This is a genomic window from Amycolatopsis sp. NPDC051371 (genome assembly GCF_040682155.1).
In the GTDB taxonomy this organism is placed as follows: domain Bacteria; phylum Actinomycetota; class Actinomycetes; order Mycobacteriales; family Pseudonocardiaceae; genus Amycolatopsis.
The window spans coordinates 109070-164605 of the sequence record NZ_JBFBAG010000022.1 but is presented as its reverse complement, the minus strand read 5'-3'; the positions used below and the strand labels follow the sequence as shown (position 1 = coordinate 164605).

Genomic DNA, 55536 nt, shown 5'->3' with positions numbered 1-55536 from the left:
CCGCGCGGAGTCCGCATTGGACTGGCGGCCGCGGCACGACGCGGCGTTCACGCTGAACGAGTTCTTGAAGGGACTGCGCGAGGGCGCGGGCGGGGACACGGCCCCGCTGGCCCCGGACCGGCACCGGCTGCACGAGATCGCGACGGGCGTGGGCAGGCGTCCCTAACCGGTCGACGGTGCCTTGCTGAGGTCGACGACGCAGAAGCGGTTGCCGTCCGGATCGGCGAGGACGACGAAGTCCGGCTCCGCGGGATAGCTGTCCCAGTCGACTTCGGTGGCGCCCAAGTCGACGAGCCGGGTGACCTCGGCCGTCTGCTCCGCCGTGGTGTCGACGAGCAGGTCGAGGTGCACGCGCGGGTACGGCTCGACCGGCGATTCGCTGTGCATGAGCCCGAGCGCGTGCCCGGAGCCGTCGGCGTGCCCCAGCGTGCGCCACCGTTCGCTGGCCCACTCTTCGGCGACGACGAGGTGCAGCGCCGCCGACCAGAAGGCCGCGGCGCGCGCGACGTCGGACACGCCGATCACGGGGAACCCGAGCCTGAGCACCTGTCGAGGGTAGCCGCTCGTGCGGTCCCGCACCGGGCAGACGACCCAGGAGACGAATGTCGTGTGATCCGGGGGTTGGCGCCGCCCTCGGCCGGGTAATCGCGAGGGCTGCCGCGGACGAGGAGGCGCCATGACGACCACCGGGCTCGAATTGCGAGTGGACGGGACGGCGCATCGGGTCGTCCTCGACCCGCGGCGGACGCTGCTGGACCTGCTGCGCGACCAGCTCGGCGTCTACAGCCCGAAAAAGGGCTGTGACCACGGCCAATGCGGCGCCTGCACGGTGCTGCTCGACGGCCGGCGCGTGCTGGCCTGCCTCGTCCTCGCGGTGACCTGCGAAGGCGCCGAGGTGACGACGGCGGCCGGTCTCGCGCGCGACGGCGAGCTGCACCCGCTGCAGCAGGCGTTCCTCGAGCACGACGGCCTCCAGTGCGGTTACTGCACCCCCGGCCAGATCTGCTCCGCGGCCGGCCTGCTGGCCGAGTTCGCCGACGGGGCGCCGAGCCACGTCACCGCCCCGGTCGCGAGTGCTCCACAGTGGACGGACGACGAGATCGCCGAGCGGATGAGCGGCAACCTGTGCCGCTGCGGCGCCTACGCCGGGATCGTGGCGGCGGTCCGGCAGGCGGGAGAAAGCTCGTGAGGCCGTTCGAATTCGCCCGGCCCGCCACCGTGCGTGACGCGGTCGAAGCCGTCGCGGGTGATCCGGCCGCGACCTACCTCGCCGGCGGCACCAACCTCGTCGACCACCTGAAGCTCGGCGTCGTCTCACCGCACCGGATCGTCGACGTGACGGCGCTGACGTCGACCGAGATCCAGGACGACAGCGACGGCGGGCTGGTGATCGGCGCGGGCGTCCGCAACAGCGACCTCGCGGCCGACCGGCGCGTCCGGGAGCGCTACCCGGTGCTGGCCCAGGCGCTGCTGTCCGGAGCGTCGGCCCAGCTGCGGAACATGGCGTCCACCGGCGGGAACCCGTTGCAGCGCACGCGGTGCGCGTACTTCCAGGACGTCACGACGCCCTGCAACAAGCGCTCGCCGGGGTCCGGCTGCTCGGCCCTCGGCGGGGCGACCCGCCAGCACGCGATCCTGGGCGCGTCCGAGCACTGCGTCGCCACGCACCCGTCCGACCTGGCCGTGGCGCTGGCCGCGCTGGACGCCCGGGTGCACGTCCTCGGGCCGGCCGGCGACCGCGTCGTGCCGTTCACGGAGCTGCACCGCCTGCCCGGCGACCGGCCGGACCTCGACACGGAGCTCGACCACGGCGACCTGATCACGGCGATCACCGTCCCCGCGCTCCCATGGGCCCGCCGGTCGGCCTACCGCAAGGTCCGCGACCGCGCGTCCTACGCGTTCGCGCTGGTCTCCGTGGCCGCCGCGGTGTCCCTTGAGGACGGAGTGGTCGCGGACGTGCGGGTCGCGCTCGGCGGGGTCGCGCACAAGCCGTGGCGCGCCCACCGCGCCGAAGAGGTGCTGCGCGGTGCGCCGCCGGCCGAAGCGCTGTTCCGGTCGGCCGCCGAGGCCGAGCTCGCCGACGCGCGCCCGCTCGACGGGATCGACGGGGGAAACGCGTTCAAGATCCCGCTCGTCACCCGCACCCTGACCGCCGTCCTGCGCGACCTGACCGCCGAGGAGCCGGGCCGATGACCGAACTGCTGGAACCGGAAGCCATCGGCCGGGCGCTGGTGCGCCGAGACGGGCCCGCGAAGGTCACCGGCACCGCGCCGTACGCCTACGAGGTGCCCGCCGAGAACGCCGCCTACTGCCACCCGGTGCAGGCCACGATCGCCCGGGGCCGCTGTACCCGGGTCGGCACCGTCGCGGCCGAGTCGCTGGACGGCGTCCTGCGGGTGCTGACGCCCTTCACCGCCGAGCGGCTGGCCGACACCGAGGACGCGGAGCTGGCGGTGCTGCAGGACTGCGAAATCCCGTTCCGCGGCCGGGTGCTCGCCCTGGTGGTCGCCGAAAGCCCGGAGACCGCCCGGCACGCGGCCGAGCTCGTCGAGGTCGACTACGACCACGACGAAGCCGACGTCGAGCTCCGCGCCGACCGCGACGACCTGTACAAACCGGACCAGGTCAACCCGTCCTTCGCGACCGACACCGACGAGGGCGACGTCGACACCGCCCTGCGCGAGGCCGACGTCACCGTCGAGCAGACCTACACGACGGCGATGTACCACAACAACCCGCTCGAACCGCACACCACGACGGCGCGGTGGGAAGACGGGACGCTCACGCTGTGGGACTCCACCCAAGGCGTCCACCCGGTGCGGTCCACCGTCGCGAAAGTGCTCGGGCTGCCCGAAGACCAGGTCCGGGTGGTCTGCCCGTACGTCGGCGGCGGCTTCGGGTCGAAGGGCACCGCGCACGCCCACGTCGTCCTCGCGGCGCTCGCCGCGCGGGCGGTGCCGGGTCGGCCGGTGAAGCTCGCGCTCACCCGCCAGCAGATGTTCAGCCTGGCCGGCTACCGCACGCCGACGATCCAGCGGATGCGCCTCGGGGCCGGCCGCGACGGGCGGCTGACGGCGATCCGGCTGGACGTCGTGGAGCAGACGTCGCGGATCAAGGAGTTCGCCGAGCAGACCGCGGTGCCCGCGCGGATGATGTACGCCGCGCCGAACCGGCGCACCAGCCACCGGCTCGCCGCGCTCGACGTGCCGGTCCCGTCGTGGATGCGCGCGCCGGGCGAGTGCCCCGGCATGTTCGGCCCCGAGGTGGCGATGGACGAGCTGGCGTACGAGCTCGGGCTCGACCCGGTCGAGCTGCGCGTGCGCAACGAACCCGAGCGCGACCCGGAGACCGGGAACCCCTTCTCCAGCCGCAACCTCGTCGAGTGCCTGCGCACCGGCGCGGCCGGGTTCGGCTGGGCGGAGCGCGACCCGCGGCCGGGCGTCCGCCGGGACGGCCGGTGGCTCGTCGGCACCGGCGTCGCGGCGTCGGTCTACCCGGCGAAGCGGATGCCGGGCTCGACCGCCGTCGTCCGGTTCGAAGACGGCCGCTACACAGCGGAAATCGGGGCGGCCGACCTCGGCACCGGCGCGTGGACGGTCCTGCCGCAGATCACGGCGGACGCCCTCGGCGTACCGGTCGAGGACGTCGACGTCCGCATCGGCGACACCGACCGGCCGAAGGCGACGGTCGCCGGCGGCTCCACCGGCACGGCGTCGTGGGGCGCCACCCTGGTCGCGGCCGCCGACGCGTTCCGGGCCAAGTACGGCGACGATCCCGGTGACGGCGACCAGGTTTCGGCGGACACACCGGAAAACCCGGACGAAGACCGCTACGCGATGTACGCCTTCGGCGCGCAGTTCGCCGAGGCCCGGGTCGACGCCGACACCGGCGAGGTCCGGGTGGCGCGGCTGCACGGCACGTTCACGGCCGGCCGGATCGTCAACCCGCGCACCGCGCGCTCGCAGTTCCTCGGCGGCATGACCATGGGCCTGTCCATGGCCCTGCACGAAAACAGCCTGCTCGACCCGCGGTTCGGGCACGTCGTCAACCACGACCTGGCGGAGTACCACATCGCGGCCAACGCGGACGTCCTCGACCTGCGGGCGGACTGGCTGGGCGAGACCGACGAGCACGTGAATCCCATGGGCAGCAAGGGGATCGGCGAGATCGGCATCGTGGGGACGGCGGCGGCGGTGGCCAACGCCGTCTTCCACGCCACCGGCGTCCGCGTGCGCGACCTGCCGATCACCCTGGACAAGCTGCTGCCGGGACTGCCCTGATCAGTGCCCCTGGATCTCCGGCTCGGGGTACTGACCCCGGCTGCGGTCGATCGCCGTCGTCACGATGCCGAGGGCGATCATCGCGACGCCGAGGCCGAGGTGCAGCCAGTCGTCGGCGTTGTCGACCGGGATGAAGTTGGCCGGGCTGTCGTGGTTCATCGCCAGCCCGAACACGAAGAGCAGGATGTAGACCCCGCCGCCGATCATCAGGAACGCCCGCGAACCGCCGTTGCCGCGGGCGGCCAGCACGCCGAGCACGCCGAACAGCAGGTGGACCAGGTTGTGCAGCACGGAAACGGTGAACACGCCGAAGAGGCGGGCCCCCGATTCGTGGCCGGCGAAGTGCAGATCGCCGTAGCCGGCGGTGATCCCCGGCACGAAGCCGAGCACCCCCACGACCAGGAACGCGATCCCGACCGCCAGCGCGGCGGTCCGCGCGGCACTCCGCCGCGTCCGGATTTCGGTCGTCATGACACCTCCGCATGATGGGCCGGCTGCGTGGCTACCCGGCCCGGGCGCGGACAAACCGGTCGTGCGGAGCTAAGCGAGCTCGGCCGAGACGACCGAAGGCAGCTCACGCAGCCTGCCGAGCAGGGGCTCGGTGTCTTCGGCGGCCAGCAGGACGGCGCAGACCATGCCGCTCTCGCGGACGCCGTCCTTGACGTCGACGGACAGTTCGTGCACGAGGTGACCTTCCAGCGCGCTGACCAGCGCCGGGATCTGTTCGGCGCCGCCGACGAAGTACGTGGCGATGCGGCGGCGCAACAGCATCGCCGAGCGGGTGGCGGGAAAGGCGAAAGACGTGGACATGGCTGATCTCCCAGGAGAAAGAAGGAATGAGATCGGGGCCAGGTCCCGAGAAAACGCGATCGACGACGCTGCGCGCCGGCGACCTGGGTTCAGCCGGCGCGCCGGGTTACGAGTCGCGAGGACGTCATGAGGCGCTGCACGGCGACAGGCTAACACGCGCGCCGCTCACCGGGGCAACACCCGATCGAGGAGGCTGGTCACCGTGTCGCGGTAGCGCTGCGGGTCCAGGTCGGGCTCCCACGAGCGCTGGAGCAGGAAACCTTGGATGAGCGCGAGCAGGACGCGCGCGAACATGTCCGGCTCGACACCGTCCGGCAGGCCGATGCCGGCCAGCGCGCCGGCGACGTCGTCGAGCGGGGCGAGCCCCTCGGTGACGATCCGCCGGAGCCGCTCGTCGTGCTGGGCACGGGCCCAGACGTGGACGGTGACGCGCCGCCGTCGCGCCTCCTCGGGGTCGGCCACCCAGTCGAAGTAGGCGTTCAGGAACTGGCGCAGCGCGTCCGGGCCGCCGTCCGCGATCGCCGCGGCGACGAGGTTCCGCTCGTGCTCGTGCCGGTCGGCGGCGACCGCCTCGATGATCGCCTCCTTGCCGTCGAAGTAGCGGTAGATGGCGCCGGCGCTCATCCCCGACTCGGCGACGATGTCCTGCATGGACGCGCCGTCCGGGCCGGCCTGCTCGAAGCAGGTCATCGCGGCGTCGAGGATCCGCTGTCGCTGGGCCGCGCGGCGCTCGTCAGTGATGCGGGGCACGCGCGCTCCTCTTGGCGACCGCGATCCGGTAGAGCCGCGAGCCGCCGCCGGCATCGTGGGTCGAGACGTCCTTCTCGAGGTCGAAACCGCGCTCGGCCAGGAATGCCCGGGTTTCGGTGGGCAGCAGCCCGAAGGTCCACGGCTCCCCGGACCGCGCGACGGCCCGCACCCACCGGCGCGCCTCGGGGAAGGGGCTGGGCTCGCGCAGGGCCCGGACGTCGACGTAGGTGAAGACGAGGTCGCCGCCGAGCCCGTGCACGGCGGCGAGGGTCGTGTCGACGGCGTCGGCGGTGAGGTAGTTGGTGACGCCCTCCCAGACGAACACGCTCGGTTTCCGCAGGTCGAAGCCGTTTTCGGCGAGGCTCTTCGCGAGGTCGTCGCGTTCGAAGTCGACGGGCACGTAGACGGGACCCGGGCCCATTTTGGTGCGCTTCCGCGCCTGGGTGGCGGGGTGGTCGACCTCGAAGACGGCCCGCCCGGCGAGCGCGGCCAGCCGATGGGCGCGCGCGTCGTAGCCGGCGCCGAGAAGGACGCACTGCGTGTCGCCGGTCATGGCTTCGGCGAGGGCGTCGTCGATGACCTTGGTCCGCGCGATACCGGAGGCCCGCGGCCCCGGCCCGGCGACGGCGTCGTAGAGGCCGGTGGCGAGGTGCCGGACGCCGGGGAGCCGCGCCGCTTCGGCGAGGACGCGCAGCGACGGGCGGAGGAAGGCGGTCGCATACGGGTCGTCGAAGAGGCGACGCCCGGGTGGGCGGTGGGATTCGAACGCTCGCTGGAGGGCCATCGTCTCCGCGGTGAAGCTGGCTCGGGACTCCATAGCGAATGATTGTTCGCGTTGGCGGGTGGGTTGCGCAAGCCTTCGGTCGGTTCGGATGCCATGAACGACTCGTTCATGGCTTCTGACGTGGGGAAAGAGTCGTTCACGACATCGCGACCGGCGCCGCGTCCCGGCCTCGGCCGGCTTGGTGCCGGGTGCGACCCGGACGTCTTGAATGAGTCATTCAGGTCGTCGGAGGTCCTGAATGACTCATTCAAGACATCTCGCGACCGGAAGCAGGGCGCCGCGCCTCGGGGAAGCCGGCCCGGGCAGGCGAAGGGGTCACGACCGGCGCCACCCGGCCCAGGCGGCAGCGCGACCGATGTCAGCCGGCCAGGGTGGCGCCCGGCCCGGGGGTGGTGGGTGGATCGGTGCGCACGACCGGGCGGCGCGGCCGCGCCGGCGGGGTCAGCTGGCCCGGATGACGCCCAGCCCCAGCGGCGTGATCTCGTGGATCTGCGACTTCCCCGACCGCGCGCTGGTGATCAGCCCGCTGGCCCGCAGCACCGACGCGTGCTGGCTGGCCGTCGCCAGGGACACGCCCGTCAGCGCGGCCAGCTCGCTCGTGTTGCACCGCGTGGTCGCCACCGTCACCAGCACCCGCGCGCGCGTCTGGCCGAGCAGCGCCGCCAGTGACGGCCCGGGCTCCGCGTCGCTGTCGAAGCGCGGGTGGCTGATCGAGTAGACCAGCGCCGGCGGGAGGGCCGGGTCCTTGTACGTCGTCGGCATGCCGTGCGCGAAGAACGTCGGGATCAGGCGGAGGCCGCGGCCGTCGAGGTGGAGCTCCTGCTCGATCGGGAAGCGAACCCGCAGCACCGGCGGGGTCCACGTGATGTCCGGGTGCACCGTCGAGAGCAGCAGCTGCGGCCCGCCGTGGTCCAGGCTCGACTGCAGCCGGTGGCGGTCGCGGGCGACCGCGCGGCGGACCGTCGGCCAGTCCGGGGCCACGCACTCGCGGTAGTAGTCGTGCAAAGCCGTGCCGAGCCGGTGCAGCTCACGGGTCTCGCCGCCGGCCAGCCGGCGCAGCCACGGCGCGACGCGCGTGCCCTGCGCCGCCAGCTCGGCGACGTCGGCGGCCAGGGCCGTCGGCGGTGTTTCGAGCACCGCCGAGACGCCGTCGCCGATCGTGGCCTGCCCGGCCGGGGTGAGGAAGTCCGGGCAGTACCCGTACGGCGGGACGGCGGACATCACCAGCCGGCCGGACTCGGGCACCGCGGAGCGCGACCCCCGGCGCCACCGGCCGAAGAACGGCTCGCCCTCCGGACGCCGGATGCGGTAGCTGCTCATGAGCAGCTCCCACATCGGGTCGGCGTCCTCGGCGATGGTCACCTTCGCCAGGTCCGCGTCCGTGAAGTGAATCTTGAGCATCGACGTACCGCCCTTTCCCGGGCGAGAATAGCCGCTGGTGGAGCGGGGTTCCGTCACACTGTGATCCGTGACGTTTCGAGCAGGTGCGAAACGTTCCGAAGCCGGTTGACGCCACTCGCGCGCCGCTGGCACGTTCATGCCCGCACGGCCGCCGACGAAGTCGCGTGCCGGGTGCGGACCGGCTGGGGGTCGGTCCGGCCAACCCGCCCGCCCTTGACTGTCCGAAGTGGACGTTCTCGGTTCGCGGGCGCGGGCGGAAATTCACGCACCCCACAGGGTTTCCCGGAGGTCTCGCTCACCCTCCGCGAAGGCGAAACGCCGCGCTGTCGAAGCTCACCCTGCGTAGCTGGTGCGTACGGGGGAAACGGCCGGTGTTCCTTGACAGCGCCGCCGCCCGCGGGGTTATGTCTCCGGTCTGAATTCCGTGGAAAAAATCCAGGAAATCGTTCTCGGGCCACCGGTACGAATCGAGCCACGCCACCGATGAAAGAAGACGAACCGCTTCGCCGTCGTTCCACCGCGTCGTGGAATCCCGGCACCTGGCGGCTGCGCACCAAGATCTCCGTTGTGTTGTTGCTGCCCGTCCTGGTCGCGCTGCTGCTGGCCGGCGGGCGCGTGCAGGCTGAGCTCGCCCAGGCGGGCGCGCTCAGCGGGGTCCGCGACCAAATGCCGGTCGTACAAGGGATCGCCGAGCTCACCGGCCTCGTCGACGACGAGATGATCCACGACGGTGGGGCCGCGCAGACCGCCGCGGTCGACGCGAAAGCCGCCGTCATCCGCCACGACGCCGCATTCGCGCAGCTGAACCCGGAGCTTTCGCGGACACTGGAAGATCAATTGGGAAAATTGGCCGGACTGCGCCAGCAGGACGGTTCCGCCGGTAACAAAACTCCCGCCTACCACGACTTCGTCGTGTCCCTCAGTGAAGTGATCCCCGGCATCGTCGGCCAAGCCGGGAATGCCGATCTCGACGCTTCGGCCGATATCACGAAAGCATTGACGCAGCTGAGGGCGACGCTCGCCGGGCAGGAGGTCCCGGACGGACGATCGGCGGACGCGCTCGCCGCCGCCGTCGCCGAGGAGTCGGTGCTGACCGGGCAGATCCGCCGGGCCCTGCCCACCGGGGCGGTGGCCGCGCGCTTCGCCGCCGCCACCATCCCCGGCGCCGGCGGATCCGCGGCCAAGCGCGCGGCGCTCGGGACCATCCTGTCCGACCAGGTGGGAACGCTCTCGGACGCGGTCGGCGCGCGGACCAACGTCACCCGGTCCGACGCACTGCGCGACGCCGCGCTGGTGCTCGCCTCGCTGCTCGGCGCCCTCGCCATCGCCCTCGCCGTGGCCCGCTCGGTGGTCGCCCCGATCCGGCGGCTGCACGCGGCCGCGGTCGACACCGCGCGCCGCCGGCTCCCCGCCACCATCGAACGGATCCGGGAGGGCGAGGACGTCGACTGGCAGGCGACCGAGCGGCTGCCCGTCGACTCCGAGGAGGAGATCGGCCAGCTGGCCCGCGCCTTCGACGACATGCACCGGCAGGCGGTGCGGCTGGCCGTCGGCGAGCAGGCCGAGATGCGCATCCAGGTCAGCGAGATGTTCATGACGCTGTCGCGGCGCAGCCAGTCGCTGGTGGAGCTGCAGCTGTCGGTGATCGAGGACCTCGAAGCCGACGAGCAGGACCCGCAGCGGCTGGCCGAGCTCTTCCAGATCGACCACATCGCCACCCGGCTGCGGCGCAACGGCGAGAACCTGCAGGTCCTCGCGGGCGGGCGGCCGGTGCGCCGCGACGTCGGACCGGTCGCGACGGTCGAGCTGCTGCGGGCCGCGACGTCGGAGGTCAAGGACTACCAGCGGATCACGCTCGGCAACGCGCCCCGCGGGTCGGTGCAGTCCGAAGCGGCGGCCGACGTCGTGCACATCCTCGCCGAGCTGCTGGAGAACGCGATCCGGTCGTCCCCGCCGGACGAGCAGGTCGTCCTCACCGCCGACCGCGGCTTCGACGGCGGTGTGCTGATCGAGGTCGTCGACGTCGGCCTCGGCATGACCCGCGAGGACCTCGAAGCGGCGAACGCCCGGCTCGCCGCCGGTGCCTCGGTGAGCCCGGAGACCACCCGCCGGATGGGCCTGTTCGTGGTGAGCAGGCTCGCCGCCTCGCACGGGATCACCGTGCGGCTGCGGCCCACGACCACGCGGACCGCGAGCGCCGGCGTCACCGCCAGCGTGCACGTCCCCGGCGTGCTGATCCTGGTCGACCTGCCGGCGCGGCCCGGGCTGCCGGGGCCGCCCCCGGGTGTCAACGGCACCGCCCGGCACGAGCCGGAACCCCGGTGGCCCGCCGAAGAACCCCCCGCCGTCGTGGAGCACCCGCCGATGCCGACGCCGATCTTCGACCAGATGCTGTCGCACTGGTTCGCCGACCCGCCGGCGAAACCGGCGCGGCCCGGCGAGTGGGCGACCCCGGCCGACGACGTCCGGCAGGCCGCCGAAGCCGCCGTCGGCACGCTGGACGACCTCGAGCTCACCGACTCGGGCCTGCCGACCCGGCAGCCCGGCGCGCAGCTCGCCCCGGGCTCGGTCAGCCCGCGTCAGCCGCAGCCTGCCGACTCGTCGTTCCGGGACGCGGCCGCGGTGCGGAACAACCTTTCCCGGCACTACAGCGGCATGCGCGCGGCCCGCCACCGGGTCGCGACCGACCCGAAGGGCCCGTCATGAGCACGCGACAGGAAGGAGTGGAAGTGGTCGACCAGTCCCGGAACTGGCTGGTGTCGGCGTTCACGCAGGAGGTGCCCGGCGTCGCGCACGCCGCGCTCGTCTCGGCGGACGGCCTGCTCGTGGCGGCGAACGACACGATGCCGCGCGACCGGGCGGACCAGCTCTCGGCGATCGCGTCCGGCCTCGCGAGCCTCGCGCTCGGCACGGCCGACCTGTTCACCGCAGGCCGGGTCGTGCAGTCGGTCATCGAGATGGAGCAGGGCTTCCTGATGCTGATGAACGTCGCCGACGGCTCGAACCTGGTGGTGCTGGCCAACCCCGGCTGCGACATCGGCCTGGTCGGCTACGAGATGACGCTGCTCGTCGACCGGGTCGGGAAGATGGTCGAGACACCCGCGCGGCCCAGCCTCCAGTCGCCGGCCGCTCCGGGGGCCAGCCGGTGACGGCAGGCCGGCGACGCGAGGGCGGGCGGCACGCGGCGTCGCTGGCCCGCCCGTACGCGTGGACCGCCGGTCGCACCCGGCCGACGGTCGACCTGGCGGTGGAAGCCCTCGTCGAAACGACGGCGGAGGGGCGGACGGCGCCCTTCAGCCCGACCAACCCCCTGGCCGCGGTGACGCAACTGTGCCTGCACCAGCGCTCGGTGGCGGAGGTCGCGGTGCACCTGGGCGTGCCGCTGGGCGTGGCCCGGGTGCTCATCGGCGACCTGCTGGTCGCCGGCCAGGTGTCGATCCGCGACACGCTCACCGCGGACGCCTCCTTCGACGAACGCAACGACCTGCTCGAAAGGGTCCTCAGTGGACTACGCGCACTCTGACAAGCGGATCACCTCGGCCAAGATCGTCGTCGCCGGCGGGTTCGGGGCCGGCAAGACGACCTTCGTCGGCGCCGTCTCGGAGATCGACCCGCTGCGGACCGAAGCCGTGATGACGGCCGCGGCCGTCGGCGTCGACCGGACCGAATCGGTGCCGGGGAAGTTCTCCACGACGGTGGCGATGGACTTCGGCAGGCTCACGCTGGCCGACGACCTGATCCTCTACGTGTTCGGCACGCCGGGCCAGCACCGGTTCTGGTTCATGTGGGACGACCTCGTCTGCGGCGCGGTGGCGGCGATCGTCCTGGTCGACACGCGCCGGCTCGCGGACTGCTTCGCCTCGATCGACTTCTTCGAGTCGCGCGGGCTGCCGTTCCTGGTGGCCGTCAACCAGTTCCAGGACACCCGCCAGCACCCGCCGGAGCAGGTGCGCGAAGCCCTCAAGATTCCCGCGGAGGTCCAGGTGGTCACCTGCGACGCGCGTTCGCCGGAGTCGACGAAGGAGACCCTCATCGCCGCGGCCGAGCACGCCCTCACCGCGTTGCACGCGCCACACCTGCTTTCGGGGGGTCCAGGGGGGCTTGTCCCCCGGCCGGGGTCCGGGGTTTGACCCCGGGCGACACAGAAAGCCTGACAGGAGCACGGAAATGCACATGGACCACGACGACTTCGCGATGGGCCACTGGCTCGTCGTGCTCGCTTACCTGACTTCGGTGGTGGGCTGCGCGCTCGGGCTCGCCTGCACGCTGCAGGCGCGGACCACGGACAACGCGCGGACCCGGCTGACCTGGCTCGCGCTCGCGGCGGTGTCGATCGGCGGCGTCGGCATCTGGGTCATGCACTTCATCGCGATGCTCGGGTTTTCCACGCCCGGGCTGCCGGTGCGCTACGACATCCTGCGCACGGCGCTCTCGGCGGTCCTGTCGGTGGCGGCGGTGTTCTGCGGCCTGCTGGTGTTCGGCGTCCGCAACCGGTTCGCCTGGAAGCGCCTGCTGCTCGGCGGGTTGCTGACCGGGCTCGCGGTGAACGTCATGCACTACACCGGGATGTGGGCGGTGCAGATCAAGGGGACGATCAGCTACGACCCGACGCTGGTGGCGCTGTCGGTGGTGATCGCGGTCGTCGCGGCGACGGCGGCGCTGTGGTTCACGGTCGGGCTGGACAAGCTCCTGCCGCGCCTGGCGGCGGGCCTGGTGATGGGCGCGGCGGTCAGCGGCATGCACTACACGGGCATGGCGGCGGTCCGACTGCACCTGGACCCCGCGGCGCCGGACCCGTCGGGGACGGAGGTGTTCTCGTTCCTGTTCCCGGTCTTCGTGCTGGCGGCGCTGGCGATGGCGGTGCCGATCTGCGCGGTGCTGATGGCGTCTACGAGTTCGGACGCCCGGCACACGACGACGGTCTCCTAGTCCGATGTGGACACCGGAACCGGGAAGCGGTCCGCGCTGAAGTGCACCAGGATCGCGGTGGCCGTCGCGCAGATCTCGTCGCCGGCCCGGAGGGTGCCGGTGGCGTACAGCTTCCGCCCGTCGCGGCGTTCCAGCCGGCCCTCCGCGGTGAGCGGCACCGCGTACGGCGTGCCGCGGAGGTAGTCGATCGTCAGCGACGCCGTCATGCCGGGGTAGCCGGCCGCCGCGGTCGCGCGGCCCAGGACGTGGTCCAGGACCGCCGCCACCCAGCCGCCGTGGACGCGGTTCGGTGGTCCTTCGTGGGCCGCGCCCAGCAGGACTTCCGCCCGTACCTCCGCCGGTCCGATGTGCGTCCAGGACAGCGGGGGCGCCAGGGGGTTCCCGGGGCCCTCCAAGGGGTTGTTGATGCTGAGGTGACCGCCGCCGTCGAGCGCGGCCAGCAGCAGGGGTGGCGATCCGCCGGTGGCGCGCAGGGCGGCGGTGACCGCCTCGACCTGCCGCGCGGCGTCGGCGAAGTCGGCGTCGGCGCCCGCGCACACGGAAGCCTCGATCAGCTCGCGGATCCGGGACCCCAGTTCGGCGCGTCCCGGAGGCACGCCGTCGACGATCGGGAAGGACATCGAACCCCCAGAAACTAGAACACGTTTCAGTCTACCAGGTCGGCCGGGCGGTGACGCCGCCGTCGACGACGAGATCGTGCCCGGTGATCCAGGAAGCCAGCGGGGAAGCCAGGAAGACGCACGCGTCGCCGACGTCGGCCGGCGTGCCCAGCCGGCCGAGCGGGGCGGCGCGGTGCCACCGCTCGACGCCATCGGGCCAGTCGCGCTCCAGCCCCGGACGCGAGATCAGGCCGGGAGACACCGTGTTGACGCGGATCCCGCGCGGCCCGTACTCCAGCGCGGCGCCGCGGGCGTGCATCACCAAGGCCGCCTTGGCCGCGCTGTAGTGGACGTGCCCGGGTGCGGGCTGCCGGGCCTCGATCGACGCGATGTGCGTGACGCTGCCGCCCTCGCCCAGCAGCCGGACGGCCGCCTGGGTACAGGAGAACGCGCTGGTCAGGTTCGCGTCGAGCATCGCCCGCCAGCGTTCGGCCGTCAGGTCCGCGAGGGGTTCGACCGGCTGGACGCCGGCGTTGTTCACGAGCGCGTCGAGCCGGCCGCCCCAGTCCGCGACGGCTTCCAGCAAGGCGTGGCACGCACTTTCGCCGGTGAGCTCGGCGGTGAACGCACGGGCCCGCCCGCCCGCGGCTTCGATCGCCGCGACGACGTCGTCGCCCGCGCCGGGACGGCGGTGGTGCACGGCCACCGCGCTGCCCGCTTCGGCGAACCGCAGCGCGATCCCGCGGCCGATCGTGCCGGCGGCGCCGGTGACGCAGGTGACGGTGCCGGAGAGGTCGGGGAGGTGGCTCGGCACGCGTCCGATCGTAGCCCGGGGGCGATCGGCGGGCGTTTTTCCCGGATTTCGCGAGTATCGTGCCCGCATGATCTCGCCGGTGCCGACCGCTCTCGCCCCAGCCGCACCGGTTCCGGGAACCGTGCCCTGGTGGGCTGTTCCCGTGATCGCGGGCGGCTTCCTGATCGCGGGCGCGCTGCTCGCGTTCCTCGCGATCGCGTTGAGCGACCGCCGCAAGCTGAACCGGGAGGACCGCCGCCGGTGGGACCGGGAGATCCGCGACACCTACCTGGAGATCACCCGGCACCTCGCCCGGATCACCGCCTTCCGGTACCAGGTGCTCACCGACGAGGAAGACCGCCGCCTGCGGTATCAGGCCGGTGCCGACGCGCTCGCGGGCATGCGGGAACAGGTCGCGATGCTGGAGGTGATCGGGACGCCGGCGTTGATCTCCCGGGCCCACGAGCTGGAGGACCGCAGCGGCGTGGTCGTTTCCCTGTGGCACGAGCTGATCAACCCCGGAAAACCCGAGTACCGGGCCCTGCACGCGGCCCGGAACGAGTTCCTGGACGCGGTGAAGGACGGCATCCGGGTGGAGCAGTACCAGCCCCGCACGTGACGCGGCCGACGGGTGCGCGGGGCCGACCCGGCGCCGTACCTTGTGGGGCATGGCCGACACCCAGCGTTCGAAGTTCTCCGAGCTCCTGCAGGAGCAGATCCGGCACGAGTTCACCGCGGCGCAGCAGTACATCGCCCTGGCCGTCTGGTTCGACGCGCGCGACCTGCCGAGGCTGGCGAAACGCTTCTACCGGCAGTCGATCGAGGAGCGCAACCACGCGCTGGCGATGGTCCGGTACCTGCTCGACCGCAACCAGCCGGTGGCGATCCCGGGCAGCGGTGACGTCCGGAACGACTTCTCGAGCGCGCACGAGGCGATCGAGCTGGCGCTGGAACAGGAACGGGCCGTGACCGCCGACATCGAAGCGATGGCGAAAACCGCCCGGCTGGAGGAGGACTACCTCGGCGAGCAGTTCGTGGCCTGGTTCCTCAAGGAGCAGGTCGAGGAAGTGGCCCAGATGTCCACGCTGCTCACGGTCGTCGAGCGCGCCGCCGACAACCTCTTCGAGGTCGAGAACCACCTGTACCGCGAGGCGGCCACCGAGACCGGGGACGCGCCGGACATGCCGCCGGTCGCCGGCGGGAAGCTCTGACGGCTACATCAAGGCGGTCAGCCACATCGCGAGCCAGATCGTCTGGCTCAGCGCCACCGCGAGCAGGCCCAGCCGGGCGATGCGCTTGCGTCGCTTGACCAGGCCCGCGACGAGCACGAAGAGACCGAGGAACAGGCCGGTCAGGGCGGCCAGGTAAGTGATGCCCGCCAGGGCGACGAGGAGTGGGGCCTGCTCGTCGTCGGCGGATTTCTCCAGCCAGTAGACGAAATCGGTCAGGGCGGAGAACACGGCGGTGCCCGCGCCCGCGCCGACGGCCACCGCGGCGGTGCGGGCGAGCTTCCGCCCGGCCGGCTGTTCGGCGACGGGGGCGGGCGGTGGCGCGGGCAGCCGCAAGGGCCCGGCGGGCGCCCGCGGGGGCGGCGCGGTGACCGGCGGCTTGGGTCGCGACGCGCGCCACTGCCGCACGGCGACCCAGACTCCGACCACGGCCGCGACGGTGTTGAAGAACCCGGTGAGCAGAGAAAAGAACTCATCCACGACGTCCAGTATCGGCGTGATCGCGGCAAACATCTGATCTACGCGGTTTGTCGTGGTTGACGCCGGGCGTAGGGTCAGGGCAGTCGTACAGGACGATCGCCCTGACCGGAGGTTCCATGAGTTCACCAGCGGCCGCGCGCGGCGAAGCGGTCCGGCGGCGGCTGCTGGCGGCCGCGCTCGAACTGGTCCCGGAACGCGGCTGGCCCGCGGTCAGCACCCGGGTCCTCGCCGAGCGCGCGGGTGTCACGCCGAGCGTCGTGCACTACCACTTCGCGTCGGTGCAGGCGCTGCTCGTCGAGGCGGTGCTGGAAGCGATGCGCGGCGTGGTCGGCGAGTTCGAGCCGATGCTCGAGCGGGCGCGCACGCCCGAGGAAGCCGTCGACGCGATGACCGGCTCGGTCGAGCAGTACACCGGTGCCGACCCGATGTCCCTGCTGTTCATCGAGGCCTACCTGGCCGCGACGCGCGACGAGGCGCTGCGGCGGGGGATCGCGGAGATCCTGGACGGCCTGCGGACCCGGCTGGCCGGGTGGTTCCGCGACCACGGTGTCCCCGACGCCGACGCGACCGCCGCGGTGCTCGCGGCCACCGTCGACGGCTTGCTGCTGCACCGGGCCCTGAGCCCCGCGCCCGCGACGTCGGCGGCGGTGCTGCGCCGCCTGGTCCGGGGGGTGGCCGGATGAAGGTCGCGCGCCGGATCCGCCGGCTGGTGCTGCGCCTGCCGAGGCTCCTGGTGACCGCTCACGTCCCCCCGGAGGTCCGGTCATGACGGCGGTGCGGCCCGGACGGGTCATGCGGGCGGTCTTCCGCGCGCCGGTGCGCGTGTACGACCGCGGTTTCGGGTGGGTGTTCGGCCGGCGGTTCCTGTGCCTGACGCACGTCGGCCGCCGGTCCGGGCGGACGTACCGCACGGTCCTGGAGGTGATCGGCGTCGAGGACGGCGAGTACTTCGTGGTGGCCGGGCTGGGCGCGGGGGCGGACTGGTACCGCAACATCCAGGCGCGCCCGCCGGTGGAGGTGGTGGTGGGCCGGCGCCGGTTCGTGCCCGGGCACCGGGTGCTGGCCGAAGGCGAGGCGGTCGCGGTGCTCGCCGCGTACGAGCACCGCAACCGCTGGGTCGCGCCGGTCCTGCGGCGGGTGCTGAGCAAGCTGCTGGGGTGGCGGTACGACGGAAGCGCCGCCGCCCGCCGGCGGATGGCGGGTCAGCTGCCGATCGTGGGACTGCGCGAAAGCTGAGCCACGAAAAGCGGAAGCGGCACACCCCCAACGCGTGCCGCTTCCGCCGTTCTCAGTGGCAGAACGAGACTTCCGGATACCCCGGCTCGTCGAGCACCGGCCGTGCCTCGCCCCGCAGGTGCTGGTCGAAGAACGCGTTCACGTACGTCCGCGTGATCTCCTGGGTGCGCAGGGCGGTGGTGGTCGCGCCGATGTCGACGCCGAGTTCTTCGCCGACCAGGCCCACGTCGGTGAACGACGCGTGCTGCGTGCCCGCCACTTCGATCCAGCGTCGCCAGCCCGTCAGCTGGGCCCAGTCCCGCTCCCACGGCACGTTCCCCGGCGCGCAAGCGGTCTCCGCCAGCTGGTGGCTCGCGAACATGAACGGCCGCGCCAGCCCGGGCGGGGTCAGCGGAACCGCCGTGGTGCCGTCGATGTCCATCCCGGCGCGCACCCGCGCGTCGGCGACCATCGTGGGGAGCGTGCTCGCCCCGCCGGCGGAGTGCCCCGCCATGCCGATCCGGGACGCGTCGATCAGCGACGCCCAGCGAGAGTGCGTCAGGGAATCCAGCACGAACGACACATCGGCCGCCCGGCCCCGCTGCAGTTTCTCCGAGAACGCCTGGTCGTGCGGCACCTCGCACGACGCGCACCCGGCGAAGCGCCCGTCGGGGAAGCTCTGGCCGGTGTTCTCGTACGTGTGGCCGACCAGCGCGACGGCGTACCCGTGACTCGCCAGGTCCTCGGCCAGCGCGCTGAGCGTCGCGCGGGGTTTCGTGTAGCCGGGCGAAAGCACCACCAAGGGCAGGTGAGACCCCGCCGGCCGGGCGTCGGCCACCGAGTTGGTCACCAACCGGGTCAGCAGGTCCGGCGGCACGTCCAGGCCGCTGCCGGACAGCAGCGCCGCCGACTCGGCCGCGGTCAGGTACGGCGTCTTCGGACCGTGCGAAGACGCCGTCGGGTAGAAGAGCGACACCATCAGCTCCCGGTAGGGCACCGACGGCACCCACGGGTCCGGCCGCGAGGTGTCCTTCAGGTACACCGAGGTGCTGGCCACCGGCCGGTTCCCGGTCGGCGCGGGCAGGTAGGGCGTCGACGTCATGGCGAAGCTGACCTCCGGATAGCGCGGCGACGGCTGGTCGAGCAGGGGCTGGGCCCGGCCTTCCAGGTGCTGTTCGAAGAATGCCCGAACATAGGCCGCCGTGACGGCCTGTCCCCGCGCCGCCGGCGTCGTCGCGCCGAAGTCGAGGCCGAGCTGCTCACCGACCAGGCCGATGTCGGTGAACGACGGGTGCGCCATGCCCGCGACGACGAGCCAGCGCTTCCAGCCCGTCAACTGGTCCCAGTCCCGTTGCCAGCTGCCCGACTCGACGCCGGTGCCCGGGGTGTACATGTTCGCGCGGCCCAGGAACAGGAACGGCCGGTCGAGCCCGGGTGCGGGCAGCGGGTCGTCCGTCGTGCCGTCGATGTCGATCCCCGCCTTGACCCGCGGATCGGTCACCATCGCGTCGATCGTGCTCGCCCCGCCGACCGAGTGCCCGGCCATGCCGATCCGGGACGCGTCGATCAGCGAAGTCCACTTCTTCGAGCGGGTCAGGGAATCCAGCACGAACGACACGTCCGCCGCGCGCCCGCGTTCCAGCTTCTTCCAGAACGCGTCGTCGTAGCTGCCGCAGGCCGCGCAGCCGGTGACGTGCCCGTCCGGGAACGTCGTGGCCACGTTCTCGTAGGTGTGGTCGACCACGACGACGGCGGTGCCGTGGCTCGCCAGGTCCTCGGCCAGCGACGTCAGCTCGGCGCGGGGACGCTTGAACCCGGGCGACAGGACGACCAGCGGCAGGTGGTGCCCGGCCGGCCGGGCGTCGACCGCGGCGTCGGTGCGCACGGTCGTCATCACCGAAGCCGGAATGCCGGTGACACCGGCCTCGTCGAACACCGCCTGCGCTTCGGCCTCCGTCATGAACTGCTTCTTCGTGCCCTGCGCGGAAACCGCCGGGTAGAACAGGGACACCATCAGCTCGCGGTAGGGCACCGTCGAAACCCACGGGTCGGGGCGCGAGGTGTCCTTCAGGTACAGCGAGGTGGTGCCGACCGGCTGGTCGCCGGTCGGCGTGGCCAGCGAGAGCGCCTGGGACGCTGACGCCGGCACGGGCAGTGCCAGCGTCAGCGCGGTCACCATCAGAAGAATCTTCATCCGATGAACGTCACTTCCGGGTAGGCGGGCGAAGGCGCGGCGAGCAGCGGTTGCGGCCGGCAGCGCAGGTTCCGGTCGAAGAAAGCGCTTACGTAGTTCCGCGTGATCGTCAGGGCGCGGGCCCCGCCGATCGACGCGCCGATGTCGACCCCCAGCTGGTCGGCGAGCACACCGAGGTCGGTGAACGAGCTGTGCACCGTGCCGGACACCATGAGCCAGCGCTTCCACCCGGTGAGGTGCGTCCAGTCCGTCTCCCAGTCGTCGTACGGACCCGGCTGGCCCGGGGTGTAGTTGTCCATGCTGCCCAGGAACAGGAACGGCCGGGACAGCCCGGACGCCGGGAGCGGGACGTGGACGCTCCCGTCGATGTCCGCCCCGGCGCGGATGCGGGGGTCGGCCAGCATCGCCTGCGTCGTGATCGCGCCGCCCGCGGAATGCCCGGTCATGCCGATCCGCTGAGGATCGATCAGGGCGCCCCACTTCTTCGAGCGCAGCAGCTCGTCGAGCACGAACGACGTGTCCTTCGACCGGACCTGGGCCAGCTTCTCCCAGAACCCGGGCTGGTCGTCGACCGCGCAGGCGTCGCAGCCGGTGACGTGCCCATCGGGGAACGTGGTGGCGCGGTTTTCGTAGGTGTGGTCGATCGCCGCCACCGCGTAGCCGCGGCTGGCGAGCTCCTCGGCCAGCGCGGTCAGCGTGGCCCGCGGTTGCGTCCAGCCCGGCGACAGCACGACCAGCGGCAGGTCGTGCCACCGCCCGGCCGGTTCGGCGTCCACGACGGCGTTCGTCCGGACGGTGCTCAGGACGTCCAAGGGCAGCCCCGGGATGTTCTCCCGTTCGAGGTTGCGCTCGGACTCCAGCGGGGTCATGTACTGCTTCGCCGGGCCGTGTCCCGAGGTCGCCGGGTAGAAGACGGAGACCATCAGCTCCCGGTAGGGCACCGACGGCACCCACGGGTCGGGACGCGAAGTGTCCTTCAGGGACAGTGTGCTGACCCCGACGGGCTCGTGGCCGGTCGGGTGGGGCAGGTAAGGCGTCGTGGCCGCCGAAGCGGCGGGTGACGCGGACAGCGTGAGCGTCAAAGCGGTGGCTACCGCGAGAGTGCGCATGATTCCCCCAGGAATCGGCTCAGGAAAGGTGACGGAGGCGGCGGAAGCAGAACCAGGTGAGCAGGGCGGTCATCGCGAGGTACAGCGCGAGTTCGAGCCACTGCAGCGGCCAGAACCGGGAACCCGGCTGGTAGGTCAGGCGCTGCTGGTAGCCGTGCGCGCCCAGCTGCCCCATGCACTCTTCGATCGTGCCGCGCTCCGGCGGGCCCTGGCCCGGCCTCGGGGCGCACGTCTGCACGAAGTCCGGCAGCGGATCGGCGACGGTGCCCGCCGAGTCCACGGTTTCGTTCGCCAGCACCCATGCTCCGGGCGGGTTCCGCACGCCGATCTCCAGGATCCCGTGGGTGTCGTCGCCGGTGATGTTCGTGATGTCCTCCCCGGTGATCGCGATCGTCTCGGTTTGCGGCGGCAGCAGGTACGGGCGCACGAACAGCGGGACCAGGATCAGCACGGCGACGAGCGTGACGAGGGTGACGGCCATGGCGGCCACCGTCCGCTTCAGCAGCATCCCGACCGCGACGCCGAGTGCGAGGGCGAAGGCCGCATAGCCGATCGGGACGATGCCGCGCGCGCCGAACACCACCGGCATGATGCGCGAGAGCATCCCGCGATCGGTCTGGGTGGCCGCGAGCGCGTCGATCGGGCTCGCCCACCACGACACCGCCCAGCCGAGCAGGCCGGCCGCGACCATCGCGGCCAGGAGACCGAACCCGAGTTTGGTGGCGAGCCACCGCTTGCGCGTGACGGTCTGGTTCCACACCAGGCTGTGCGTGCCGTTCTCCAGCTCGCGGGTGATCATCGGGACGCCCCAGAACACGCCGATCACCGCGGGCAGCAGGTAGAGCGTCAGGATCGTCCCGACGAAGAGGGCGTCCTGGTCGGAGAAGCTCGTGCGCCCGACCAGCTCCGGCCCGGTGATCCCGAGCACGACGCCGATCAGGGCCAGCGCGGCGAACACGGACAACGTGGGAAGGCGGAACTGGCGCCAGGTCAGCCAGGTCATCGGAGGACCTCCAGGGCGGGGCGGGCGGCGGCGGGGTTGCTCATGTACTCGAGGACGAGGTCTTCGAGGCCGATCTGCGCGACCGTCCACGCGGGATCGAGGATCGGCGCCTCGGTGCGGACGAGGACGGTGGTCTGGCGATCGGTGTGCTTCGCGGAGACGACGTGCTGCTCCGCCGGCAGCGAGTCGACCTCGCGACGCGGCCCGGAAAGCCGGTGGTGCGAGGCGAGCAGCTCTTCGACGTCGCCCATCACCCGGACCTGGGAGTCCACCAGCACGACGAGGTGGTCGCAGACGCGTTCCAGGTCGTTGACCAGGTGCGAGGACATCACGACGGACAACCCGTGCTCGGCGACGGCCTCCATGAGGTCCTGCAGGAACTCCCGGCGCGCCAAGGGATCCAGCGCGGCGACGGGTTCGTCGAGCAGCAGCAGTTCGGGGCGCTTGGCGATGCCGAGGGTGAGCGCGAGCTGCGCGCGCTGGCCGCCGGACAGCTTGCCGGCGTGCTGCTTCGGGTCGAGCCCGAGGCGTTCGATCCGCTTCTCGGCGAGCGTGGTGTCCCACCGCGGGTTGAGGTGCGCGCCGAGCCGCAGGTGCTCTTCGATGCTCAGGCCGCCGTAGACGGGCGTGCTCTGGGCGACGTAACCGACCTTCGCCAGCTGGTCCGGACCGCTGCCGGGGGTGCCGCCGCAGACCTCGATCGTGCCGGTGGTCGGCTCCAGCATGCCGGACGCGATGTTCAGCAGGGTGGACTTGCCGGCGCCGTTGGGGCCGACGAGCCCGGTCACGTGGCCGGCCTCGATCTCGAGCGTGCAGCCGGTCAGCGCCCACTTGCGCTTGTACTTCTTGCCCAGTCCCTGGGCACGCAGGACGGTCACGCTATGTCCTCTCTGGCGGAGTCGCGAAACGTGGACATCAGCAGGGCCTCGATGCTCTCTTCGTCGAGACCGGCCTTGCGGGCCTTCCCCAGCCAGCGGCGCAGGTCCTGCCGCAGCGGGCCGAGTGCGGCGAACGACGCGCCGCCGTTCAGTGTCGCGGCGACGAAGGTGCCGACGCCGGGGCGGGCCGAGACGAGGCCGTCGTGCTCGAGTTCGCGGTAGGCCTTGAGCACGGTGTTCGGGTTGATCGCGAGGTCGGCGACCACGTCCTTGACCTTCGGGAGCTGGTCTCCCTTGTCGAGCAGGCCCAGCCGCAGCGCGTGCCGCACCTGCTGGACCAGCTGCTGGTACGGCGAGAGGCCCGAGCGGGCGTCGAGGTGGAATTCGATCATCGGCAACTCCATTTAACTAGTTGCCTAGTACTATAGCTAAGGAGGGGAAGTCGGCGCCAGAGGCTCTTTCGGGAGGGCCGGTCCGGACGTCACGAACGAGTCGTTCACCGCGCCAGACGACCTGAACGACTCGTTCATGACGTGCCCGCGGGCCGAGCCGGAACCCGCACCGGGGTTTCCGCGAATGACCCAGTGGCAGGGCGCCCGAGATCTTTTTCGGCCACCCTGCCAACCTCGTCACCCCCTCGCCCGTCTGGAGGGGTGATCGTTTTCCTTCGACGAAAGGGTTCTTCGTGCGTCGATTTACTGGGGGAGGCATCGTGCGCGGCGTGGTCGTCGCGCTCGGCGTCTCGATGGCCGTCGTGGCCGGACCGGCGGTGGCCTCGGCCTCCGTCGACAGCGTCCCGGCACCGAAACTGAGCTGGACCGGCTGTGAAGACGGCTTCCAGTGCGCCACCGCCGCGGTGCCGCTGGACTACGACCGGCCGTCCGGCGCGAAGATCGACCTCGCGCTCATCAAGCTGCCCGCCACCGATCCCACGCACAAGATCGGCACGCTGTTCGTCAACTTCGGCGGGCCGGGCGCGTCCGGCTTGCAACGCCTGCGGGAGCGCGGGAAGTGGCCGTGGCTGTTCTCCGACCAGCTGCGCGCGCGGTTCGACGTCGTGTCGTGGGATCCGCGCGGGATCGGGAACAGCACCGCCGTCCGGTGCTTCGGCACCCTCGCCGAGCAGGAGTCGTTCTTCGGCTCGTTCCCGGAGATGCCGGGCGACCCGAGCGGCAACGCGGCCTTCTACGCGAAGTCGAAAGAACTGGCCGACCGCTGCGAAGCCAACGCCGGTCCGATCCTCGAGCACGTCTCGACGGCCGACACCGCGCGGGACCTCGAATTGCTGCGCCGCGCGGTCGGTGACGCGAAGCTGACCTACCACGGCATTTCCTACGGGACCCAGCTCGGCGCCACCTACGCCAACCTGTTCCCGAACCGCATCCGCGCCATGGTGTTCGACGGCACGATGGACTTCGTCGGCAACGCCACCGGGCACGACGGCAGCGGCAAGAACGTCCCGCTGGACACCCGGCAGGACGTCGCCACCGGCATCTCGCAGACGTTCGACCAGTTCCTGCGCCTGTGCACCGAAGCCGGCCCGAAGTGCGCGTTCTCCTCGGGCGACCCGAAGGCGAAGTGGGCGGAGATCACCGCGCGGGCCAAGCAGGCTCCGATCACCGCGGACGGCGAAACGTGGACGTACTCCGGGATCATCAACGCGGCGGCGGACCTGTCCGACTCGCGGGGCTGGCCGGACATCGCTTCGCTGCTGCAGCGCTTGTACGACGCGAAGAACACGGCCGCCGCGTTCAAGGCGGGCGAGCCGTACACGTCCAACCGCACCGAAGCCTTCAACGCGATCCAGTGCAGTGACAGCGATGTCCCCACCGATCCGGCGATCTACAGCCGGTACGCGGAGTCCGAGGACCAGCGCGTCCCGTACTTCGGCCGGATCGCGGTGCTGGACATGATGAGCTGCGCGTTCTGGAAGGCGAAGACGGGAGGTTCCTCGGACCGGTACACCGGCCCGTGGAACCGCCCGACGTCGGCGGAGATCCTGGTGCTGAACAACCGCTACGACCCGTCGACGCCGCTGGCCGGGGCCCGCGACGGCGCCGCGGAACTGGCGCGCGCCCGGGTGTTCGTCACCGAGGGGTACGGACACTCGTCGATGTACGTGCCGAGCACGTGCACCGAGCAGGTGAAGCGGGACTACCTGATTTCGGGTGCGTTCCCGGCCGCGGGCAAGACCTGCGCGATCGACGCGAGCCCGTTCGCGGGCTGAGCCAAGGGCGGCACTTTCACGGGAAAGTGCCGCCCTCGGGGCTCAGCCGGCCAGCTCCACGAGCTGTTTCGCGGCCACCGTCGCGCCGTCGGTGCGGATCTCCACGGTCCGGCCCGCCGAGGCGAACGCCGTGGCCAGCGCCGCCGACAGCGACTCGGCGGTCGGCACCGGGTCCGGGTGGGCCGCGCCGATCCCCAGCTCGGCCACCCGCTCCGCCCAGTAGGGCTGGTCCGCGATCCGCGGGACCACCACCTGGGGCGCGCCGGCCCGGGCGGCCGCCGTGGTGGTGCCCGCGCCGCCGTGGTGCACGACCGCCGCCACCCGGCCGAAGAGCGCTTGGTGGTTGACCTCGCCGGCGACGAAGCAGTCCTCGGCGTCGTCGACCGCCGTCAGGCCGGCCCAGCCGCTGCCCAGGACGATCCGGCGGCCGTGCGCGCGGACCGCGTCCGTCGCCACTTGGGCGATGCCCTTCGGTGCGTACGCGGCCATGCTGCCGAAGCCGACGTACACCGGCGGCTCGCCGTCGTCGAGGAACTTCTCCAGCTCGCCCGGGAGCGGCCGGTCGTCCGGCAGGATCCAGGCCCCGCTCCGGAGGACGTCGAGGTCCGTCGGGCACAGCACCGGATCCGCGGCCAGCCACGGCCGGTCGGTGAAGACGTGGTCGCGGACGTTGTCCACCGGCGCCAGCCCGAGCGCTTCCCGGTGGCGGTTCAGCGCCGGGCCGTACAAGGCGTTCACGCGCTCGGCGTCGTGACGCCACAGCACCCGGTTGTCGGTCTCGCCCGCCGGGGACGGCGTGCCCGGCCGAGCCCCCGGCGGCTGATGCGGCGACGGCAGCCCGTGCAGGTGGTAGCATGCGTACACGTACGGGAGCCCCGCCCGCTCAGCGACGTCCCGCGCGCCGGCGGGCAGAAGTCCCTGTGCCACCACCACATCGCAGTCGTCGGCCACCGCGGTCAGCGTGGTGAACCGCGCGGTGACCAGTTCGTCCGCGAGCGCGAACGCGTCCGGCCGCTCGCGCGTCACCACCGAACGCACCGACGGGCCCAGCGGCACGTGCGCCACCCCGGCCCCCTCCAGCAGGGCCACAAAATCCTCGTCCGGCGGCGCGCACACCACCGAGTCCACGCCGAGCCCGCGCAGGGCCACCGCGAGCCCCGCCAGCGGCTCGACGTCCCCGCGCGAACCCCACGTCGTCAGCAAAACACGCATTCGCTCCCCCTGTTGTCGCTGGTTGCGCGGCCATTGTGGAGGACGACCCCAGCCTTGCGGCAAGCCCCGGGTTCGGCTATACCTTGAAGGGGGCGGGGAGTTCCTCTTCATTCCATTCCGGACGATCACCGCCGCTGACGAACGCGTCGCGCGGGTGCTGCACCGAAGCCAGCGACAGGATGTCCCGCCCGAACAGGGCGGCGGTCAGCCACACGGCGAGCACACGGACCTTGCGTTCCCAGCTCGGCACCGCCAGCACGTGGTAGCCGCGGTGCATCAGCCACGCGGGCAGGCCGGTGACCACCAGGCGCCGGTACTGGAAGATGCCGCGGCCCAGCCCGAGCGTCGCGATGGCGCCGAGGCTGTGGTGGACGTACGGCTTCGGCTCGCGGCCCCGCAAGGTGGCAATGATGTTGTGGGCCAACAGCTTTCCCTGCCGGTAGGCGTGCTGCGCGTTGGGCACCGTGCGCGCGCCCGGGACCGGCGACGCGAGGTCGGGCACCGCGGCGTCGTCACCGGCCGCCCAGGCGTCCGGCACCGGCTCGGCTTCCGTGCCGACGCGCAGATCCGGCCGCACGACGACCAGCCCGCGCTCGTCGACCGGGAGGTCGGTGTGCTTGTCGAGGACGGGATTGGCGCCGTTGCCCGCCGTCCACACGATCAGCTCCGAGTCGAACTCCTCGCCGGTCGAGAGCGTCACGTGCCCACCGGTCGCCGACGTCACCAGCGTGTCCAGGTGGACGCGCGCGCCGCGGCGTTCCAGCTCGCGCACGACCCAGCGCCCCGGCCGGTCGGTGACCTCGGGCAGGATGCGGCCCGACGCCTCGACGAGGTGGAACCGCAGCTCGTCGCGGTGCAGTTCGGGGTAACGCTTGAGCAGCGCGGTCGCGAGCGACAGCAGCTCGCCGAACCCCTCGACGCCCGAGAAGCCACCGCCGACGAAGGTGACGGTGAGCAGTTTCCGGCGCAGCGGGCCCGCGGGCAGCACCGCGGCGCGGTCGAACGAGGTCAGCAGCCGGTCCCGGATCGCGACGGCCTCTTCGACGTGCTTGAGGCCGATCGCCTCCTCGGCGACGCCGGGCACGGGCAGCTTCCGCGTGACGGCCCCGGCGGTGACGACGACGAGGTCGTAGCCGAGCTCGAACGGGTCGCCGTCGGCGGGCCGCACGGTGACGACGCGGTGCGCGTGGTCGATGGCGGTGACGGTCCCGGCGACGACGCGGGTGCGGCGCAGGTGCCGCCGCAGCGACACGGCGGCGTGCCGGGCTTCGACCGCCCCGGCGACGACTTCGGGCAGGAAGGGCTGGTAGGTCAGGTAGGGCCGCGGATCGACGAGGGTGACCTCGGCTTCGCCTTCGCGGAGCTTCTTTTCCAGCTTCCAGGCGGCGTAGAAACCGGCGTAACCACCACCGACGATCAGGATCCGGCGCATCTCGTCCTCTTTTCTCGCTTCACCCCCTGGACGAGGTGGCGGCGGAGGACGTGACAGGGATGCGCGTCACAGCGAGGACGCGTTCGCGGTGGTGTTCCTCGTGCAGGTCCCGCCGCCGGGCGTGCAGCAGCTGCGCGAGCGTCACGACCCCACAAACCCGCGCCGGATCCCCACGCTCGACCACCACCGCCTGCGTCACATGGCCCGTCGCGAGCTTGTTCGCCACCTCGCGAAGCGTGTCGTCCGGGTGGCACGTCGCGTGGGCGGGTGTGGTCGCGTCCGCGACGGTCCGGCCCGCGCACGTCAGCAGCGCGTGCCGGGTCGTCACGCCGATCAAGCGGTCCTGGCCGTCCACCACGGGGTAGAGCGTCGCGTGGCGGGAGTGCGGCAGCGTCTCGTACACCGTTTCGTCGCGGTTCAGGACGACCGGGTTGGCCGTCATCACCTCGTGCGCGAAGAACGTCTCCAGCGGGTCGGTCGTGTACTCGCGCGTCAGGTGCAGGCGGCGCCGGGCGATCTTCTCCGTCAGCACCGAGCGCTTGAGCAGCAGCACCGACACCGCGTACGCCGACACCGACGCCACCACCAGCGCCAGCAGGTCGTCCCACGCGTGGGTCAGCTCGAGCGTGAACACGATGCCGGTCAGCGGCGACCGCATGACGCCGCCGACCACGGCCGCCAGGCCGCACACCGCCCAGAACCCGGCCGTGACGTGGGGGAGCAGCCCGCCTTCGGCCGCGCCCAGCGCCGCGCCGATCATGAACACCGGCGCCAGGACGCCGCCGGACGTGCCCGAGCCGAGCGACAGCGACCAGATGAGCGTCTTCACCACCAGGACGCCGACGATCAGCGACGTCGTGGCCTGGCCGGTCAGCAGCTGGTCGATGACGTCGTAGCCGACGCCGAGCGCGCGCGGCTCGATCAGTCCGCCGGCCCCGATGACGAGCCCGCCGATCGCCGGCCACCACATCCAGTGGATCGGCAGCCGGGCGAACCCGTCCTCGGCGAGGTAGACCAGCGCGGTCGCGGCGATGGCGAGCAGGCCGCCGGTGATGCCGGGCACGAGCGCGAGCACGTCGGCCCCCGCGCCGGGCGCGGGTGCGGCGGGCAGGCCGAAGACCGGGTCGGTGCCGAGGAGGAAGCCGCGGCAGAGCGTGCTGGTCAGGACGGCCGCGGCGACCGGGATGAAGCTGCGCGGCCGCCATTCGAACAGCAGCAGCTCCACCGCCAGCAGGATCGACGCCAGCGGGGCGTTGAACGTCGCGGCCATGCCGCCCGCGGCGCCGGCCACCAGCAGCGTCTTGCGCTCGTCCGCGGAAAGGTGCAGCAGCTGCGCGAGGATCGACCCGACGGCGCCGCCGGTCATGATGATCGGGCCCTCGGCGCCGAACGGGCCGCCGGTGCCGATGCTGACCGCGGCCGACACCGGCTTCAGGACGGCGACGCGCGGCGCGACCTTGCTCTCCCCGGTCAGGATCGCCTCGATCGCTTCCGGCATGCCGTGCCCGCGGATCTTCTCCGAGCCGAACCGGGCCATCAAGCCGATCACCAGCGCCCCGGCGACCGGCGCGAACAGCACCAGCCACCACGGGTGCGAGGTGGCGCCGGGCGCGACGAGCGCGGTGTCGAACCGTTGGTAGAACACGAGGTTCGTGATCAGGCCGATGAGCTTCAGCAGGGCCAGCGCCGCCAGCGCCGCGGCGCCGCCGACAGGGACCGCGAGCAAGGCGATCAGCAGCATGCGCGGCCGGACCTGGAAGTCGCCCAGGTGCGTGGCGCGGGGCTGCGCGGGCGTACCGCCGCTCATCGAGCCTCCGTTTCGTACTACACGTATTGCGGTCAGCAATACTTGTAGTGGCGAACGGTCGGGGTCAAGTCGAGGCGCGCTGGAGTGGCCGGGTTCACCGTGGTGACGGCGCCGGGTCTCGCGAGGTGGGAAGGATCAGCCCCAGATGGCTTCGGGTGCCGCGTCGGCGGGCGGTTCCCCGCCGGCTTCGGCGAACGCGGTGAGCGCGTCGACGAGCCCCTGCCGGCTCTCCTTCGGCATCCGCGCGACGATCTTGGCGATCTCCTTGCGCCGCCGGGTCGTCACCTGCCGGACGATCCGGCCGCCCTCGCGGGTGATCTCCAGCACGATCTCGCGCCGGGACACGGGACTGTGCCGGCGGTCGACGAGCCCGCCGGCGACCACCCGGTCGACCATGCGGCTGGCCGTGGACGGCGTGACCCCGAGGTGTTCGGCCAGCGTCGCGTGCTTGAGCGGCCCGCGCGTGTGCAACACGACGAGGAGCCGGAACTGCGGCAGGGTCAGGCCGCCCTCGGCTGCGGCGATCGACCGGACGGACACCGCCACCAGCAACCGGGACGCGGTGAGGACGGCGTCGGTCAGCGTGTCTACGCTCGCGGCGTCCAGGCCCGGGTTCGTGCGGGTCATGCCGTCCAGTGTGCCGGAAACCGGCATGCCCCGGCGGGGTGACCCCCGGCTTGACAGCGGGCCGCTCGTCTCGCACTATGCGAACAAGTGTTCGATAACTTTCTCCTGGGTTCGCCCGCGCTTCGCGGCGCGGGTGTCTCCGGTGCGAGTACGTGGTGCTGGAGGTGAGCGGTGGTGGCGGTGCCGGAGGCGCTGGCCGGGCTCACGGCGATCCCGGGGGTCCGCACGGCGGCGCAGCTGAGCGCGGGTTCGGCTTCCGGGTCGGCTTCGGGTTCGGTCCCGGGGCCTGCTTCGGGTTCGGTTTCGGGGTCGGCTGAGCTGTTGACGGTGCTGCCGCCGCTGGCGCGGTTGCTGCCGGGCGGCGGGTTGCGTCGCGGCAGCACGGTCTCGGTGGGCGGCGCGATGTCCCTGGTCCTGGCCTTGCTGGCGGCGGCGACCCGCGACGGTTCGTGGGCGGCGGTGACGGCGTTGCCGGAGCTGGGCCTGGCCGCGGCGGCGGAGCTGGGCGTCGACCTGGAGCGGCTCGCGCTGGTGCCGCACCCCGGCGCGGAGCTGACGGGCGTGCTGTCGGCGCTGGTGGACGGGTTCGACCTGGTGGTGCTCGGTCCGGTCGGAGTCCAGCCCCAGCTCGCCCGGCGCCTGGCGGGACGGGTGCGCAACCGCGGAACGGTGTTGCTGGCGGTGGGGCCGTGGCCGGGCGCGGACTTGGAGCTGCGCGTGTCGGGGCGTCGTTGGCACGGCCTCACCCTGGACGGGTACGGGCACCTGCGCACGCGCGAGGTGCTGGCGACGAGCCGCGGCCGCGGGGCGGCGGCGAGGCCGTTGTCGGTGCGGTTGCAGCTGCCGGGACCGGGCGGAGCGCTGGCGGCGGGCGAGCCGTCGGAGCGGCGCCTGACCGAGGTGGCCGGGTGAGCCGTGGCGCCGGGATCGGGTGAGCCGGCCAGGGCCGCGCATGAGCAAGACACCGGAGTTCTTCGAGCCGGCCGGAGGTTCCGCTCTGGCCACGGCGCTTCGACCCGCCCGGGTCAGCGCGATGACCGGCGGGCGGCGGTTGTCCGTGCCGGTCGTGGCCGGGTGTTTTGCTGTGGTCGCGTGCTGAACCGGTTCTTCGCGCCGGTTGCCGCGGCTGGCTGTGTTGCTGTGGTTGTGCGACGGCCGGCGAGTGATGGCGGCTTCGGGTCGGCCACCGCGGTCGGCTGCGCTGCCGCGGTTGTGCGATGAGCCGCGCCATAGCCGTTCTCGCCGGTCGCGCAATAAGCCAGAAGCCGACCGTCTCGGCCGCGGGATGAACGGTCCGCCACGGCTGCTCGTGCTGTGGTGCCCGGACTGGCCGGTCGCCGCCGCCGGGGCCGCCGCGGGTACTCCGCCCCTCACTCCCGCCGCCGTCTTCTCCGGCAACCGGGTCGTCGCCTGCTCGGCTTCCGCTCGCCGCGACGGCGTCGGGCGCGGGATGCGCCGGCGCGATGCCCAGTCCCGGTGCCCGGAACTCGTGGTGCACCAGCACGATCCGGACCGCGACGCCCGGCTCTTCGAACCCGTCGCCGCCGCCGTCGAAGCGCAGGCCGTCGGGGTCGAGGTCGTGCGGCCCGGGATCGTCGCCGTGCCCGTCACCGGCGCCGCCGGGTATTTCGGCGGCGAAGAAGCCCTCGCCGAACTGCTCATCAACGAGGTCGAAGCCCAAGCCGGCGTCGAGTGCCAGGTCGGGATCGCCGACGGCCTCTTCGCCGCCACCCTCGCCGCCCGCCGCTCGGCCCTCGTCCCGCCCGGCGACACAAGAACCTTCCTCGCGCCGCTCTCGATCACCGAGCTGAACCAGCCCGGCGACGACCGCGGCGAGCTCGTCGACACCCTCCGCCGCCTCGGCCTGCGCACCCTCGGCGCGTTCGCCGCCCTCGCCGAACGCGACGTCGCCGGCCGCTTCGCCAAGGACGCCGTCACCGCCCACCGCCTCGCCCGCGGCCTCGCCGAACGCCCGCCGCTGCGCCGCGCCCTCCCGCCGGATCTGACCGTCACCGAAGAGTTCGACCACCCCCTGCACAGGATCGACGAAGCCGCGTTCGTCGCGAAAACCCTCGGCGAACGCTTCTTCGCCGGCCTCGCGAACCACGGCCTCGCCTGCACCCGCCTGGCCATCGTCGCGATCACCGAAGCCGGCGAAGAACGCGTACGCGTCTGGCGCTGCGCCGAGCCCCTGACCGCCCGCGCGACGGCCGACCGCGTGCGCTGGCAGTGCGAAGGCTGGCTCACCACGCGCGACCGGCCCACCGCCGGGATCGTCCGGCTGCGCTTGGACCCCGAAGAGGTCGTCGGCGGGCAGGCGCTGCAGCTGCAGCTCGGGTCGATGGGCCGCGCCGCCGACGCCGCCGAGCGCGCCGGCCGCGCCCTGGTGCGCATCCAAGGCCTCCTCGGGCCCGACGCCGTCTTCACCCCGTTGCTCGACGGCGGCCGCGGCCCGGCCGAGCGCGTCCGCCTGGTCCCGTGGGGTGAGCCGCGCCGCCCGGTGACCGAGGACCGGCCGTGGCCGGGGCGCCTGCCCGCACCGTCGCCGGCCTGGGTGTCGCCGCGGTCACCGGCGGCGCTGGTGCTCGACGCGGTGGGCGACGCGGTCCGTTGCACCGAGCGCGGCGAGCTCAGCTACCCGCCGGCCACGGTCGCGATCGGCGACGGCCCGGCGCGCCGCGTCCTCGGCTCGGCGGGTCCCTGGATCGTGCACCCGTCGTTGCCGGCGAAGCGCGGCGCGCGGCCGACAGCTCGGGTGCAGGTGGTGCTGGAAGGCGAGGACGACGACCGCGCCCTGCTGCTCGAAGCCACCGTCGGCATTGATCCACAGTGGACAGTCGAGGGTGTCTACGACTAGTCCTTTGTGATCGATGCGACTCCCGAGTTGACACCGGGCCTTTCCCGGCTCAGGATCGAGTCACGGTAGTCGTACGTGTGTTCGAACAGTAGTCGCTGGCTTCCCCACAGCGAACTCCTTGTGGGGAGCGGAGCTTTGGCGTTCAACAATCCGAGTGTGCCGTGGTCCGAAGTGGAGCGGATCGCCTCCGGGCGGCCGCCCGTTCCCGGCGACGGCAACGACGCCCCGGCGTGGTCGCGCAAACGCGAAGGGTACGCCGGCGCGCCACCCGATCTCCGAACGCGCCGACGCCGGGACGACGCCGGCGACCGGATCCGCGCCCCCTACGCCGAGCTGCACGTCCACTCCAACTTCAGCTTCCTCGACGGTGCGAGCCACCCCGAGACACTCGTCGAGGAGGCCGCGCGGCTCGAGCTCGACGCCCTCGTCCTCACCGACCACGACGGCATGTACGGCGCCGTCCGGTTCAACGACGCCGCCCGGGAGCTCGGCGTCCGGGTCGGGTTCGGGGCCGAGCTGTCGCTCGACCTGCCCGCGCCGCAGGCCGGCGAACCGGACCCCCGGGGGTCGCACCTGCTCGTGATCGCGCGGCAGCAGGCGGGTTACCACCGGCTCTGCAAGGTCATCTCCCGCGCCCAGCTCGCCGGCGGGGAGAAGGGCCGGCCCGTCTACGACCTCGAAGAACTCGTCGACGAGCTGGCCGGGCACGTCGTCGTCCTCACCGGGTGCCGCAAGGGGCCGGTCCGCCGGGCGCTCGCCGAGCACGGGCCCGGCGCCGCGCGGGCCGAGCTGGGGCGGCTCGCGGACTGGTTCGGGCCCCGGCACGTCGCCGTCGAGCTGATCGACCACCGGCAGCCCCTCGACGACGCGGCCAACGACTACCTCTTCGACATGGCGAAGGAGCTGCGGCTGCCGACGGTCGTCTCGAACAACGCGCACTACGCACGCCCAGAGGACGCCGTCGTGGCCGACATGGTCGCCGCCGTCCGGGCCCGCCGGTCGGCCGAGGACCTCGAAGGCTGGCGGCCGCCGTCGGGGCAGGCGTTCCTGCGCTCCGGGATGGAGCAGCGCCGCCGCTTCGAGCGACGCTATCCCGGCGCCGTCGGACGCGCGGCCGTCCTCGGCGTCGAGGTCGCGTTTGACCTGAAGCTCGTCGCGCCGGACCTGCCGCCGTTCCCGGTGCCGGCCGGCCACGACGAGATGTCGTTCCTGGGCGAGCTGACCTGGCGCGGCGCGGCGAAACGCTACGGCTCGCGGGAGGAGAACCCGAAGGCCTACGCCCAGCTCGACCACGAGCTCGCCATCATCGAGAAACTCGGCTTTCCCGGCTACTTTCTCGTGGTGTGGGACATCGTCCGATTCTGCAAGGAAGCGGACATCCTTTGCCAGGGCCGCGGTTCCGCGGCGAACTCCGCCGTCTGCTATGCGCTGGAAATCTGCCACGCGGACCCGGTGAAGTGGAACCTGCTGTTCGAACGGTTCCTCGCGCCGGAGCGGGACGGGCCGCCGGACATCGACATCGACATCGAGTCCGGCCGCCGCGAGGAGGCGATCCAGTACGTCTACGAGAAGCACGGCCGTTTCCACGCCGCGCAGGTCGCCAACGTCATCACCTACCGGGCGCCGTCCGCGATCCGCGACGCCGCGAAGGCCCTCGGCCACAGCCCCGGTCAGCAGGACGCCTACAGCAAGCTCGTCGACCGATGGGGAGGTACCCGACAGCAGACGGCCGGTGAGATCCCTGCCGACGTCCTCGAACTGGCCTCCCGGATCGAGGACTTCCCGCGCCACCTCGGCATCCACTCCGGCGGGATGGTGATCTCGAAACAGCCGGTGTCCGAAGTGGTCCCGGTCGAATGGGCGACCATGGCGGACCGCAGCATCCTGCAGTGGGACAAGGACGACTGCGCCACCGTCGGCCTGGTCAAGTTCGACCTGCTCGGCCTCGGCATGCTGTCCGCGCTGCACTACACGATCGACCTCGTCGCCGAGCACCATGGGTCCACTGTGGACATTGGCGAGCTCGACCTCGCCGACTCGAACGTCTACGACATGCTCTGCGAAGCCGACGCCGTCGGAGTGTTCCAAGTGGAGTCTCGGGCGCAGCTGGCGACGCTGCCGAGATTGCGTCCGCGGAAGTTCTACGACCTCGTCGTCGAAGTCGCGCTGATCCGGCCGGGCCCCATCCAGGGCGGCTCGGTGCACCCGTACATCCGGCGCCGCCGCGAGCAAGAGGAGTGGCAGCACGCGCACCCGCTGCTGGCGTCCAGTTTGGACCGGACGCTCGGCGTGCCGCTGTTCCAGGAACAGGTGATGCAGATGGCCGTCGACGTCGCGAGCTTCACGCCGGCCGAGGCCGACCAGTTGCGCCGCGCCATGGGCGCGAAGCGGTCCAGCGCGAAGATGAAGGCGTTGATGGCGCGGTTCTTCGCCGGCTGCGAAGCCAACGGCCTCGACCGCGAGCTGGCGACGCGCATCTTCGAGCAGATCCACGCCTTTTCCGGTTACGGCTTTCCCGAAGCGCACTCCATGTCGTTCGCGCTCCTGGTGTACGCGTCAGCGTGGTTCAAGCGCTACTACCCGGCCGCGTTCTGCGCCGGGCTGCTGCGCGCGCAGCCGATGGGCTTCTACAGCCCGCAGTCCCTGGTCGCCGACGCGCGCCGCCACGGCGTCCGCGTCCGCGAGCCCGACGTCAACGCCAGCCTCGCCCACGCCACCCTCGAACCCGACGCCGACAGCACCGGGGGCGTCGCGCTCCGCCTGGGTCTCGCCGGGGTCCGGCACCTCGGCGACGACACTGCTGCCTCGATCGTCGCCGAGCGTGACGCGAACGGCCCGTACGCCGGGGCCGGCGACCTCACCCGCCGCGTCCAGCTGAAGAAGAACGCCGTCGAAGCCCTGGCCACGGCCGGCGCGTTCGGCGGCGACCGGCGTCAGGACCTCTGGGCCGCCGGCGCCGCGGCGGCCACCCGGCCCGGGCACCTGCCCGGCCTGGCCCCGGGGCTCGACGCGCCCGCGCTGCCGGGCATGACGCGGCTGGAGGTCACCGCCGCGGACCTGTGGGCGACCGGCGTCTCCCCGGACAGCCACCCCATCGAGTACCTGCGCGAGCTGCTCACCGCGCGCGGCGCGCTCACCGTCGCGGAACTCATGCGGGTCGAGGACGGGACGCGGGTGTGGGTCGGCGGCGCGGTGACGCACCGGCAGCGCCCGGCCACCGCCGGCGGGATCACGTTCCTCAACCTCGAGGACGAGACCGGGATGGCCAACGTCCTCGTCTCGCCCGGCTTGTGGCAGCGGCAGCGCCTGGTCGCCCGCACCAGCGCTGCACTGCTGGTCCGCGGGCAGGCGCAGGTCGGCGAAGGAGTCGTCACGCTCGTCGCCGACCGTCTCGAACGCCTCGACCTGTCGATGCGGGCCGGGCCGTCGCGAGACTTTCGTTGACTTCCGGGCCGCGCACTGGTTCTCTGCTCTGAGAGCGCTCTCAGCCATCTGTGCGTCTCGACGAGTGAGGATGGACATCCATGACAGCTCGACGTCTGCGCTGGGCAGCGTGGCCGGTGGCGGCCGTGCTCCTGGCGGCCGTGCCGGCGGCGGCCGCGGCGACCCCGCCCGAAGCGACCGTGACGGTCAACGCGAAAGCGGGGCTGGCCACCGTGCCGGACACCGCCATCGGCGTCAACCACGCGGTGTGGGACAGCCAGCTCGGCACCGATACCGTGGCCGACCTGTTCGGCGCCGCCGGGGTCCGCACGATGCGCTACCCGGGCGGCTCCTACGGCGACATCTACCACTGGAAGGACAACACCGCGCCGGGCGGCTACGTGGCGCCCGGCACGGATTTCGACACGTTCATGGGCGGCGTCCGGCGGGCCGGCGCGCAGCCGATCGTCATCGCCAACTACGGCACCGGGACGCCGCAGGAGGCCGCCGACTGGGTGCGGTACGCGAACGTCACGAAGGGCTACGGCGTCAAGTACTGGGAGATCGGCAACGAGCTCTACGGCAATGGCCACTACGGCGCGAACTGGGAAGCCGACAACCACGAAGACAAGAGCCCGGCCGCGTACGCCGCGGGCGTCGTGGCCTACGCCGACGCGATGAAGGCCGCCGACCCGTCGGTGAAGATCGGCGCGGTGCTGACGACGCCGGCGAACTGGCCGGACGGCATCGTCGCCGCCGGGGACACCGGCACGTGGAACCAGACCGTGCTGTCGATCGCGGGCCCGCACATCGACTTCGCCGTGCTGCACTGGTACCCGGGCGGATCGACGGCCGCGGAAGCGCTTTCCAAGACCGAGCAGGTGGACGACATGATCTACCTGGCGCGGGAGCAGATCACGCGGTACGCGGGCCGCTCTTTGGGTATCGCCCTGACCGAAACGAACACACCGGTCGGCATGAACACCCAGCCCGGTGCGCTGTTCGCGGCCGAGGCGTACGCGTCCCTGCTGGAGAACGGCGTGTTCACCGTGGACTGGTGGGACACGCACAACGGGGCGACCGCACTGTCCACTGTGGCCGGTTATCCGGACTACGGTGATTTCGGGCTGCTTTCGAGTGCTACCTGTCTCGACGGTGGTTGTGAACCCGCGCTCAACACACCGTTCGCGCCTTACTACGGGCTGAAGATGGTGAGCACGTTCGCGCGTCCCGGCGACCAGTTCGTCCGGGCCGCTGCGGACGATCCGCTGCTCGACGTGCACGCGGTCCGCCGTCCGGACGGCGATCTCGCGGTCCTGATGGTGAACAAGGATCCTGCGGAGGCTCGGTCGGTGAAATTCGATCACGCGGGTTACGCGCTTTCGTCCTCATCCACCTTCACGAACGGCGCGTCGTCGATCACGAGCGCGTCTTCGTGGGACCGGACGCTACCGCCTTATTCTTTGACGACGCTGGTTCTGCACCCCGCCGCGGCTTCGGTTCCGTTGAGCGCGCCGGGCCAGCCGACCGCGACGACGACCGACACGACGGCGACGATCAGCTGGCCCCCGTCGACGCCCGGCGTGAAGTACGAGGTGTACCGGCAGGCGGGCGTGGTCAGCGAAGAGTGGGGCGAGACGACGGGGACGTCGTTGAGCGTCGGAAACCTGGTCCCGGGCAGCCGATACACGGTCAACGTGCTGGCACGGGACGCGGCGGGGAACGTGTCGTGGGCGTCACCGCCGTTGACTTTGACGACGGGCGCGCCTTCCGCCAGCAGTTGCACGGTGACGTTGACCGATGTGAACGACTGGGCGAGCGGTTTCGTGGGCGGGATCCACGTGGTGTCCACTGTGGTCGGTGACTGGACGTTGACGTTCACCTGGCCGACCGCGCGGCAGCGGGTCACGAGCGGCTGGAACGGGACGTGGACGCAGGAGGGATCGGCGGTGAAGGTGACGTCGTCGGCGCCGTTGGCGGGCGGAGCGGATGTCGGGTTTGTCGCGGACTACAGCGGGCCGAACATTCTGCCTACGGCGTTCCGGCTGAACGGAACCCTCTGCTCGGTGGGCTGACGGGGACTGAGGGGCGAGTGCTGACCGGCACTCGCCCCTCTCGAGCCGCGTTGATTCGTCTGGTCGCTACAGACCGTGGGGAGGTGGCGGTGCCGGATCGAGACGAGTCAACTTCAGTCGAGGCGGGCTGGAGGTACCGACGTCCTGCGCGAGCTGATGTCTCAACGCGTCGGCCAGGTCCCTGATCTTCTGCGACTCGTCGGGCGACATCGACGCTCCCGAATTTTGGTCGGGGCCAGTCGCGACGGCATTGCCGCGTCCGGCCGTCGCCAAGGCGGTTTGCAGTCTCATGTAGACATCCATCGCTCGTGGCGTGAGGAACAACCCTCCCGCGTCGTCGTCGAAGTACCAGTCGTGAAACTCCTCGCAGATCTCGAGAAGCCGTTCTCGTGACGGCTCTTCGCCCGGTATCCAATAACGCGGGATGACCTGGGAGAGGTGGAAAAGTCGCTGGTACCGGGCAAGTCTTTTCTCGCGAACAGCCTGGTCGTAAGCATGGGCCAGCTCGAGCCTCAACTTCGAGCGCGTGGTCAGGTAGGTCACGATCCCGCCCTGCCTAGCCTGCGTCTTTCATGCGATGTGATGTAGATCAGAGTCTGGAAATGGAGGAAGTGCCTGTCCTGTAAGGGAAACTTGGGCTTGCGAAGGTCCAAGATTCACCCGACAGGAAGGCACTCCCTTGGTGCAGGATAGCAAGGCGTCATCAGTGCGGGTCACCGCGGACGGTGAAGGGCTGGTGTCCCGTGCGGGGGTGGCGTTGCTGCGGGAGCTGACGATCAGCACCGGCCTGGGAACCGGCTGGTCGGAAGCACTTCTCGACACCTACACCGGGATACCGGTCCACCTTCCAGGGCGGGTCCTGGCCGATCTGGCGGTGATGATCGCCGACGGCGGTGACGCGCTGGCGCATCTGGCGACGCTGCGGGACCAGGACAAACTCTTCGGCCCGGTGGCCAGTGACGCCACCGCGTGGCGGGTGCTGGACCGGGTCGACGACGAGCATCTGGCTCGCCTGCGGGCGGTCCGCGCAGCAGCTCGGGAACGGGCCTGGGCCGCCGGAGCGGGTCCCAATGTCACGACTGGGCTAGTGATCGACATCGATGCGACGATCAGCATCGCCCATAGCGAGAAGGAGAACGCGGCGAAAACGTGGAAAAAGACGTTCGGGTTCCATCCGCTGCTGGCCTACCTCGACCGACCCGACGTTGCCGGCGGGGAAGCCCTGGCCGGGATCCTGCGACCGGGCAAAGCCGGGTCGAACACCGCCGCCGACCACGCCGAGATCCTGACGATGGCGCTGGCCGCGCTGCCCGCCTGCGCCCGCCCCGACCCCGATGACCCAGACTCACCGCAGGTGATGATCCGCACCGACGCCGCCGGCGCGACCCATGCCTTTGCCGCGGCGGTCCGCGCGGCGGGGTGCGGGTTCTCCATGGGATTCCCGATCAGCACCGAGGTGCGGGCCGCGGTCCTGGCTGTTCCCGCCGACGCGTGGGTCCCGGCTTACGACATCGACGGCGGGCCTCGGGACGGGGCGTGGGTCGCGGAGATCACCGGCATGCTCGACCTGGCGAAGTGGCCCGAGCGTTCGCGGGTGTTCCTCCGCCGGGAACGTCCCCATCCCGGTGCGCGACTGCGGTTCACCGACGCCGACGGGCACCGGTTCACCGCGTTCATCACCGACACAGACGGCGGGCAGCTCGCCGACCTCGAAGTCCGCCACCGCGCCCACGCCCGGGTCGAGGACCGGATCCGGGGCGGCAAAACCACCGGGCTGCGCAACTTTCCCTGCCGCGGCTACGCGGAGAACAAGGCCTGGCTCGAGTTGTCGCTGACCGCCGCTGATCTGCTCACCTGGGTCCAGGCGCTGTGTTTCACCGGCGACCTCGCCCGCGCCGAACCCGCGACGTTGCGCTACCGCGTCTGCGCCGTCGCCGGGAAACTCACCCGCACCGCCAGGGTCACCACCCTGCACCTCGACCGGGACTGGCCCTGGGCCCAGCGGCTCGCGACTGCCTTCACCCGGCTCCGCGCAGCACCCTGGCCTGGCTAAACCCCTGCTCCTGCCCCGACGACCAAGGACCTCGGACCCCGCCCGCCGACGCGACAGTCGGCCCACAACCATGTCCACACCACGGTTTCCGGCCAAAACCCGGCTACAACAGGAACTTCCACCGAACCCCACAGCCCCATGCAAGATCGAGGCTAGTGCGCCGAGTGCCGCGCTCAGGGCGCCGACCAGAATTTCCACGAAAATCGAGGCTAGCGAGCCGGTTCGAGCGAGAACACCGCCGACCGTGCGCCCTTCGTGGACACCAGTCGGTGCCGGTTGATCAGTCCGAGTTCGCCAGGTGGGTGAGAGCCGATCGCAGCACGCGCCGCTCCTCCGCGCTCAACCCCGTCAACGTCCGCTCCTCCACCACCCGGATCGCGTCCCGCACCGCCGCGTGGCGCCGGGTCCCGAGTTCCGTCAACCGCACCACCCGGGCCCGGCGGTCCGCGGGATCCGGCGACCGGCTGACCAACCCCTCCGCGACCAGCCCGTCCAGCAATGCGATCAACCGCGTCTTGTCGTAGTGGATCTGCTGGGCCAGCACCAGCTGGCTGGACGCCGAGCCGTGGGCCAGGGTCGCCAGGACCACGTACTGCCACATCGAAAGCCCGTGCTCCGCCAGCACCGGTCCCTCCGCCTCGGCCAGGGTGCGGCCCGCTCCGGCGCAGAGGGCCGCCAGGTCGTCGTCCTCCGTCACGCGGGAAATCTTACGCGTGGACAAATCATAAGCAGATGCGTATCGTTTTGGGTATGACATCAATCGAAACGGGGCGCGCCGAGACGCGCACCATCTCCGTCGCCGCGGCACCCGCGCGGGTCTTCGACTACCTCTCCGACGCTCGCCACATCCCCGAATGGGCACCGGGTTTCGCCCGGACCGTCGAGCACGACCACGACGACGTCTGGCGCGTCCAAGCCGACGCCGGGCCGCAGAAGATGGCCGTCAAGGCCGCGAAGGACCACGGCGTCGTCGACTTCGTCAGTGCCGACGCCCCGAACCTCGGACTCTTCGCGCGCGTAGTGCCCAACCTGACCGGCGCCGAGCTGATCTTCAGCCTCTTCTTCCCCGAGGGCACCGAGCCGGCGGCCGTCGACGCGCAGATGGCGGTCGTCGACCAGGAACTCGAGGCCGTGCGAGAGCGCGTCGAGGCGTGAACCGGGACATCCGGTCGGTCGAGGACCTCCTGCGGATGCTGGACGGCCTCTTCGAAGACATCGAGTGGGACGGCTTCTACGAGGACCGCGACCGGCCCATCCCGTTCTTCGTCGACCAGCCCGACGAAAACCTCGACGCCTGGCTCCGCGACGGCCCCCTCCGCAAAGGCCGCGCGCTGGAGCTGGGTTGCGGGCCGGGGCGCAACGCGCGAAGGCTCGCCGAAGCGGGCTACGAGGTGGACGCGGTCGATCGGTCGTCCGCCGCGATCGCCTGGGCGACCGAACGCGGCACCGGCGTCCGCTTCCACCAGGCCGACATCTTCGCCATGGACCTGCCGCACGAGACCTACGACCTGATCTACGACTCGGGCTGCCTGCACCACCTCGCGCCGCACCGGCGGATCAGCTACCTGGCCCTGCTCGACCGCCACCTGAAACCAGGCGGCCACTTCGGCCTCGCGTGCTTCGCCGCCGGCACCGGCGATGCCGACTCCGGCACCGAAATCCCGGACGCCCAGCTCTACCGCGACCGCAGTCTCCACGGCGGCCTCGTCTACACGCCGGACGAACTGCGCCGCCTGTTCGACGGCTACACCGAGGTCGAACTACGCCCCATGCGGGAGCACGCCGGTCTCTTCGGCGTCCCCTTCCTGCTCGCCGGGCTGTTCCGCAAGGACTGAGAACCCCGGCGGCAGCCGCAGCTCCGTCACTTCGCCGGAAGCGTCGATGGCGACGTCGAGGGTGCCGCCGGCCAACGGCAGACCCTGGACCCGCAGCGCGCCGACCGGGCTCGGCCGGGGCGGGGCCAGGGTCACCGTCCGCGCGGGGACGTCGACGGCCAGGCCGAGGAACGCCATGAGCAGGCTCACCGCGGCCGCCGCCGACCACGCCTGGGGGCGGCACGATGCCGGGTAGGGGAGGGGCGACGACGTCTCCTCGACGCCGTACCCGGAGAACAGCTCCGGCAGCCGGTAGTCGAACGCCGGGGCCGCCGCAAGCAGTTGCACGGCCAGGGAAGCCGCCCGCGAAGCCTGGCCTGACCGCTGCAGACCCCGGATGACGATCGCCGTGTCGTGCGGCCAGACCGAGCCGCAGTGGTAGCTCAACGGCGAGTAGCCGCCCGCGGAAGAACTCATCGTGCGCAGGCCGAACCCCGAAGCCAGCGCGGGATCCACCAGGAGTGCTCCGATCGACGAACTCTCCGAAGCGGAGACCAGGCCGGTGCCGAGGAGGTGGCCGATGTTGCTCGTCAGGGCGTCGACCGGCCGCTTGTCGCCGTCCAGGGCCAAAGCCGGGTAACGTCCGTCCGGAGTGGACACCCAGAACCGGTCGCGGAAGCGCTTCCGCAAGGCCGCCGCCCATGGAACGAGCCCGTCGGAAGGCTCGCCGAGGGCCGTCAGCAGCGAAGCCGCGCGCACGACCGCTTCGTGCTGGTACGCCTGGACCTCGGCCAGCGCGATCGGCGGGTTCGCCTGCGTGCCGTCGCGGAAGCGGACGGCGTCCCCGGAGTCCTTCCACCCCTGGTTGGCCAGGCCGTGCCCGCTCTCGTCGCGGTACTCGGCGAACCCGTCGCCGTCCGGATCCGCGGCGCCCGTGATCCAGGACAACGCGAACCGCAGCGTCGGCAGCAGGTCGCGGACCTCGTCCTCGGGCAGGCCCCAGCGCCAGGCGTCGTGCAGCAGGCACACCCACAACGCGGTCGCGTCGACGGTCCCGTAGTACTCGGCGGGCAGCGAGGCGCCGCCGATCGTCTCGAAGGTGTCCCGGCGCCGCTCGTGCAGGATCTTGCCCGGCGCCTCGCCGGTCGCCGGGTCGTGGCGGGTGCCCTGCGCCCGGGCGAGCGTCCGGAGCGTGCCGCGCGCGACGTCGACCGAGAGCGGCAACGCGAGCCGCGCGGCCCAGAGGCTGTCGCGGCCGAACAGCGTGAGGAACCAGGGCGCGCCCGCGCCGGTGAACGCGTCGCCGGGGTGGTCGCGCTCGGCGAGCAGGAGGCCGTCGAGGTCGTCGAGGGCGCGGTCGAGCAACGCGGTGAACCGGCGGTCGTCGGCGTGCACTGCCGGCCGCGGCAGCCGGGTGCCGGCCGGGACGAACAACGCGCGCTCGTCGGAAACCCGCAGCGACCAGCGCACCGTGGCGGGGGCCTCCACCGTCCAGCGCAGCCGCAGCCGGGGCCCGTCGGCGACGACTTCGGCGCCCTCCGCCGTCACCTCGGACACCGCCGAGTCCGCGGCCCATCGCGTGCCGACCGGAACGGACGGAGAGCGCCGGCCACCCGACTTGATCTCGTCGATCGGCGCGAAGTCGGCCGCCAGCGCCACTTCCACGACGCACGGGCGGCGTACCCCGTCCGTCGAGACGAGCGAAAGCTCCTCGGTCATCCCGGACGCCGTGACGTGGCGCTCGCGCCGCAGCCACACGGTCGGGTCGGGGCCGGGGCTGCCGAGTGGGCGCAGCAACCCGGTGAACCGCGCGCGGTCGGCGCCCGGCTCGTCGCTGCCGATGGCCTCGGGCTCGTGGTCGTCGACCGTCACGACGGCTTCGCTGAGCAGCCGCAGGTCCCCGTGCAGGAGACCTTGCGTCCCGCCGCGGATCTGCCCGTCCTGGCCGGACAGGACGACGGTCGGCGCGTGCAGGGCGATCGCGAGGTCGTGGAGCAGGGGCTGGAGGTCGGCCATGCCTACGATTGGATCGATCAAACGAAAGAATGTCAACTGACTTCGAAGTCTTGACAGCTCAGCGCCGTGGGTTCAGAGTGTCCGGCAGTTGAACGTTCAAACCGGAGGCGTAAATGGGACGGCCCACGCTGAACTCGGTGGCCGAAGCGGCCGCGGTGTCGCGCCAGACCGTGTCGAATGTGATCAACTCGCCCGAGGTGGTCAGCCCGGAGACACGCGAGCGCGTGCGGGCCGCCATCGAGAAGCTGGGCTACCGCCCGAACACCGCGGCGCGGCAGATGCGCACCACGCGGTCGCAGATCATCGGGCTGTGCATCCCGCCGTCGGGCAACGGCGTCAGCGGCGTCGTGCTCGACCAGTTCCTGCACTCGCTGACCGCGACCGCCGAGCGCTACGACCACCGGATCATGCTGTTCACCGCGGCCGACGACGAGGCCGAGACCCGCGCCTACGCCGACCTGATCGCCTCCGTCGGGATCGACGGCTTCGTGCTGACCAACACCCACCACGACGACCTGCGCACCCGCTGGCTGCTCGAGCGCGAGCTGCCGTTCGTCACCTTCGGCCGGCCCTGGGGAGCCGAGGACACGCACCCCTGGGTCGACGTCGACGGCGCCGCCGGCACGCGGCTGGCCACCGACCACCTGATCCGCCAGGGGCACCGGAAGATCGCGTTCGTCGGCTGGCCCGAGGGGTCCGGCAGTGGTGACGACCGCCGCGCGGGCTGGGCGGCGGCGCTCGCCGCGGCCGGGCTGGGCGAAGGTCCGCGGGCCGCGGTGTTCGACGGGGTGGAGGGTGGTCGTTCGGCGGCCGCCCGGCTGCTGGACGCGGCCGGCGACGGCAGCTCGGCCGCCGCCCACGTGCTCGGCGAGGCCGGCCCCTCCGCCGTCGGGCCTGGCACCGGCGAGCCGATCGCGGGTGGCGGGCGCGCACCCAGGCCCGGCGCGCCGACCGCGTTCGTCTGCGCCAGCGACTCGCTCGCCCTCGGAGTCACCGCCGAACTGCGCGACCGCGGGATCCGGCCCGGGGCCGACGCCTCCGTGATCGGTTTCGACGACACCCCCACCGCGTCCGTGCTCGGCCTGAGCAGCGTCGCGCAGCCGATTGCCGACGTCGCCGCCGAGTGCGTGCGGCAGCTGCGCGCCATCCTGCGCGGCGAGACCCCGGCCGAGCCCGCGACCACGCTCTTCACCCCGCACCTGGTGCTCCGCACCACCTGAGTTCCCGCGCGATCAAGGAGGATCGATGCTTCCCCGCCGAACTGTGGCCGCCTTCGCGGCGGCCGGCCTGCTGCTCCCGCTTTCCGCCTGCGGCAGTGGTTTCGACGACTCGTCCCAGCCCGCCACCCAGCAGGCCGGGCCCGCCACGCTCAAGGTGATGATCGCCGCGAGCGGCGGCGCCGAACTCAAGGCGATGCAGGACGCCGCCGCCGCGTGGAGCAAAGACGGCTCCAAGGCCGAGGTCGTGAGTGCCAACGACCTGCCGCAGCAGCTGAGCCAGGGCTTCGCCGCGGGCAGCCCGCCGGACGTCTTCGCCGTGGACGCGACGAAGTTCCAGGGGTACGCCGCCGAAATGCTCCCGTACGGCGACGGCCTGTCCTACAAGGACGACATCTACCCGACGCTGCGCACGACGTTCACCCAGGACGGCAAGCTCTACTGCGCCCCCAAGGACTTCTCGACGCTGGCCCTGGCGATCAACACCGACGACTGGGCCGCGGCCGGGCTCACCGACGCCGACTTCCCGAAGACGTGGGACCAGCTGAAGGCCGTCGCCCAGAAGCTGACGACCGGCGGCCGCACCGGGCTCGTCTTCAACGACACCCGCGACCGCATCGGCTCCTTCCTGGTCCAGGCCGGCGGCTGGTCCGTCGACGCCGACCAGAAGAAGGCCACCGCGGACACCCCGCAGAACCTCCAGGCCCTGACCTACGTCCGCGACCTGCTCGCCTCCGGTGCCGCCAAGTACCCGAAGCAGATCGGCGCGGGCGACTCCGGCGAGGCGTTCGGCCAGCACAAGGCGTCGATGAGCATCGACGGCAACTGGATGGTCGGCGGCATGAAGAAGGACTACCCGGACGTCAAGTACCGCGTCGTCGCGCTGCCCGCCGGCCCGGCCGGCCCCGGGACGCTCTCGTTCACGCAGTGCTGGGGTATCGCCGCCAAGAGCAAGTACCAGGAGCAGGCCAAGCAGCTCGTCGACTCGTTCATGCAGCCGCAGCAGGAACTCGCGTTCGCCGAAGCCTTCGGCGTGATCCCGTCGCGGCAGTCCGTGCGGGCGCAGTACGAGCAGAAGTTCCCGGGGCAGTCGGCGTTCGTCGCCGGCGCCGACCACGCGCACGGGCCCGTCACCCTGACCAAGATGGACCCGGTGCTGACCGACTTCGACGCCCAGCTGCAGCAGCTGCCGGGCGCCGACCCGAAGCGGATCCTGCAGCAGCTGCAGCAGAACACCGCGGCCGCGCTGGGGCAGTGACGCCATGGGCACGCTGCTCACCACGCCGGTGGTCCCGGGTACCGCACCCCTGCGCGGCACCCGGGGCCGCCGCCCCCTCCGGCGCGACGGCCGGGCCGGCTGGCTGTTCCTCGCCCCGACGCTGATCGTGCTCGGCCTGTTCATGGTGCTGCCGATCCTGATGGCGCTCTGGGTGAGCGTCAGCGACTGGACCGGCAACGGCAGCCCGTTCTCCTCCCGCGTGAACTTCGTCGGCGGCGACAACTACGCCGCCCTGCTCGCCGAACCCGGGCTGACGCGCCAGAACTTCGCCACCAGTGTCCGGAACAACGGCTACTTCGTGGTGTTCGTCGTGCCGCTGCAGACGGCGTTCGCGTTGTTCCTCGCGCTGGTGCTGCACCAGAAGAAGCTGAAGGGACGCCAGTTCTTCAGGACTGCCTTCTACTTCCCGACCGTGACCAGCTCGGTAGCGATCTCCGTGGTCTTCCTGTTCCTGTTTTCCAGCACCGGCACGGTGAACGCCGCGCTGAAACTGTTCGGAGTGGACGGTCCCAGCTGGTTCGCCGACCCGCGAGGCATCTTCCACCTCGCGTTCGGCGACCCCGCGAACCCGCCGGCCGCGCTGGCCGGGCACGGCTTCCTCGGACTGTCCTGGTGGGACTGGCTCGCCGGCCCCAGCGTGGCGATGTGCTCCATCATCGTGCTCGTCGTCTGGACATCCACCGGCGGCTTCATGCTGATGTTCTACGCGGCGCTGCAGAACCTGCCCCCGTCCGTCGACGAGGCCGCCCTCATCGACGGCGCGACGCCGTGGCAGCGGTTCTGGCGCGTCACGCTGCCGCAGCTGCGCCCGACGCTGTTCCTCGTGCTGACCCTCGGCCTGATCGGCACCTGGCAGGTCTTCGACCAGGTGTACGTGCTCAGCCGCGGCAACCCGGCCAACACCACGCTGACCCCGGCGTACCTGTCGTACTCGACGTCGTTCATCGGCCACCAGTGGGGCCAGGGCGCGGCGATCGCGTTCCTCCTGTTCGTCGTGATCGTGGCCTTCACGTTGGTGCAGCGCTGGGCCCTGCGGGAGCGCCGATGAAGAAACGCCGGCTCGGGTACGCGGTCCTCCTTCTGGTCGCGGCGCTGTACATCTACCCCTTCCTCATTCAGCTCGCGACGGCGTTCAAGACCGACGCCGACGCCACCGCGAACCCGCTCCTGCCCTGGCCCCGGCAGTGGTCCGTGAGCGTGTTCCGGACGCTCGCCGAGCAGGATTTCCCTCGCTGGGCGGCGAACTCGGTGTTCGTCTCGGTGACGATCACCGTCGGCCGGGTCGTGTTCGACTCGCTCGCCGGGTACGCCCTGTCCCGGCTGCGGTTCCGCGGCCGGAACGGGGTATTCGGGGCCGTCCTGGCGGTCATCGCGGTGCCGAGCGTGGTGCTGCTGATCCCGAAGTTCCTGGTGCTGAACCAGCTCGGCATGTACGACAGCTACTCGGGCATGATCATCCCGCTGCTGGTCGACGGCGCCGGGGTGTTCATCATGAAGCAGTTCTTCGACACCGTTCCGGTGAGCGTGGAAGAGGCCGCGCGCATCGACGGCGCCGGCCCGCTCCGCACGTTCTGGTCGGTGGTGCTGCCGATGTCGAAACCCGCGCTGATCACCGTGACCATCCTGTCGTTCCAGGGCTCCTGGAACGAGCTGCCGCACTACATCGTGTCGCGGCAGGACCCGGCGCTGAACACGTTGACGAGCGGCGTGGCGAGCCTGGTGTCCGGTGAGCTCGGCCAGGGCAACCAGTTCCCGCTGAAGCTCGCCGCGGCGCTGCTGATGACGGTGCCGGTGGCGATCGTGTACTTCGTGTTCTCGCGCCGGTTCACCCAGGGCACCTACGAAGGTGTCGACAAGTAGCTCAGCGGATCAGCTCGTCGGCGACCCACCGCACGACGCCGTCCGGGTACGGGTTCGCCAGTCCGAGGACGATGTGCCCGAAGCCCGCGCCGACGGCCTCCTCGATCTTTTCGCGCGTGGCGGCCGGCTTGTCGTAGTCGACGGGCAGGAAGATCGAGCGGGTGATCGACGCGGGGTCCCGGCCGATCTCGGCGCAGTAGCGGTCGAGCAGCCTGCTGCGGCCGGCGAGGTCGTCGATGTCGCCGCCACCGGGGATGTTCCACAGGTCGGCGTGCTCGGCGACCACGCGCAGTGTCGCGCTCGCCCGGCCGCCGATCATGATCGGCACGGGGGACTGGATCGGCTTCGGGTTGCCGTAAGCGCCCTTGAGCTTGACGTACTCGCCGTCGAAGTCGAACGGCTTCTCGTCCGTCCACAAGCGACGGATGACCGTGCACGCCTCGGCGAGCGCGGCGACGGCGTCGTCCTGGGAGTGGTACGGCAGGCCGTGGCCGTCGTATTCGCGCCGGGCCAGGGGATGGCTCGGACGGGAGCCGGCGCCGATGCCGAAGTCGAGGCGCCCGCCGGACACGATGTCGACGGTCGTCGCGATCTTCGCCAGCACCGCCGGCGGCCGGAAGCGGTTGCTGGTGACGAGCAGGCCGAGGCGCAGCCGCTCGGTCTGCGCGGCCAGCGCCGAAAGCAGTGTCCAGCCTTCGAAGATCGGGCCGTCCGGGTCGCCGCCGATCGGCATGAGGTGGTCGAACAGCCAGGCGTGCTCGATCTCGGGAACGGTGTCGGCCTCGCGCCAGACGCGCAGGATCTCGTCGTAGCCGACGTTCATCGGTGCGGTCAGGATGCCGAAACGGGGGGTCATCAACGCCTCCGGAGGGACGGGTCGAGCAGGGCGGGCGGGGTGTCGAACTTCTCGTGTGCGGCCAGGTCGACGCCGGGCGCGACGATCGTGTCGATCTCGTCGAGCACGTCGGCGGGCAATACGGTCTCGGCCGCTTCGAGCTGCGAGCGCAGGTGGTCGAGCGTGCGCGGGCCGATGAGCGCGCTGGTCACGCCCGGGTGCGTGGTGACGAACCCGAGTGCCAGCTGGATCAGTGTCAAGCCCGCCTGCTCGGCGAGCTTGGCCAGCTTCTCGACGGCGTCGAGACGCGCCTGGTTGGCGGGGTCGGCGAGGTCGAAGCGCTGGGGCAGGACCTTCGAGCGGCTGGTCGTGATCTCCTGTCCGGCGCGGACCGCGCCCGACAGCCAGCCCGACGCCAGGGGGCTCCAGGCCAGGACGCCGAGGCCGTACTCCTGCGTCACCGGGAGCACGTGGGTCTCGATGCCGCGTTGCAGGATCGAGTAGCCGGGCTGTTCGGTGACGTACCGGCTCAGGTGGTTTTCCCGCGCGGCCCATTGGGCCTGCACGATCCGGTACGCGGGGAACGTCGACGAACCGAAGGAACGGATCTTACCCGCGCGCTGCAGGTCGGTCAGCGCGGAAAGCGTTTCCTCGTCGCTCGTGGAAGGGTCCCAGCGGTGGATCTGGTAGAGGTCGACGTGCTCGACGTCCAGGCGGCGCAGGCTGTCGTCGAGGGCCTTGAAGAGCCAGCGGCGGGAACTGCCCCGGTGGTTGCGCTCGTCGCCCATCGGCATGGTGGCCTTCGTGGCCAGCACGAGGTCGTCGCGGCGGCCCTTGATGGCCTGGCCGACCATGACCTCCGACTCGCCCTGGCCGTACATGTCGGCGGTGTCGATCAGGTTGATCCCGCCGTCGAGCGCGGCGTCGACGAGGGCGGTGGCCTCGTCCTGGGTGGTGCGCCCGATGGCGCCGAAGTTCATGGCGCCGAGCGCGAGGGTGCTGACCTGGACGCCGGTGCGGCCCAGGGTGCGGTACTGCATTTTGATGGCCTCCGTGACAAGATGGCAAACGGAACGTTGCTCCGCTAACAATACGGAGCGCTGTTCCGTTTAGCAACCCTGGAGGTGTGGTGAGCGAGAGCAAGCCCAAGCGCGCCGACGCCCGGCGCAACGAGAAGACGCTGCTCGACGCGGCGGCGGCGGTGTTCGTCGCGTCCGGGGTCGACGCGCCGGTCCGCGACATCGCGGCCAAGGCGGGCGTCGGCATGGGCACGATCTACCGCCACTTCCCGACGCGGGCCGACCTGATCATCGCCGTCTACCGGCACCAGGTGGAAGCGTGCGCCGCGGCCGGGCCTTCGCTGCTCGAGACGGCTTCTTCGCCGCATGCGGCGCTGGCCCAGTGGATCGACCTGTTCGTCGACTTCCTGGTGACCAAGCACGGGCTGGCCGGGGTCCTGCAGGGCGACGGCTTCGACTCGCTGCACGCGTACTTCCTGGAGCGGCTGGTGCCGGTGTGCGCCCGGCTGCTCGAAGCGGCCGAGCTGACCGCGCGCGTGCGAGCGCTGGAGCTCATGCGCGGGGTGGGCAACCTGTGCGTCGGCGCCGAGGACAACCCGGACTACGACGCGCGTCGCCTGGTCGGCCTCCTGATCGCGGGGCTGCGCGCGTGATCGAGCAGCTCGCCACCGATCCGTACCCGCTGCTGGCCCGGCTCCGGGCGACCGAGCCGGTGGCCTGGCTGCCGGCGTTGAACGGCTGGCTGGTCACCCGGTACGACCTGGCGATGCAGGTCATGCGCGACGCGGCCACCTTCACCGTGGACGACCCCCGCTTCTCGACGGCCCGGGTCGTCGGCCCGTCGATGCTTTCGCTGGACGCGGCCGAGCACACCCGGCACCGGGCGCCGTTCGCCCGGCACTTCCGGCCCCGGGAGATCGAGGACCGGTTCGGCGAGTTCGTGCGCGCCGAATGCGGCCGGCTGGTCGACGGGTTCGCCGCGGCGGGGGAGGCGGAGCTGCGCCGGGCCCTGGCCGGCCCGCTTTCCGTCGCGGTGGTGGCCGACGCGCTGGGCTTGGACGGCACCGACGCGGCGCAGGTGCTGGCCTGGTACGACGCGATAGTGTCCACAGTGGACGACATTTCCGCCGGCCGGCAGCCGGGTTCTCAAGGTGCGGAAGCGTTCGATGAGCTGCGTTCGCACCTCGAGGGCGCGGTCGGCCGGCGCTCGCTGCTGACCGAGGCGGCTTCGGTGCTGGACTTGCCGGAGGTGGTGTCGAACGCGGCGGTGCTGATGTTCGGCGGCATCGAGACCACCGAGGGCATGATCGCCAACGTCCTGCTGCACCTGCTGCGCGACCCGGCCCACCGGGACCTGGACCGCGCGCTCATCCCGGCGGCGATCGAGGAGTCGCTGCGGCTGGAACCGGCCGCGGCGGTGGTCGACCGGTACGCGACCCGCGACATCTCCCTCGCGGGAGCGTTGATCGCGCGAGGTGACCTCGTGACGGTGTCGCTCACGGCCGCCAACCGCGACCCCGCGGTGTTCCCGGACCCGGACGTCTTCGACGTGCACCGCCCGGACCTGCGCAAACAGCTGGCGTTCGCCCACGGCCCGCACTTCTGCCTCGGCGCCGACCTCGCCCGGCTGGAGACGCGGATCGCCGTGGAAACCGTGCTCGACCGGTTGCCGGGCATCGCCTTGGCGGAGCCGGCCACGGTGTCGGGGCTGGTGTTCCGCAAACCCGCGGCGGTCCCCGTGCGTTGGCTGACATCATGACCGCATGACGGCATGGCGTGAGTTCGAGGCGGCGGAACCGGAGTTCGCTCGGCGCGTGCAGGGGCTGTTCGACGCGCACAAGCACAAGACGATGGCGACCCTGCGGGCCGACGGGTCACCGCGGATCTCCGGCATCGAGACGAAGTTCGCGGATGGCGAGCTGACGTTCGGCTCGATGCCGAACGCCCGCAAGGGTGCGGACCTTCTGCGGGATCCGCGGCTGGCGCTGCACAGTGCCACGGTGGACCCGGTCGACGGCTCCGAGGCGGACTGGCCGGGGGAGGCCAAGATCTCCGGCCGGGCCGTCGACACGGGTGACGGCTTTCGCGTGGACGTCGACGAAGTGGTGCACACGCACCTGAACGCGGAGGCGACGTTGCTGGTCGTCGAGTGGTGGACGCCCGAGGGCGGGCTCCGCAAGGTCGAGCGCGAGTAGCGCCCCAATGTGGCCTTCGGTGCGTTGAACGCACCGAAGGGCCCCTTGGGTGCGTTGAGCGCAACCAAGGCCACATTGGGGCTGGCATTTAAGTCAAGCGCTTGACGTAATGACGGACCTTGGCCATGCTCGGTGGCAGGGGACATTCACCAACGAGGAGTCCGTCATGACGCAAAGCCACACCGAGCTGCCGCGCTTCCCGTTCCAGGTCGAGACCGCGCTGGCGCCGCCGGCCGAGTGGGCGGAGTTCCGGGCGAAGTGCCCGGTCGCGCACGTGCGGCTGGCCAGCGGGGACGAGGCCGCCCTCATCACCCGCTACGCCGACGTCAAGAGCGTGCTCTCCGATCCGCGGTGGACCCGGCCCACGCCGGCCGACAACGCCGCGCGGGTCGCCGACACCGAGTCCGGTGGGGTCTTCAACAGCGAGATGGCGACCGTCCTCCCGCAGCACGGCGAGGCGCACCTCACCTGGCGCCGCACGCTCGGGAAGTGGTTCACCGCCAAGCGGATGAACGCCCTGCGGCCCGGCATGGCCGCGATGGCCGAGCAGCTCATCGACGACCTCGTCGCCAAGGGCGCGCCCGGCGATCTCAAGGCCGGGCTCGCCTTTCCGCTGCCCGTCTGGGTCATCTGCGACATGCTCGGCGTGCCGGACACCGACCGCGACCGGTTCGCCCACTGGTCGGACGTCATGCTCAGCATGACCCGCTACACCCAAGCCGAGTTCGACGCCGCGCAGCAGGACTTCGGCCGGTACATGGGCGGGCTCATCGCCGCCAAGCGCGCCGAACCCGGTGAGGACATCCTCAGCGCGCTGCTGCCCGAGGGCTGGTCCGACGCCATGCTGATCGCCACCGGCATCGGCCTGCTGATCGCCGGCCACGAGACCACCGCGAACATGATCGCCAAGATGGTCGCGATGCTGCTCGCCGACCGGAGCCGGTGGGAGCGGCTGCTGGCCGACCCGGCGCTGGTGCGCACCGCCGTCGAGGAGTCGCTGCGCCTGGACGCCAACGCGGGCGTCGGGATGATGCGCTACTTCTCCGACGACTTCGAGGTCGCCGGCACCGTCTTGCCCGGCGGCACCACCGCGATGTGCAGCATGGCCGCGGCCAACCGCGACGACAGCGCGTTCGACAACGCCGCCGAGATGGACCTGGGCCGCAGCCCGAACCCGCACCTGTCCTTCGGGGCCGGCGCGCACGCCTGCCTCGGGCAGCCGCTGGCCCGCACCGAACTGCAGGTCGTCCTCGAAGTCCTGCTGCGCAAGCTGCCCTCGCTCGACCTCGCCGTCCCGGCGGACGAGCTGCGCCGCGTCGAGGGGCTCGCCGTCGGCGGACTGCGGGAACTGCCCGTGCGGTGGTGACCACGGTGGACCGGGCGCACGCGACGCGGGAGGCGATCCTGACAGCGGCGGAGCGGCTCTACGCCGAGCACGGCGTGCTCGCCGTGTCGAACCGGCAGATCAGCGAGGCCGCCGGGCAGGGCAACAACACCGCCGTCGGCTACCACTTCGGCACCCGCGCCGACCTCGTCCGGGCCATCGCCCGCCGGCATTCCGAGCGGGTCGAGGAGCTGAGGGCGCGCATGCTGGCCGCCCTCGATGACGGCGCCGGCCTGCGCGACTGGGTCGCGTGCCTGGTGCACCCGTCCACCGAGTACCTGGCCGCGGCGGGCCGGCCGAGCTGGTTCGCCCGGTTCACCGCACAGGTGATGACCGAACCGTCGCTGCGGTCGGCCGTCGCCGTGGAGACGCTGTCGTCGCCGTCGCTGGCGCGGACCGTCGACGGGCTGAGCCGGTGCCTGCCGGAGCTGCCCGCCGAGGTCCGCGCCGAGCGCAACGCCATGACGCGCCAGCTGCTGATCCACACGATGGCCGAACGTGAACGCGCGGTGGCCGAAGGCGGCGACACCCCGCGAGCCAGCTGGCGCGAAGCCGCCACCGGCCTGACCGACGCACTGGTCGGCCTCTGGCTCGCACCCGTGACCCACCCCCACGAAGGAGAGGAACGACCATGAAGGTCACTGTGGACGAAGGAAAGTGCTGCGGCGCCGGCACCTGCGTGATGCTGGCGCCGGACGTGTTCGACCAGCGCGACGACGACGGCATCGTGATCCTGCTCGAGGAGACCCCGGGCGAAGCGCACCACGCGATCGTCCGGGAGGCGGCGAGCGTGTGTCCCGGCGTCGCGATCTCGGTGAGCGAGGACGCGTGACGGTCCTCGTCGTGGGCGCGTCGGCCGCCGGGCTCGCCACGGTGGAAGCGCTGCGCCGCAAGGGCTACGAGGACAAGGTGACCGTGCTGGGTGCCGAGGCGCACCTGCCCTACGACCGGCCGCCGCTGTCCAAGCAGGTCCTCGCCGGGAGCTGGGCGCCGGAGCAGGCGAATCTGCGCACGCCGGACGCACTGTCCGTTTTGGACGCCGAGTTCGTGCTCGGCGACCCGGCGGTCCGGCTGGACGCCCGCACGCGGACCGTCCACACCGAGAGCGGGCGCACCCTGACCGCGGACGCGGTCGTGCTCGCCACCGGCCTGCGCCCGCGCACCCTGCCGGGCCAGGACGGTCTCGCGGGCGTCCACGTCCTGCGCACGCTCGACGACGCGCTGGCCCTGCGGGCGGAGCTGGCGCCGGACAAGCGCGTGGTGGTCGTCGGCGACGGCGTCCTCGGCGCGGAGATCGCGGCGACCGTGTGCGGTCTGGGCGTGCCGGTGACGCTGGCCGGGCCGCAGCCCGCGCCGCTCGCGTACCAGTTCGGGCCGCTCGCCGCCGGCCTGCTCGCCGAGCTGCACGCCGCCCGCGGTGTCCGCTTGCGACTCGGTTCGGCGGTGACCGGTCTGTCCTCACTGGACGGACGAGTCACCGGTGTCCGCTTGGCGACGGGTGAAGAACTGTCCGCCGACGTCGTCGTGGTGGCGTTCGGTGCCGCACCGGCGACGGACTGGCTGGCGGGCAGCGGAGTGCTGTGCGACAACGGCGTCGTGTGCGACTCCCGGTGCCGCGCGGCGGACGGGGTCTACGCGGCCGGCGACGTCGCTCGCTGGCACCACGAAGGTCTCGACGTGCTGCTGCGGCTGGAAAACCGGACCAACGCGACCGAGCAGGCGGTCGCCGTCGCGGGCAACATCCTCGGCG

56 protein-coding genes (2 of these 56 only partly in view) are annotated in these 55536 nt (G+C 71.7%); 33 read left to right on the top strand and 23 right to left on the bottom strand.

All coding sequences use genetic code 11. The features are described 5' to 3' along the window. A protein-coding gene (locus AB0M59_RS26575) for an NAD-dependent epimerase/dehydratase family protein (RefSeq protein WP_364619831.1) crosses the window boundary here: on the top strand, window positions 1-166 show its end. The gene continues 857 nt to the left of window position 1, outside the view; only the last 166 of its 1023 coding nucleotides appear in the window; the start codon falls outside the window, past its left edge; the stop codon is at window positions 164-166. On the opposite strand, the gene AB0M59_RS26570 is transcribed toward AB0M59_RS26575, so the two are convergent. After that, complete coding sequence (locus AB0M59_RS26570) at window positions 163-546, bottom strand: VOC family protein (RefSeq protein WP_364619828.1); 384 nt, start codon at window positions 544-546, stop codon at window positions 163-165. The two genes, AB0M59_RS26575 and AB0M59_RS26570, sit on opposite strands and share 4 nt — an antisense overlap. 130 nt (window positions 547-676) lie before the next feature. Here AB0M59_RS26570 and AB0M59_RS26565 point away from each other — a divergent pair, with 130 nt between their 5' ends. Genes AB0M59_RS26565 through AB0M59_RS26555 form a run of 3 tightly spaced genes read left to right on the top strand, consistent with a single transcriptional unit; the run spans window position 677 to window position 4280 of the window. Next, window positions 677-1189 carry a 2Fe-2S iron-sulfur cluster-binding protein gene (locus AB0M59_RS26565; protein WP_364619825.1) on the top strand — a complete coding sequence of 171 codons (513 nt, stop codon included), beginning with the start codon at window positions 677-679 and terminating at the stop codon, window positions 1187-1189. Continuing rightward, window positions 1186-2193, top strand: coding sequence for a xanthine dehydrogenase family protein subunit M (locus tag AB0M59_RS26560; protein WP_364619823.1), 1008 nt, complete (start codon window positions 1186-1188; stop codon window positions 2191-2193). The genes AB0M59_RS26565 and AB0M59_RS26560 overlap by 4 nt, the downstream gene beginning before the upstream one ends. Next, window positions 2190-4280 (top strand): xanthine dehydrogenase family protein molybdopterin-binding subunit, encoded by a 2091-nt coding sequence (locus AB0M59_RS26555; protein ID WP_364619820.1) that lies wholly within the window; start codon window positions 2190-2192, stop codon window positions 4278-4280. The genes AB0M59_RS26560 and AB0M59_RS26555 overlap by 4 nt, the downstream gene beginning before the upstream one ends. Here AB0M59_RS26555 and AB0M59_RS26550 read toward each other — a convergent pair whose 3' ends face one another. From AB0M59_RS26550 to AB0M59_RS26530, 5 genes are all read right to left on the bottom strand, one after another. Continuing rightward, entirely contained in the window at window positions 4281-4751 is a 471-nt protein-coding gene (locus AB0M59_RS26550; RefSeq protein ID WP_364619817.1) for a DUF4383 domain-containing protein, read from the bottom strand. It lies immediately after the preceding gene. Window positions 4752-4820: 69 nt separating this feature from the next. Next, window positions 4821-5090, bottom strand: a complete 270-nt coding sequence (locus AB0M59_RS26545; RefSeq protein ID WP_364619815.1) for a hypothetical protein — start codon at window positions 5088-5090, stop codon at window positions 4821-4823. Between the two features lie 165 nt (window positions 5091-5255). Further along, the gene (locus tag AB0M59_RS26540) at window positions 5256-5840 is read right to left on the bottom strand and encodes a TetR/AcrR family transcriptional regulator (RefSeq protein WP_364619812.1); all 585 of its coding nucleotides are present in this window, start codon (window positions 5838-5840) and stop codon (window positions 5256-5258) included. Beyond that, a complete protein-coding gene (locus tag AB0M59_RS26535) occupies window positions 5824-6657 on the bottom strand; it encodes an SAM-dependent methyltransferase (RefSeq protein ID WP_364619809.1) in 834 nt (277 codons plus the stop codon). Before AB0M59_RS26535 ends, AB0M59_RS26540 begins: the two co-directional genes overlap by 17 nt. Window positions 6658-7065: 408 nt before the next feature. Beyond that, complete coding sequence (locus tag AB0M59_RS26530) at window positions 7066-8025, bottom strand: winged helix-turn-helix domain-containing protein (RefSeq protein ID WP_364619806.1); 960 nt, start codon at window positions 8023-8025, stop codon at window positions 7066-7068. Between the two features lie 483 nt (window positions 8026-8508). Here AB0M59_RS26530 and AB0M59_RS26525 point away from each other — a divergent pair, with 483 nt between their 5' ends. Genes AB0M59_RS26525 through AB0M59_RS26505 form a run of 5 tightly spaced genes read left to right on the top strand, consistent with a single transcriptional unit; the run spans window position 8509 to window position 12954 of the window. Then, complete coding sequence (locus AB0M59_RS26525; protein WP_364619803.1) at window positions 8509-10731, top strand: ATP-binding protein; 2223 nt, start codon at window positions 8509-8511, stop codon at window positions 10729-10731. Further along, the gene (locus tag AB0M59_RS26520) at window positions 10728-11174 is read left to right on the top strand and encodes a roadblock/LC7 domain-containing protein (RefSeq protein ID WP_364619800.1); all 447 of its coding nucleotides are present in this window, start codon (window positions 10728-10730) and stop codon (window positions 11172-11174) included. Before AB0M59_RS26525 ends, AB0M59_RS26520 begins: the two co-directional genes overlap by 4 nt. Continuing rightward, entirely contained in the window at window positions 11171-11548 is a 378-nt protein-coding gene (locus tag AB0M59_RS26515) for a DUF742 domain-containing protein (protein ID WP_364619797.1), read from the top strand. The genes AB0M59_RS26520 and AB0M59_RS26515 overlap by 4 nt, the downstream gene beginning before the upstream one ends. Beyond that, window positions 11529-12155 (top strand): ATP/GTP-binding protein, encoded by a 627-nt coding sequence (locus tag AB0M59_RS26510; protein WP_364619794.1) that lies wholly within the window; start codon window positions 11529-11531, stop codon window positions 12153-12155. The genes AB0M59_RS26515 and AB0M59_RS26510 overlap by 20 nt, the downstream gene beginning before the upstream one ends. Before the next feature lie 43 nt (window positions 12156-12198). Beyond that, a complete protein-coding gene (locus tag AB0M59_RS26505) occupies window positions 12199-12954 on the top strand; it encodes an MHYT domain-containing protein (RefSeq protein WP_364619791.1) in 756 nt (251 codons plus the stop codon). On the opposite strand, the gene AB0M59_RS26500 is transcribed toward AB0M59_RS26505, so the two are convergent. Then, complete coding sequence (locus AB0M59_RS26500; protein WP_364619789.1) at window positions 12951-13574, bottom strand: PaaI family thioesterase; 624 nt, start codon at window positions 13572-13574, stop codon at window positions 12951-12953. The genes AB0M59_RS26505 and AB0M59_RS26500 overlap by 4 nt on opposite strands. A gap of 31 nt (window positions 13575-13605) precedes the next feature. Continuing rightward, window positions 13606-14367: an SDR family NAD(P)-dependent oxidoreductase gene (locus AB0M59_RS26495; protein WP_364619786.1), complete on the bottom strand. Its 762-nt coding sequence runs from the start codon at window positions 14365-14367 to the stop codon at window positions 13606-13608. A 67-nt stretch (window positions 14368-14434) separates the two neighbouring features. Here AB0M59_RS26495 and AB0M59_RS26490 point away from each other — a divergent pair, with 67 nt between their 5' ends. Further along, complete coding sequence (locus tag AB0M59_RS26490; RefSeq protein ID WP_364619784.1) at window positions 14435-14965, top strand: hypothetical protein; 531 nt, start codon at window positions 14435-14437, stop codon at window positions 14963-14965. A 49-nt stretch (window positions 14966-15014) separates the two neighbouring features. Continuing rightward, entirely contained in the window at window positions 15015-15557 is a 543-nt protein-coding gene (locus AB0M59_RS26485) for a ferritin (RefSeq protein WP_364619781.1), read from the top strand. A 3-nt stretch (window positions 15558-15560) separates the two neighbouring features. On the opposite strand, the gene AB0M59_RS26480 is transcribed toward AB0M59_RS26485, so the two are convergent. Further along, the gene (locus AB0M59_RS26480) at window positions 15561-16055 is read right to left on the bottom strand and encodes a hypothetical protein (protein ID WP_364619778.1); all 495 of its coding nucleotides are present in this window, start codon (window positions 16053-16055) and stop codon (window positions 15561-15563) included. A gap of 116 nt (window positions 16056-16171) precedes the next feature. On the opposite strand from AB0M59_RS26480, the gene AB0M59_RS26475 reads away from it, so the two are divergent. Then, a complete protein-coding gene (locus tag AB0M59_RS26475; RefSeq protein WP_364619775.1) occupies window positions 16172-16738 on the top strand; it encodes a TetR family transcriptional regulator in 567 nt (188 codons plus the stop codon). A gap of 82 nt (window positions 16739-16820) precedes the next feature. Then, entirely contained in the window at window positions 16821-17291 is a 471-nt protein-coding gene (locus AB0M59_RS26470; RefSeq protein WP_364619772.1) for a nitroreductase family deazaflavin-dependent oxidoreductase, read from the top strand. 52 nt (window positions 17292-17343) lie between these two features. Here AB0M59_RS26470 and AB0M59_RS26465 read toward each other — a convergent pair whose 3' ends face one another. The 5 genes from AB0M59_RS26465 to AB0M59_RS26445 are packed head-to-tail and all read right to left on the bottom strand — an operon-like array spanning window position 17344 to window position 22846. After that, on the bottom strand, window positions 17344-19464 hold the full coding sequence (locus tag AB0M59_RS26465; RefSeq protein ID WP_364619770.1) for an esterase: 2121 nt from the start codon (window positions 19462-19464) through the stop codon (window positions 17344-17346). Next, entirely contained in the window at window positions 19461-20573 is a 1113-nt protein-coding gene (locus AB0M59_RS26460; protein ID WP_364619767.1) for an alpha/beta hydrolase, read from the bottom strand. The genes AB0M59_RS26465 and AB0M59_RS26460 overlap by 4 nt, the downstream gene beginning before the upstream one ends. Before the next feature lie 19 nt (window positions 20574-20592). Continuing rightward, window positions 20593-21576: an ABC transporter permease subunit gene (locus AB0M59_RS26455; RefSeq protein WP_364619764.1), complete on the bottom strand. Its 984-nt coding sequence runs from the start codon at window positions 21574-21576 to the stop codon at window positions 20593-20595. Continuing rightward, window positions 21573-22454 carry an ABC transporter ATP-binding protein gene (locus AB0M59_RS26450; protein ID WP_364619762.1) on the bottom strand — a complete coding sequence of 294 codons (882 nt, stop codon included), beginning with the start codon at window positions 22452-22454 and terminating at the stop codon, window positions 21573-21575. Before AB0M59_RS26450 ends, AB0M59_RS26455 begins: the two co-directional genes overlap by 4 nt. Then, window positions 22451-22846 carry a GntR family transcriptional regulator gene (locus tag AB0M59_RS26445; RefSeq protein WP_364619759.1) on the bottom strand — a complete coding sequence of 132 codons (396 nt, stop codon included), beginning with the start codon at window positions 22844-22846 and terminating at the stop codon, window positions 22451-22453. The genes AB0M59_RS26450 and AB0M59_RS26445 overlap by 4 nt, the downstream gene beginning before the upstream one ends. Window positions 22847-23166: 320 nt before the next feature. On the opposite strand from AB0M59_RS26445, the gene AB0M59_RS26440 reads away from it, so the two are divergent. Beyond that, on the top strand, window positions 23167-24681 hold the full coding sequence (locus tag AB0M59_RS26440) for an alpha/beta hydrolase (RefSeq protein WP_364619757.1): 1515 nt from the start codon (window positions 23167-23169) through the stop codon (window positions 24679-24681). A 42-nt stretch (window positions 24682-24723) separates the two neighbouring features. Here the strand turns inward: AB0M59_RS26440 and AB0M59_RS26435 are convergent, their stop codons facing one another. The 4 genes from AB0M59_RS26435 to AB0M59_RS26420 form a co-directional block, all read right to left on the bottom strand. Next, entirely contained in the window at window positions 24724-25893 is a 1170-nt protein-coding gene (locus AB0M59_RS26435; protein ID WP_364619754.1) for a glycosyltransferase, read from the bottom strand. Between the two features lie 76 nt (window positions 25894-25969). Next, a complete protein-coding gene (locus AB0M59_RS26430) occupies window positions 25970-27325 on the bottom strand; it encodes an NAD(P)/FAD-dependent oxidoreductase (protein ID WP_364619751.1) in 1356 nt (451 codons plus the stop codon). A gap of 19 nt (window positions 27326-27344) precedes the next feature. Continuing rightward, the gene (locus tag AB0M59_RS26425; protein WP_364619748.1) at window positions 27345-29132 is read right to left on the bottom strand and encodes a chloride channel protein; all 1788 of its coding nucleotides are present in this window, start codon (window positions 29130-29132) and stop codon (window positions 27345-27347) included. 135 nt (window positions 29133-29267) lie between these two features. Further along, window positions 29268-29759: a MarR family transcriptional regulator gene (locus AB0M59_RS26420; RefSeq protein ID WP_364619745.1), complete on the bottom strand. Its 492-nt coding sequence runs from the start codon at window positions 29757-29759 to the stop codon at window positions 29268-29270. A 174-nt stretch (window positions 29760-29933) separates the two neighbouring features. On the opposite strand from AB0M59_RS26420, the gene AB0M59_RS26415 reads away from it, so the two are divergent. From AB0M59_RS26415 to AB0M59_RS26395, 5 genes are all read left to right on the top strand, one after another. Next, window positions 29934-30671 (top strand): hypothetical protein, encoded by a 738-nt coding sequence (locus tag AB0M59_RS26415; RefSeq protein ID WP_364619742.1) that lies wholly within the window; start codon window positions 29934-29936, stop codon window positions 30669-30671. A gap of 40 nt (window positions 30672-30711) precedes the next feature. Next, entirely contained in the window at window positions 30712-30858 is a 147-nt protein-coding gene (locus AB0M59_RS26410; protein WP_364619740.1) for a hypothetical protein, read from the top strand. A 186-nt stretch (window positions 30859-31044) separates the two neighbouring features. Continuing rightward, window positions 31045-32616 (top strand): DNA polymerase Y family protein, encoded by a 1572-nt coding sequence (locus AB0M59_RS26405; RefSeq protein ID WP_364619737.1) that lies wholly within the window; start codon window positions 31045-31047, stop codon window positions 32614-32616. Between the two features lie 135 nt (window positions 32617-32751). Next, window positions 32752-36060, top strand: coding sequence for an error-prone DNA polymerase (locus AB0M59_RS26400; protein WP_364619735.1), 3309 nt, complete (start codon window positions 32752-32754; stop codon window positions 36058-36060). An 80-nt stretch (window positions 36061-36140) separates the two neighbouring features. Next, on the top strand, window positions 36141-38114 hold the full coding sequence (locus AB0M59_RS26395; protein ID WP_364619732.1) for a cellulose binding domain-containing protein: 1974 nt from the start codon (window positions 36141-36143) through the stop codon (window positions 38112-38114). A gap of 66 nt (window positions 38115-38180) precedes the next feature. Here AB0M59_RS26395 and AB0M59_RS26390 read toward each other — a convergent pair whose 3' ends face one another. Further along, entirely contained in the window at window positions 38181-38657 is a 477-nt protein-coding gene (locus AB0M59_RS26390; RefSeq protein ID WP_364619729.1) for a hypothetical protein, read from the bottom strand. Window positions 38658-38793: 136 nt separating this feature from the next. Between AB0M59_RS26390 and AB0M59_RS26385 the strand changes: the two genes are divergently transcribed. Continuing rightward, window positions 38794-40167: an IS1380 family transposase gene (locus AB0M59_RS26385; protein WP_364619726.1), complete on the top strand. Its 1374-nt coding sequence runs from the start codon at window positions 38794-38796 to the stop codon at window positions 40165-40167. A 280-nt stretch (window positions 40168-40447) separates the two neighbouring features. On the opposite strand, the gene AB0M59_RS26380 is transcribed toward AB0M59_RS26385, so the two are convergent. Then, on the bottom strand, window positions 40448-40864 hold the full coding sequence (locus AB0M59_RS26380; RefSeq protein ID WP_364619723.1) for a MarR family transcriptional regulator: 417 nt from the start codon (window positions 40862-40864) through the stop codon (window positions 40448-40450). 53 nt (window positions 40865-40917) lie between these two features. Between AB0M59_RS26380 and AB0M59_RS26375 the strand changes: the two genes are divergently transcribed. Both AB0M59_RS26375 and AB0M59_RS26370 read left to right on the top strand, forming a co-directional pair. Beyond that, window positions 40918-41322: an SRPBCC family protein gene (locus tag AB0M59_RS26375; RefSeq protein ID WP_364619721.1), complete on the top strand. Its 405-nt coding sequence runs from the start codon at window positions 40918-40920 to the stop codon at window positions 41320-41322. After that, window positions 41319-42002, top strand: a complete 684-nt coding sequence (locus tag AB0M59_RS26370; RefSeq protein ID WP_364619718.1) for a class I SAM-dependent methyltransferase — start codon at window positions 41319-41321, stop codon at window positions 42000-42002. Before AB0M59_RS26375 ends, AB0M59_RS26370 begins: the two co-directional genes overlap by 4 nt. On the opposite strand, the gene AB0M59_RS26365 is transcribed toward AB0M59_RS26370, so the two are convergent. Then, window positions 41928-43997, bottom strand: coding sequence for a glycogen debranching N-terminal domain-containing protein (locus tag AB0M59_RS26365; protein ID WP_364619715.1), 2070 nt, complete (start codon window positions 43995-43997; stop codon window positions 41928-41930). The genes AB0M59_RS26370 and AB0M59_RS26365 overlap by 75 nt on opposite strands. A 113-nt stretch (window positions 43998-44110) precedes the next feature. Between AB0M59_RS26365 and AB0M59_RS26360 the strand changes: the two genes are divergently transcribed. Genes AB0M59_RS26360 through AB0M59_RS26345 form a run of 4 tightly spaced genes read left to right on the top strand, consistent with a single transcriptional unit; the run spans window position 44111 to window position 48353 of the window. Then, complete coding sequence (locus AB0M59_RS26360; protein WP_364619712.1) at window positions 44111-45217, top strand: LacI family DNA-binding transcriptional regulator; 1107 nt, start codon at window positions 44111-44113, stop codon at window positions 45215-45217. Window positions 45218-45242: 25 nt separating this feature from the next. Beyond that, window positions 45243-46472: a sugar ABC transporter substrate-binding protein gene (locus tag AB0M59_RS26355; protein ID WP_364619709.1), complete on the top strand. Its 1230-nt coding sequence runs from the start codon at window positions 45243-45245 to the stop codon at window positions 46470-46472. A gap of 4 nt (window positions 46473-46476) precedes the next feature. Beyond that, entirely contained in the window at window positions 46477-47541 is a 1065-nt protein-coding gene (locus tag AB0M59_RS26350) for a sugar ABC transporter permease (RefSeq protein WP_364619706.1), read from the top strand. Beyond that, complete coding sequence (locus tag AB0M59_RS26345) at window positions 47538-48353, top strand: carbohydrate ABC transporter permease (RefSeq protein ID WP_364619704.1); 816 nt, start codon at window positions 47538-47540, stop codon at window positions 48351-48353. The genes AB0M59_RS26350 and AB0M59_RS26345 overlap by 4 nt, the downstream gene beginning before the upstream one ends. A gap of 1 nt (window position 48354) precedes the next feature. Here AB0M59_RS26345 and AB0M59_RS26340 read toward each other — a convergent pair whose 3' ends face one another. Together AB0M59_RS26340 and AB0M59_RS26335 are read right to left on the bottom strand one after the other, a co-directional pair. Then, window positions 48355-49209 (bottom strand): LLM class flavin-dependent oxidoreductase, encoded by an 855-nt coding sequence (locus AB0M59_RS26340; RefSeq protein ID WP_364619701.1) that lies wholly within the window; start codon window positions 49207-49209, stop codon window positions 48355-48357. Then, window positions 49209-50228, bottom strand: a complete 1020-nt coding sequence (locus tag AB0M59_RS26335; RefSeq protein ID WP_364619698.1) for an aldo/keto reductase — start codon at window positions 50226-50228, stop codon at window positions 49209-49211. Before AB0M59_RS26335 ends, AB0M59_RS26340 begins: the two co-directional genes overlap by 1 nt. Window positions 50229-50317: 89 nt before the next feature. Here AB0M59_RS26335 and AB0M59_RS26330 point away from each other — a divergent pair, with 89 nt between their 5' ends. The 7 genes from AB0M59_RS26330 to AB0M59_RS26300 all read left to right on the top strand — a co-directional run. Continuing rightward, window positions 50318-50860: a TetR/AcrR family transcriptional regulator gene (locus AB0M59_RS26330; protein WP_364619695.1), complete on the top strand. Its 543-nt coding sequence runs from the start codon at window positions 50318-50320 to the stop codon at window positions 50858-50860. Further along, window positions 50857-51966, top strand: coding sequence for a cytochrome P450 (locus AB0M59_RS26325; RefSeq protein ID WP_364619693.1), 1110 nt, complete (start codon window positions 50857-50859; stop codon window positions 51964-51966). The genes AB0M59_RS26330 and AB0M59_RS26325 overlap by 4 nt, the downstream gene beginning before the upstream one ends. 4 nt (window positions 51967-51970) lie before the next feature. After that, window positions 51971-52402 (top strand): pyridoxamine 5'-phosphate oxidase family protein, encoded by a 432-nt coding sequence (locus AB0M59_RS26320; protein ID WP_364619690.1) that lies wholly within the window; start codon window positions 51971-51973, stop codon window positions 52400-52402. A gap of 166 nt (window positions 52403-52568) precedes the next feature. Beyond that, entirely contained in the window at window positions 52569-53768 is a 1200-nt protein-coding gene (locus AB0M59_RS26315; RefSeq protein WP_364619687.1) for a cytochrome P450, read from the top strand. Continuing rightward, entirely contained in the window at window positions 53765-54421 is a 657-nt protein-coding gene (locus AB0M59_RS26310) for a TetR family transcriptional regulator (RefSeq protein WP_364619684.1), read from the top strand. Before AB0M59_RS26315 ends, AB0M59_RS26310 begins: the two co-directional genes overlap by 4 nt. After that, window positions 54418-54618: a ferredoxin gene (locus AB0M59_RS26305; RefSeq protein ID WP_364619681.1), complete on the top strand. Its 201-nt coding sequence runs from the start codon at window positions 54418-54420 to the stop codon at window positions 54616-54618. Before AB0M59_RS26310 ends, AB0M59_RS26305 begins: the two co-directional genes overlap by 4 nt. Then, window positions 54615-55536: the 5' portion of an FAD-dependent oxidoreductase gene (locus tag AB0M59_RS26300; protein WP_364619678.1), read on the top strand. The gene runs 248 nt beyond the window's last position; the window shows 922 of its 1170 coding nt (coding positions 1-922); the start codon lies at window positions 54615-54617; its stop codon lies off the right edge, out of view. Before AB0M59_RS26305 ends, AB0M59_RS26300 begins: the two co-directional genes overlap by 4 nt.

Coding starts and splice junctions, on each gene's coding strand:
- AB0M59_RS26565 (WP_364619825.1), top strand. CDS start 677: ATGACGACCACCGGGCTCGAATTGCGAGTGGACGGGACGGCGCATCGG.
- AB0M59_RS26555 (WP_364619820.1), top strand. CDS start 2,190: ATGACCGAACTGCTGGAACCGGAAGCCATCGGCCGGGCGCTGGTGCGC.
- AB0M59_RS26550 (WP_364619817.1), bottom strand. CDS start 4,751: ATGACGACCGAAATCCGGACGCGGCGGAGTGCCGCGCGGACCGCCGCG.
- AB0M59_RS26545 (WP_364619815.1), bottom strand. CDS start 5,090: ATGTCCACGTCTTTCGCCTTTCCCGCCACCCGCTCGGCGATGCTGTTG.
- AB0M59_RS26535 (WP_364619809.1), bottom strand. CDS start 6,657: ATGGAGTCCCGAGCCAGCTTCACCGCGGAGACGATGGCCCTCCAGCGA.
- AB0M59_RS26530 (WP_364619806.1), bottom strand. CDS start 8,025: ATGCTCAAGATTCACTTCACGGACGCGGACCTGGCGAAGGTGACCATC.
- AB0M59_RS26525 (WP_364619803.1), top strand. CDS start 8,509: ATGAAAGAAGACGAACCGCTTCGCCGTCGTTCCACCGCGTCGTGGAAT.
- AB0M59_RS26520 (WP_364619800.1), top strand. CDS start 10,728: ATGAGCACGCGACAGGAAGGAGTGGAAGTGGTCGACCAGTCCCGGAAC.
- AB0M59_RS26505 (WP_364619791.1), top strand. CDS start 12,199: ATGGACCACGACGACTTCGCGATGGGCCACTGGCTCGTCGTGCTCGCT.
- AB0M59_RS26500 (WP_364619789.1), bottom strand. CDS start 13,574: ATGTCCTTCCCGATCGTCGACGGCGTGCCTCCGGGACGCGCCGAACTG.
- AB0M59_RS26490 (WP_364619784.1), top strand. CDS start 14,435: ATGATCTCGCCGGTGCCGACCGCTCTCGCCCCAGCCGCACCGGTTCCG.
- AB0M59_RS26485 (WP_364619781.1), top strand. CDS start 15,015: ATGGCCGACACCCAGCGTTCGAAGTTCTCCGAGCTCCTGCAGGAGCAG.
- AB0M59_RS26475 (WP_364619775.1), top strand. CDS start 16,172: ATGAGTTCACCAGCGGCCGCGCGCGGCGAAGCGGTCCGGCGGCGGCTG.
- AB0M59_RS26470 (WP_364619772.1), top strand. CDS start 16,821: ATGACGGCGGTGCGGCCCGGACGGGTCATGCGGGCGGTCTTCCGCGCG.
- AB0M59_RS26465 (WP_364619770.1), bottom strand. CDS start 19,464: ATGAAGATTCTTCTGATGGTGACCGCGCTGACGCTGGCACTGCCCGTG.
- AB0M59_RS26460 (WP_364619767.1), bottom strand. CDS start 20,573: ATGCGCACTCTCGCGGTAGCCACCGCTTTGACGCTCACGCTGTCCGCG.
- AB0M59_RS26455 (WP_364619764.1), bottom strand. CDS start 21,576: ATGACCTGGCTGACCTGGCGCCAGTTCCGCCTTCCCACGTTGTCCGTG.
- AB0M59_RS26445 (WP_364619759.1), bottom strand. CDS start 22,846: ATGATCGAATTCCACCTCGACGCCCGCTCGGGCCTCTCGCCGTACCAG.
- AB0M59_RS26435 (WP_364619754.1), bottom strand. CDS start 25,893: ATGCGTGTTTTGCTGACGACGTGGGGTTCGCGCGGGGACGTCGAGCCG.
- AB0M59_RS26430 (WP_364619751.1), bottom strand. CDS start 27,325: ATGCGCCGGATCCTGATCGTCGGTGGTGGTTACGCCGGTTTCTACGCC.
- AB0M59_RS26425 (WP_364619748.1), bottom strand. CDS start 29,132: ATGAGCGGCGGTACGCCCGCGCAGCCCCGCGCCACGCACCTGGGCGAC.
- AB0M59_RS26420 (WP_364619745.1), bottom strand. CDS start 29,759: ATGACCCGCACGAACCCGGGCCTGGACGCCGCGAGCGTAGACACGCTG.
- AB0M59_RS26410 (WP_364619740.1), top strand. CDS start 30,712: ATGAGCAAGACACCGGAGTTCTTCGAGCCGGCCGGAGGTTCCGCTCTG.
- AB0M59_RS26405 (WP_364619737.1), top strand. CDS start 31,045: ATGAACGGTCCGCCACGGCTGCTCGTGCTGTGGTGCCCGGACTGGCCG.
- AB0M59_RS26395 (WP_364619732.1), top strand. CDS start 36,141: ATGACAGCTCGACGTCTGCGCTGGGCAGCGTGGCCGGTGGCGGCCGTG.
- AB0M59_RS26375 (WP_364619721.1), top strand. CDS start 40,918: ATGACATCAATCGAAACGGGGCGCGCCGAGACGCGCACCATCTCCGTC.
- AB0M59_RS26365 (WP_364619715.1), bottom strand. CDS start 43,997: ATGGCCGACCTCCAGCCCCTGCTCCACGACCTCGCGATCGCCCTGCAC.
- AB0M59_RS26360 (WP_364619712.1), top strand. CDS start 44,111: ATGGGACGGCCCACGCTGAACTCGGTGGCCGAAGCGGCCGCGGTGTCG.
- AB0M59_RS26355 (WP_364619709.1), top strand. CDS start 45,243: ATGCTTCCCCGCCGAACTGTGGCCGCCTTCGCGGCGGCCGGCCTGCTG.
- AB0M59_RS26350 (WP_364619706.1), top strand. CDS start 46,477: ATGGGCACGCTGCTCACCACGCCGGTGGTCCCGGGTACCGCACCCCTG.
- AB0M59_RS26345 (WP_364619704.1), top strand. CDS start 47,538: ATGAAGAAACGCCGGCTCGGGTACGCGGTCCTCCTTCTGGTCGCGGCG.
- AB0M59_RS26340 (WP_364619701.1), bottom strand. CDS start 49,209: ATGACCCCCCGTTTCGGCATCCTGACCGCACCGATGAACGTCGGCTAC.
- AB0M59_RS26335 (WP_364619698.1), bottom strand. CDS start 50,228: ATGCAGTACCGCACCCTGGGCCGCACCGGCGTCCAGGTCAGCACCCTC.
- AB0M59_RS26320 (WP_364619690.1), top strand. CDS start 51,971: ATGACGGCATGGCGTGAGTTCGAGGCGGCGGAACCGGAGTTCGCTCGG.
- AB0M59_RS26315 (WP_364619687.1), top strand. CDS start 52,569: ATGACGCAAAGCCACACCGAGCTGCCGCGCTTCCCGTTCCAGGTCGAG.
- AB0M59_RS26305 (WP_364619681.1), top strand. CDS start 54,418: ATGAAGGTCACTGTGGACGAAGGAAAGTGCTGCGGCGCCGGCACCTGC.